At 62.3% G+C, this 56,532-nt stretch carries 55 protein-coding genes and 1 tRNA gene; 34 read left to right on the forward strand and 22 right to left on the reverse strand.

The genetic code is table 11. The features are described 5' to 3' along the window. Positions 1–25: 25 nt before the first annotated feature. The 3 genes from serA to KSAC_RS03255 all read right to left on the reverse strand — a co-directional run bounded on the left by serA (position 26) and on the right by KSAC_RS03255 (position 2,698). Complete coding sequence (gene serA / locus KSAC_RS03245) at positions 26–1,291, reverse strand: phosphoglycerate dehydrogenase (protein WP_102323609.1); 1,266 nt, start codon at positions 1,289–1,291, stop codon at positions 26–28. An 88-nt stretch (positions 1,292–1,379) separates the two neighbouring features. Beyond that, positions 1,380–2,195: an inositol monophosphatase family protein gene (locus KSAC_RS03250; protein ID WP_102323608.1), complete on the reverse strand. Its 816-nt coding sequence runs from the start codon at positions 2,193–2,195 to the stop codon at positions 1,380–1,382. Beyond that, entirely contained in the window at positions 2,195–2,698 is a 504-nt protein-coding gene (locus tag KSAC_RS03255; RefSeq protein WP_102324199.1) for a c-type cytochrome, read from the reverse strand. The genes KSAC_RS03250 and KSAC_RS03255 overlap by 1 nt, the downstream gene beginning before the upstream one ends. A 138-nt stretch (positions 2,699–2,836) precedes the next feature. On the opposite strand from KSAC_RS03255, the gene KSAC_RS03260 reads away from it, so the two are divergent. The 4 genes from KSAC_RS03260 to smpB all read left to right on the forward strand — a co-directional run bounded on the left by KSAC_RS03260 (position 2,837) and on the right by smpB (position 5,950). Continuing rightward, a complete protein-coding gene (locus KSAC_RS03260; protein WP_132304203.1) occupies positions 2,837–3,574 on the forward strand; it encodes a 3-deoxy-manno-octulosonate cytidylyltransferase in 738 nt (245 codons plus the stop codon). Beyond that, the gene (locus tag KSAC_RS03265) at positions 3,571–4,416 is read left to right on the forward strand and encodes a prephenate dehydratase (protein WP_110547643.1); all 846 of its coding nucleotides are present in this window, start codon (positions 3,571–3,573) and stop codon (positions 4,414–4,416) included. Before KSAC_RS03260 ends, KSAC_RS03265 begins: the two co-directional genes overlap by 4 nt. 156 nt (positions 4,417–4,572) lie before the next feature. Next, positions 4,573–5,451 carry a 4-hydroxy-tetrahydrodipicolinate synthase gene (gene dapA, locus KSAC_RS03270; protein ID WP_132306082.1) on the forward strand — a complete coding sequence of 293 codons (879 nt, stop codon included), beginning with the start codon at positions 4,573–4,575 and terminating at the stop codon, positions 5,449–5,451. A 4-nt stretch (positions 5,452–5,455) separates the two neighbouring features. Then, positions 5,456–5,950 (forward strand): SsrA-binding protein SmpB, encoded by a 495-nt coding sequence (gene smpB, locus KSAC_RS03275; RefSeq protein WP_102323604.1) that lies wholly within the window; start codon positions 5,456–5,458, stop codon positions 5,948–5,950. 459 nt (positions 5,951–6,409) lie between these two features. On the opposite strand, the gene KSAC_RS17705 is transcribed toward smpB, so the two are convergent. Further along, positions 6,410–7,102 carry a cold-shock protein gene (locus KSAC_RS17705; RefSeq protein ID WP_102323603.1) on the reverse strand — a complete coding sequence of 231 codons (693 nt, stop codon included), beginning with the start codon at positions 7,100–7,102 and terminating at the stop codon, positions 6,410–6,412. 376 nt (positions 7,103–7,478) lie between these two features. Between KSAC_RS17705 and acuR the strand changes: the two genes are divergently transcribed. Then, complete coding sequence (gene acuR, locus KSAC_RS03285; RefSeq protein WP_243705292.1) at positions 7,479–8,216, forward strand: acrylate utilization transcriptional regulator AcuR; 738 nt, start codon at positions 7,479–7,481, stop codon at positions 8,214–8,216. Here acuR and recG read toward each other — a convergent pair. Continuing rightward, positions 8,155–10,302: an ATP-dependent DNA helicase RecG gene (gene recG, locus KSAC_RS03290; protein WP_132304205.1), complete on the reverse strand. Its 2,148-nt coding sequence runs from the start codon at positions 10,300–10,302 to the stop codon at positions 8,155–8,157. The two genes, acuR and recG, sit on opposite strands and share 62 nt — an antisense overlap. Before the next feature lie 104 nt (positions 10,303–10,406). Here recG and KSAC_RS03295 point away from each other — a divergent pair, with 104 nt between their 5' ends. Next, positions 10,407–10,718, forward strand: coding sequence for a succinate dehydrogenase assembly factor 2 (locus KSAC_RS03295; protein ID WP_102323600.1), 312 nt, complete (start codon positions 10,407–10,409; stop codon positions 10,716–10,718). Further along, positions 10,715–14,197 carry a transcription-repair coupling factor gene (mfd, locus tag KSAC_RS03300; protein ID WP_132304207.1) on the forward strand — a complete coding sequence of 1,161 codons (3,483 nt, stop codon included), beginning with the start codon at positions 10,715–10,717 and terminating at the stop codon, positions 14,195–14,197. Before KSAC_RS03295 ends, mfd begins: the two co-directional genes overlap by 4 nt. 370 nt (positions 14,198–14,567) lie before the next feature. Here the strand turns inward: mfd and KSAC_RS03305 are convergent, their stop codons facing one another. Continuing rightward, positions 14,568–15,500: a hypothetical protein gene (locus tag KSAC_RS03305; protein ID WP_132304209.1), complete on the reverse strand. Its 933-nt coding sequence runs from the start codon at positions 15,498–15,500 to the stop codon at positions 14,568–14,570. A gap of 88 nt (positions 15,501–15,588) precedes the next feature. Between KSAC_RS03305 and KSAC_RS03310 the strand changes: the two genes are divergently transcribed. Beyond that, entirely contained in the window at positions 15,589–16,542 is a 954-nt protein-coding gene (locus KSAC_RS03310; RefSeq protein WP_110547637.1) for a bile acid:sodium symporter family protein, read from the forward strand. 117 nt (positions 16,543–16,659) lie between these two features. After that, positions 16,660–18,093 (forward strand): pyridoxal phosphate-dependent decarboxylase family protein, encoded by a 1,434-nt coding sequence (locus KSAC_RS03315; protein ID WP_132304211.1) that lies wholly within the window; start codon positions 16,660–16,662, stop codon positions 18,091–18,093. Between the two features lie 42 nt (positions 18,094–18,135). Here KSAC_RS03315 and KSAC_RS03320 read toward each other — a convergent pair whose 3' ends face one another. The 3 genes from KSAC_RS03320 to KSAC_RS03330 all read right to left on the reverse strand — a co-directional run bounded on the left by KSAC_RS03320 (position 18,136) and on the right by KSAC_RS03330 (position 21,829). Then, positions 18,136–20,028: a cobaltochelatase CobT-related protein gene (locus tag KSAC_RS03320; RefSeq protein WP_110547635.1), complete on the reverse strand. Its 1,893-nt coding sequence runs from the start codon at positions 20,026–20,028 to the stop codon at positions 18,136–18,138. Positions 20,029–20,048: 20 nt separating this feature from the next. Next, entirely contained in the window at positions 20,049–21,074 is a 1,026-nt protein-coding gene (gene cobS, locus KSAC_RS03325; protein ID WP_102323594.1) for a cobaltochelatase subunit CobS, read from the reverse strand. Positions 21,075–21,202: 128 nt separating this feature from the next. Beyond that, positions 21,203–21,829, reverse strand: a complete 627-nt coding sequence (locus KSAC_RS03330; protein ID WP_110547634.1) for a J domain-containing protein — start codon at positions 21,827–21,829, stop codon at positions 21,203–21,205. An 80-nt stretch (positions 21,830–21,909) separates the two neighbouring features. On the opposite strand from KSAC_RS03330, the gene KSAC_RS03335 reads away from it, so the two are divergent. Both KSAC_RS03335 and KSAC_RS03340 read left to right on the forward strand, forming a co-directional pair. After that, positions 21,910–22,224 (forward strand): BolA family protein, encoded by a 315-nt coding sequence (locus tag KSAC_RS03335; protein WP_102323592.1) that lies wholly within the window; start codon positions 21,910–21,912, stop codon positions 22,222–22,224. Continuing rightward, on the forward strand, positions 22,221–22,847 hold the full coding sequence (locus tag KSAC_RS03340; RefSeq protein WP_110547632.1) for a LolA family protein: 627 nt from the start codon (positions 22,221–22,223) through the stop codon (positions 22,845–22,847). The genes KSAC_RS03335 and KSAC_RS03340 overlap by 4 nt, the downstream gene beginning before the upstream one ends. Positions 22,848–22,866: 19 nt before the next feature. Here the strand turns inward: KSAC_RS03340 and lipB are convergent, their stop codons facing one another. Then, on the reverse strand, positions 22,867–23,559 hold the full coding sequence (gene lipB, locus KSAC_RS03345; protein ID WP_118963181.1) for a lipoyl(octanoyl) transferase LipB: 693 nt from the start codon (positions 23,557–23,559) through the stop codon (positions 22,867–22,869). Between the two features lie 60 nt (positions 23,560–23,619). On the opposite strand from lipB, the gene KSAC_RS03350 reads away from it, so the two are divergent. The 5 genes from KSAC_RS03350 (at position 23,620) to moaA (ending at position 27,769) form a co-directional block, all read left to right on the forward strand. Beyond that, positions 23,620–23,705, forward strand: a tRNA-Leu gene (locus tag KSAC_RS03350). A gap of 432 nt (positions 23,706–24,137) precedes the next feature. Next, positions 24,138–25,007: a UTP--glucose-1-phosphate uridylyltransferase GalU gene (gene galU / locus KSAC_RS03355; protein WP_102323589.1), complete on the forward strand. Its 870-nt coding sequence runs from the start codon at positions 24,138–24,140 to the stop codon at positions 25,005–25,007. Continuing rightward, positions 25,004–26,413, forward strand: a complete 1,410-nt coding sequence (pgmG, locus tag KSAC_RS03360; RefSeq protein WP_132304213.1) for a phosphoglucomutase/phosphomannomutase PgmG — start codon at positions 25,004–25,006, stop codon at positions 26,411–26,413. The genes galU and pgmG overlap by 4 nt, the downstream gene beginning before the upstream one ends. Positions 26,414–26,555: 142 nt before the next feature. Beyond that, complete coding sequence (locus KSAC_RS03365; protein WP_102323587.1) at positions 26,556–26,738, forward strand: DUF3553 domain-containing protein; 183 nt, start codon at positions 26,556–26,558, stop codon at positions 26,736–26,738. An 11-nt stretch (positions 26,739–26,749) separates the two neighbouring features. Continuing rightward, positions 26,750–27,769 carry a GTP 3',8-cyclase MoaA gene (gene moaA / locus KSAC_RS03370; RefSeq protein ID WP_102324198.1) on the forward strand — a complete coding sequence of 340 codons (1,020 nt, stop codon included), beginning with the start codon at positions 26,750–26,752 and terminating at the stop codon, positions 27,767–27,769. 15 nt (positions 27,770–27,784) lie between these two features. On the opposite strand, the gene KSAC_RS03375 is transcribed toward moaA, so the two are convergent. Then, a complete protein-coding gene (locus KSAC_RS03375) occupies positions 27,785–28,648 on the reverse strand; it encodes a methyltransferase domain-containing protein (protein ID WP_132304215.1) in 864 nt (287 codons plus the stop codon). Between KSAC_RS03375 and KSAC_RS03380 the strand changes: the two genes are divergently transcribed. The 5 genes from KSAC_RS03380 to KSAC_RS03400 all read left to right on the forward strand — a co-directional run bounded on the left by KSAC_RS03380 (position 28,641) and on the right by KSAC_RS03400 (position 32,154). Next, complete coding sequence (locus KSAC_RS03380) at positions 28,641–29,471, forward strand: ComF family protein (RefSeq protein WP_243705293.1); 831 nt, start codon at positions 28,641–28,643, stop codon at positions 29,469–29,471. The two genes, KSAC_RS03375 and KSAC_RS03380, sit on opposite strands and share 8 nt — an antisense overlap. 69 nt (positions 29,472–29,540) lie before the next feature. Beyond that, positions 29,541–29,801: a glutaredoxin 3 gene (grxC, locus tag KSAC_RS03385; RefSeq protein ID WP_102323584.1), complete on the forward strand. Its 261-nt coding sequence runs from the start codon at positions 29,541–29,543 to the stop codon at positions 29,799–29,801. An 18-nt stretch (positions 29,802–29,819) separates the two neighbouring features. Next, entirely contained in the window at positions 29,820–30,281 is a 462-nt protein-coding gene (locus KSAC_RS03390; RefSeq protein WP_102323583.1) for a DUF1178 family protein, read from the forward strand. A 69-nt stretch (positions 30,282–30,350) separates the two neighbouring features. Continuing rightward, positions 30,351–30,875: a DUF2147 domain-containing protein gene (locus KSAC_RS03395; protein WP_102323582.1), complete on the forward strand. Its 525-nt coding sequence runs from the start codon at positions 30,351–30,353 to the stop codon at positions 30,873–30,875. Between the two features lie 46 nt (positions 30,876–30,921). Continuing rightward, complete coding sequence (locus tag KSAC_RS03400) at positions 30,922–32,154, forward strand: lactonase family protein (protein ID WP_102323581.1); 1,233 nt, start codon at positions 30,922–30,924, stop codon at positions 32,152–32,154. A 32-nt stretch (positions 32,155–32,186) separates the two neighbouring features. Here the strand turns inward: KSAC_RS03400 and ubiG are convergent, their stop codons facing one another. Next, entirely contained in the window at positions 32,187–32,936 is a 750-nt protein-coding gene (gene ubiG / locus KSAC_RS03405) for a bifunctional 2-polyprenyl-6-hydroxyphenol methylase/3-demethylubiquinol 3-O-methyltransferase UbiG (RefSeq protein WP_132306086.1), read from the reverse strand. A 154-nt stretch (positions 32,937–33,090) separates the two neighbouring features. Between ubiG and KSAC_RS03410 the strand changes: the two genes are divergently transcribed. From KSAC_RS03410 to prfA, 6 genes are all read left to right on the forward strand, one after another. Beyond that, positions 33,091–34,344 (forward strand): aspartate kinase, encoded by a 1,254-nt coding sequence (locus KSAC_RS03410; protein WP_102323580.1) that lies wholly within the window; start codon positions 33,091–33,093, stop codon positions 34,342–34,344. 11 nt (positions 34,345–34,355) lie between these two features. Continuing rightward, positions 34,356–35,432, forward strand: a complete 1,077-nt coding sequence (locus KSAC_RS03415; RefSeq protein WP_132306088.1) for an NAD(P)H-dependent flavin oxidoreductase — start codon at positions 34,356–34,358, stop codon at positions 35,430–35,432. After that, complete coding sequence (locus tag KSAC_RS03420; protein ID WP_132304217.1) at positions 35,429–36,544, forward strand: helix-turn-helix domain-containing protein; 1,116 nt, start codon at positions 35,429–35,431, stop codon at positions 36,542–36,544. The genes KSAC_RS03415 and KSAC_RS03420 overlap by 4 nt, the downstream gene beginning before the upstream one ends. A 132-nt stretch (positions 36,545–36,676) precedes the next feature. Continuing rightward, complete coding sequence (ispG, locus tag KSAC_RS03425; RefSeq protein ID WP_102323577.1) at positions 36,677–37,837, forward strand: flavodoxin-dependent (E)-4-hydroxy-3-methylbut-2-enyl-diphosphate synthase; 1,161 nt, start codon at positions 36,677–36,679, stop codon at positions 37,835–37,837. 79 nt (positions 37,838–37,916) lie between these two features. Next, entirely contained in the window at positions 37,917–39,173 is a 1,257-nt protein-coding gene (hisS, locus tag KSAC_RS03430) for a histidine--tRNA ligase (protein ID WP_102323576.1), read from the forward strand. A 2-nt stretch (positions 39,174–39,175) separates the two neighbouring features. Beyond that, positions 39,176–40,237: a peptide chain release factor 1 gene (gene prfA / locus KSAC_RS03435; RefSeq protein ID WP_132304219.1), complete on the forward strand. Its 1,062-nt coding sequence runs from the start codon at positions 39,176–39,178 to the stop codon at positions 40,235–40,237. A 21-nt stretch (positions 40,238–40,258) separates the two neighbouring features. Here the strand turns inward: prfA and KSAC_RS03440 are convergent, their stop codons facing one another. Further along, a complete protein-coding gene (locus tag KSAC_RS03440; protein ID WP_102323574.1) occupies positions 40,259–40,726 on the reverse strand; it encodes a hypothetical protein in 468 nt (155 codons plus the stop codon). 30 nt (positions 40,727–40,756) lie between these two features. Here KSAC_RS03440 and prmC point away from each other — a divergent pair, with 30 nt between their 5' ends. Continuing rightward, positions 40,757–41,620: a peptide chain release factor N(5)-glutamine methyltransferase gene (gene prmC / locus KSAC_RS03445; protein WP_132306090.1), complete on the forward strand. Its 864-nt coding sequence runs from the start codon at positions 40,757–40,759 to the stop codon at positions 41,618–41,620. 265 nt (positions 41,621–41,885) lie between these two features. Then, a complete protein-coding gene (locus tag KSAC_RS03450) occupies positions 41,886–42,458 on the forward strand; it encodes a DUF4167 domain-containing protein (RefSeq protein ID WP_102323572.1) in 573 nt (190 codons plus the stop codon). Between the two features lie 38 nt (positions 42,459–42,496). Here KSAC_RS03450 and KSAC_RS03455 read toward each other — a convergent pair whose 3' ends face one another. Both KSAC_RS03455 and KSAC_RS03460 read right to left on the reverse strand, forming a co-directional pair. After that, positions 42,497–42,754 (reverse strand): hypothetical protein, encoded by a 258-nt coding sequence (locus tag KSAC_RS03455; protein WP_132304221.1) that lies wholly within the window; start codon positions 42,752–42,754, stop codon positions 42,497–42,499. A gap of 7 nt (positions 42,755–42,761) precedes the next feature. Continuing rightward, positions 42,762–44,072: an adenosylmethionine--8-amino-7-oxononanoate transaminase gene (locus KSAC_RS03460; RefSeq protein WP_132304223.1), complete on the reverse strand. Its 1,311-nt coding sequence runs from the start codon at positions 44,070–44,072 to the stop codon at positions 42,762–42,764. Positions 44,073–44,133: 61 nt separating this feature from the next. Between KSAC_RS03460 and KSAC_RS03465 the strand changes: the two genes are divergently transcribed. The 3 genes from KSAC_RS03465 to bioD are packed head-to-tail and all read left to right on the forward strand — an operon-like array spanning position 44,134 to position 47,386. Further along, positions 44,134–45,324: an aminotransferase class I/II-fold pyridoxal phosphate-dependent enzyme gene (locus tag KSAC_RS03465; RefSeq protein WP_132304225.1), complete on the forward strand. Its 1,191-nt coding sequence runs from the start codon at positions 44,134–44,136 to the stop codon at positions 45,322–45,324. Beyond that, the gene (locus KSAC_RS03470; RefSeq protein ID WP_132304227.1) at positions 45,321–45,983 is read left to right on the forward strand and encodes an alpha/beta fold hydrolase; all 663 of its coding nucleotides are present in this window, start codon (positions 45,321–45,323) and stop codon (positions 45,981–45,983) included. Before KSAC_RS03465 ends, KSAC_RS03470 begins: the two co-directional genes overlap by 4 nt. Continuing rightward, the gene (bioD, locus tag KSAC_RS03475; RefSeq protein ID WP_132304229.1) at positions 45,980–47,386 is read left to right on the forward strand and encodes a dethiobiotin synthase; all 1,407 of its coding nucleotides are present in this window, start codon (positions 45,980–45,982) and stop codon (positions 47,384–47,386) included. The genes KSAC_RS03470 and bioD overlap by 4 nt, the downstream gene beginning before the upstream one ends. Here the strand turns inward: bioD and lexA are convergent. Together lexA and KSAC_RS03485 are read right to left on the reverse strand one after the other, a co-directional pair. Further along, entirely contained in the window at positions 47,380–48,060 is a 681-nt protein-coding gene (gene lexA / locus KSAC_RS03480; protein WP_132304231.1) for a transcriptional repressor LexA, read from the reverse strand. The two genes, bioD and lexA, sit on opposite strands and share 7 nt — an antisense overlap. 118 nt (positions 48,061–48,178) lie before the next feature. Continuing rightward, entirely contained in the window at positions 48,179–49,384 is a 1,206-nt protein-coding gene (locus KSAC_RS03485) for a molybdopterin molybdotransferase MoeA (protein WP_132304233.1), read from the reverse strand. Between the two features lie 158 nt (positions 49,385–49,542). Between KSAC_RS03485 and rpmG the strand changes: the two genes are divergently transcribed. Then, positions 49,543–49,710 carry a 50S ribosomal protein L33 gene (rpmG, locus tag KSAC_RS03490; protein ID WP_003620129.1) on the forward strand — a complete coding sequence of 56 codons (168 nt, stop codon included), beginning with the start codon at positions 49,543–49,545 and terminating at the stop codon, positions 49,708–49,710. 91 nt (positions 49,711–49,801) lie between these two features. On the opposite strand, the gene KSAC_RS03495 is transcribed toward rpmG, so the two are convergent. Next, entirely contained in the window at positions 49,802–50,131 is a 330-nt protein-coding gene (locus KSAC_RS03495; RefSeq protein ID WP_102323564.1) for an FtsB family cell division protein, read from the reverse strand. Between the two features lie 77 nt (positions 50,132–50,208). Then, on the reverse strand, positions 50,209–51,489 hold the full coding sequence (eno, locus tag KSAC_RS03500; RefSeq protein ID WP_102324196.1) for a phosphopyruvate hydratase: 1,281 nt from the start codon (positions 51,487–51,489) through the stop codon (positions 50,209–50,211). Between the two features lie 139 nt (positions 51,490–51,628). Here eno and KSAC_RS03505 point away from each other — a divergent pair, with 139 nt between their 5' ends. Next, positions 51,629–52,114, forward strand: a complete 486-nt coding sequence (locus KSAC_RS03505) for a DUF3429 domain-containing protein (RefSeq protein ID WP_102323563.1) — start codon at positions 51,629–51,631, stop codon at positions 52,112–52,114. 75 nt (positions 52,115–52,189) lie between these two features. Here the strand turns inward: KSAC_RS03505 and KSAC_RS03510 are convergent, their stop codons facing one another. Genes KSAC_RS03510 through KSAC_RS03520 form a run of 3 tightly spaced genes read right to left on the reverse strand, consistent with a single transcriptional unit; the run spans position 52,190 to position 56,327 of the window. Further along, the gene (locus KSAC_RS03510; RefSeq protein ID WP_118963166.1) at positions 52,190–54,511 is read right to left on the reverse strand and encodes a xanthine dehydrogenase family protein molybdopterin-binding subunit; all 2,322 of its coding nucleotides are present in this window, start codon (positions 54,509–54,511) and stop codon (positions 52,190–52,192) included. Then, entirely contained in the window at positions 54,504–54,977 is a 474-nt protein-coding gene (locus KSAC_RS03515) for a (2Fe-2S)-binding protein (RefSeq protein ID WP_102323561.1), read from the reverse strand. The genes KSAC_RS03510 and KSAC_RS03515 overlap by 8 nt, the downstream gene beginning before the upstream one ends. 21 nt (positions 54,978–54,998) lie before the next feature. Next, complete coding sequence (locus KSAC_RS03520; protein WP_102323560.1) at positions 54,999–56,327, reverse strand: cytochrome c; 1,329 nt, start codon at positions 56,325–56,327, stop codon at positions 54,999–55,001. Positions 56,328–56,532: the final 205 nt, after the last annotated feature.

Here is a 56,532-nt window from a genome sequence, read left to right on the forward strand (position 1 = left end):
TATCCAGAACAGGAAAACCTGTCCCTTACACCTGCTTGTAAAGCAGGCGGGCCCGCAGCGTGCCCTTGAGCGCACGCAGACGGTCAAGGATGCGATTATCCTTTTCCACGTCACGGCCGGTATCGGCCTCGACCACGACGTAGCCCAGTTCACCCGCAGTCTGCAGGTACTGCGCCGTCACGTTGCAGGCTTCCGAGGAGAAGATTTCGTTAATCTGCAGCATGATGCCGGGCACGTTCTGGTGCACATGCATGAATCGGGTGCCGTGCGGGTTTTCGGGCAACTGCACGGTAGGAAAATTCACGGCCCCCAGCGTTGAGCCGATGTCGGAATAATCAACCAGCTTGCGCGCCACTTCCACGCCGATGCGCTCCTGCGCTTCCGCCGTGGAGCCACCGATATGCGGTGTCAGGATCACGTTATCCAGACCACGCAGCGGGGTCTGGAATTCCTCACCCGCCGCCTTCGGCTCCTTGGGGAACACATCGATCGCAGCACCCAGCAGATGGCCGTCCTTCAGCGCCGCCGCCAGCGCATCAAGATCCACCACGTTGCCACGCGCGTTGTTGATGAGGAAGGAGCCCTTCTTCATCGCCCGGATCTGCGCTTCACCGATCATGCCCGCCGTCTCCGGCGTCTGGGGCACATGCAGGCTGACCACGTCGCTCTGCCCCAGCAGGGTTTCGAGCGTATCGACCGGCGTTGCGTTACCATGCACCAGTTTGTCGATCACGTCGTAATAGAACACGCGCATACCGAAGGCTTCGGCCAGAACGGAAAGCTGTGACCCGATGGAGCCATAGCCCACGATACCCAGCGTCTTGCCGCGCACTTCCCAGCTATTGGTAGCGGATTTTTTCCAGATACCGGCGTTGCATTCCTCGGATTTCGGGAAGATGCGGCGCATCAGCATCACGATCTCGCCCATCACCAGTTCAGCGACCGAACGCGTGTTGCTGTAAGGTGCGTTGAACACCGGAATGCCCCCTTCACGCGCGGCATTCAGATCCACCTGATTGGTCCCGATGCAGAAGCAGCCGATGGCGATCAGGCGATCCGCCTTCTCGATCACTTCGCGCGTAAGCTGGGTGCGCGAACGGATACCGACGATATGAACGCCTTCCAGCGCCTTGTGCAGGGCTTCGCCTTCCAGCGCCGTTTTCAGGCGGGTGACGTTTTCGTACCCGTTTTCCTTCAGCAGGTTGACGGCACTGTCATGCACGCCTTCAAGCAGCAGGATACGGATCTTGTCCTTGGGAAGGGAAAGGTGGCCGTTGGAATGGCTGGTCATGTCGTACGCTCCCGCTCAGTACGGTCAAAGTGGGTCGTCCCTATCCGATTGCCTGCGGCATCGCTAGAGAAAATGTGAATACAAAGCACTACAGTGCGCCTGCGGAACTTCCCAGTAGGGCTGTAATCCGGGGCACAAGGGCTGCATTGCCAACCGCCAGCACGGTCCCGTCGCCGTTCGCGTGCAGTGGCCTGCCGGACCAGTCGGTCATGCTGCCGCCAGCCCCCTCCACCACGGGCACGAGCGCCGCCCAGTCCCATATTTTCATGGTACATTCGGCAATAATATCGATCTGCCCCAGCGCCAGAAGGCCATACGCATAGCAGTCGCCCCCCCAGCTTGTGCGCTTGACCGCCCCGGCCAGCGCATGAAAGCCGGGCAGATGAGGCGGGTCGAGAATTTCCGGCGCGGTGCATGACAGTTCTGCATGCGCCACATCCGGGCAACCGCGCGTGCCAGCCCTGCCGGGCAGGGTGGAGATGTACCGTGTCGCTTCCCCGCGCAGCCCGATCCAGCGTTCACCCGTAACCGGCTGGTCGATCAGGCCAAGGACCGGCACGCCATCATGTAACAGCGCGATCAGGGTGCCAAAGGTCGGGCGGCCCGTCAGAAAGGCGCGCGTGCCATCCACGGGGTCGATGACCCAGCGATAGGGACTCTCCCCCCCTTCAAGGCCGAATTCCTCCCCCATCACGCCAAAGCCGGGCAGGCGCTCGGACAGTACGGCCCGAATCGCACGTTCCGCCGTACGATCGGCAATGGTTACGGGGCTGCTGTCACCCTTGTCGTCGGCCGTCACGCCACGGCGGAAGAAGGGCAGCACGACGGTCCGCGCCACATCCGCCGCGGCAATGGCCGCCTCCATCACCGCATCCCGGGGAAAACCGGCGGGCAGGGCGGACATCAGGGCGCATCCTCATGCAGGGAACGCAAGTAGGCGATCACATCCGCCCGGTCGGTTTCGGACGGGATTCCGGGGAAAGACATCTTGGTGCCCGACGCATATTCGGAAGGCGATCTGAGCCATGCGGACAGGGTGGTGTTGGTCCACGTCTCGTCCTTGTGCGCCTTCAGGGCATCGGAGAATTCGTAGCCCGGAATGTCGCCAACATGCGTACCGACCACCCCGAACAGGTCCGGCCCGATAATGGCGGGGCCATGGGGGGCGGTGCTGTGGCACATCGTGCACTGATGTTCGGCAATGGTACGGCCTTTTTCCACACTGGCCCTGGCCACCAGATCGTCAATGGACGCGCCTGCGGCCTGGGCTGGCTGGGGTATCGCCACACCGGATTTTGCCGGTAGCGGCTCGGGCACTGCCGTATGGGCAACGCCCCAGCTTGCCCCCACCGCAACGGCGGCGATGAGGCAGGCTGCCCCGATCTGGTTAAGGCCTAGACTATCCATGGTATCCGATGTCCTTCCCATACGGTTGCATGAAAACCGCTCCTTACCTAGACTGCCGCGCGCCCCGTGTGAAGCATGCGGGGCTGCGGTCGGCCCCTGCCACCGCCACAGATTACGGATGGCCCAGACCCAGATCCCATGAAGCCTATTGTTCTGATCCCGGCCCGGATGGCCTCGACCCGGCTGCCGGGAAAACCGCTTGCCGACATCGCGGGACGGCCCATGATCGTGCATGTGCTCGATCGCGCCCGCGCGGCTGATGTCGGCCCCGTGGCCGTCGCCACGGCCGAACGTGACATTGCCGATGTCGTGGAACGTGCTGGCGGCACCGCCATTCTGACCGATCCGGGGCTGCCTTCGGGTTCCGACCGGATCTGGCAGGCATTGCAGAAGCTGGACCCTGCGGGGCGGTACGACACCATCATCAACCTGCAGGGCGACCTGCCGGGCGTGGAGCCTGCATGCCTGCGTGCCGTGCTGCGCCCGCTGGATGACCCTTCGACCGATATCGCAACCCTCGTGGCTCCCGTGCAGGATCGGGCCGAGGCGATAGCGGAATCCGTGGTCAAGGTGGCATGTGCGTTCCCGGACGAGGCGACAAAGGCGCGCGCGCTTTATTTCTCCCGCATGCCCATCCCATGGGGCCATGGTCCACTGTGGCATCATGTGGGGATCTATGCCTATCGCCGCGCGGCACTGGCCCGCTTTGTCAGCCTGCCCGAAAGTGCGCTGGAAAAACGCGAAAAGCTGGAACAGCTACGCGCGCTGGAAGCCGGGATGACCATTGGCTGCGCCCGGATCGAAACCGCCCCGTTCGGGGTCGACACCCCTGCGGACCTTGAACGCGCCCGCGTGCTGTCGGGAGCAGGGGCATGAGCGCAAAAAACATCATAGCGTTTCAGGGGCGGCCCGGCGCGTATTCAGATCTTGCCTGCCGTCAGGCACGACCCGGCTGGACCACGCTACCATGCCAGACCTTCGCACAGGCCATAGCCGCCGTGCATGACGGGAAGGCCGAACTGGCCATGCTCGCATGTGAAAACAGCCTGGCGGGCCGCGTGCCCGATATCCATGCCCTGCTGCCACAGGCGGGGCTGTTTATCGTGGGGGAACATTTCCAGCGCGTGGAACACTGCCTGCTTGGCATACCGGGCAGCACGCTGGCTGATGCCCGGCGGGTGCATACCCACCCCGTCGCCATGGCGCAGGTGCGCGGTATCATTGCCGAACTGGCGCTGGACCCGGTGGTGGAATTCGACACGGCAGGTGCTGCCGAAATGGTGCGGGAATGGAATCGCAAGGAAGATGTGGCCGTGGCGTCCGCGCTGGCCGCAGAACTCAATGGACTTGAGATCCTGCGCCGCAATGTGGAAGACGCATCCCATAACACCACGCGCTTTTACATCGCATCACGCAAACCTGCCGTCCTGCCCCCACCCGGAGAGGATTTCCTGACCACGCTGCTGTTCCGCGTGTCCAATCAGCCCGGTGCGCTGTACAAGGCGCTGGGCGGTTTTGCCACGACGGGCGTGAACATGACCCGGCTGGAAAGCTACATGCTGGAGGGATCGTTCTCCGCCACGCAGTTCCTTCTGGACGTGGAAGGTCACCCCGAATCCCCACCGCTGGCGCAGGCACTGCGCGAACTTTCATTCTTTTCGGAACAGCAGGAAATACTCGGCGTCTATCCGGCATCTCCCTTCCGGCGCGGCGGCTGAAGGAAAGGGCATGCAGGCGGGTTTTGCCCCGCGCGCCGCATTGTCTATATAGTAGGGGCACACGCTCCGGGCCAGCGGGGCAGGCCACAGAGAATACGATGCGCCGGGTCCACCGGCACATGCACAGCAGGACACAGTATCCAGGTGGAAACAACCATGTTCAAGGGTTCCATTACCGCCCTTCTGACCCCCATGAACGAGGACGGATCGCTGGATCTGCCCTCCATGGGCCGCTTCATCGACTGGCAGATCCAGCAGGGCGCATCCGCGCTGGTTCCGGTCGGCACCACGGGCGAAAGTCCCACGCTGACGCATGAGGAACATGCGAAGGTCGTAGCCTTCACCATAAAAACCGCAGGCGGGCGCGTACCCGTCATCGCCGGGGCCGGTTCCAACAGCACGGCGGAAGCCGTCGCCATGGCGAAACAGGCCGAACAGGCGGGCGCATCGGGCGTGCTGGTCGTCACGCCCTATTACAACAAGCCTACGCAGGAAGGCGTGTACCGCCACTTCATGGCCGTGGCGGATGCAATCGGTATCCCGGTCATCCTGTATAATATTCCCGGCCGGTCGGTCATCGACATTTCGGTCGAGACAATGGCCCGCCTCGCCAAGCACCCCAACATCATCGGGGTAAAGGATTCCACCGCCAACCTGCTGCGCCCGCTGCTGGTACGCCGTGCGGTCAGCAAGCCGTTCAACCAGATTTCAGGCGAGGACGGGACAGCCGTATCCTTCCTGGCCGCCGGTGGCGATGGCTGCATCAGTGTTACCGCCAACGTCGCGCCCGCATTATGCGCTCAGGTTCAGCAGAGCTGGACGGACGGCAATGTGATGGAGGCCATGGAACTGCAGGACCGTCTGCTGCCGCTGCATGATGCCCTGTTCTGTGAAAGCAACCCCGTTCCGGTCAAGTTTGCCGCCAGCGTGCTGGGGCTTATGGGTGAAACGTGCCGCCTGCCGCTTGCCCCGTTAAGCGATGCCGGTCGTGAGAAGGTCAAGGCCGCACTTTCGGCGGCCGGACTGCTGGACTGAACCCATGGCAGCCAGGAACAAGGGCAGCGGCATGATTTCCACGGGGATCGCCGCGCAGAACCGCAAGGGCCGCTTCAACTACACCATCGTGGAAACGGTGGAAGCGGGTCTGGTGCTGAAAGGCCCGGAAGTCAAAAGCCTGCGCATGGGTCGCGCCACCATTAACGAAGCCTATGCCGGTGAACGGAATGGCGAACTGTGGCTGATCAACAGCTATATTCCTGAGTATCAGGGTGGCGTGCTGTCACGTTTCGAGCCACGCGCCCCCCGAAAGCTGCTGCTGCACAAAAAGCAGGTGGACAAGCTGCTGGGAGAGGTCGCGCGCGACGGCGTAACCCTTGTTCCGCTGGATATTCACTTCAACAGCCGTGGGCTTGCCAAGCTGACGCTGGGTGTGGGTGAAGGCCGCAAGAAGGCGGACAAACGCCACGCCATTGCCGAACGCGACTGGCAACGCGACAAGGCCCGCCTGCTGCGTAATCGCGGACGCGAGGACTGAAGGATAAACGGGATGCAGGGACGGATCGCCATTCGTTCCCGAGACATCCCTTATCTGAACGCAGAAGTCCGGCTTTCTACCGTAGAGTCTGAAGCTGAATGGCAGAATACAGCCACGATCAGGACGTTACGCCAGCAATCTCCCTGAGAGGTCTGGTGTAAAGCCTGCTTCAGCGTAGCCTGAACAGCTTAACCCTACCTGCGCCCTTAAAAAATCACGTAATGGAATGTCAGGGGCAACTTACCCGTCAATTGCGGGTAACACGGTGCCAGAATCCGTTTGAAATTTATGGCTGAAAATATGCCTCGTGGCAGGAAATGCCATCCTGCCCCGTAGTATTTCCGCCGTGACAGGTCCGTACAATAAAAAACAGGGCTGCCCCATCGGAACGGCCCTGTTTTCTATTCAATCACCTGTCCCGCCCCGCCTTTGATGGCAGGGCAGGGGAAGCAGGATCAATCAGTCAACCGACAGCGCAGCCGCTTCGGGGCCTTTCTGGCCTTCGACAACCTGCACGTTCGCCGTCTGGCCTTCCGTCAGGCTGGACAGGCCCGAACGTTCCAGCGCGGAAGCATGGACGAAAATGTCCTTGCCGCCGTTTTCCGGGGTGATGAAGCCGAAGCCCTTCGTGGCGTTGTACCACTTGACCGTGCCGCGCATGTCCTGCGCATGCGACAGGTCGGGAGCCGGACGACCGGAACGCGAGAAGCCGCCACGCGGACCGGCTGCCGACGCACCGAAGCCACCGCCACGGGGGCGTTCCGGCTGCGCGGTGCTTTCGTCCACCGAAAGGACGGCTGCCACCTGGCGACCCTTGGGGCCCTGGCCAATCTGGACCACCAGCGTTGTGCCCGGCGCAACCGTGGCATGCCCGGTCGGGTTCAGGGCGTTGGCGTGCAGGAACACGTCACCCGATCCGTCGGACAGCTCCACGAAGCCGAAGCCCTTTTCGCTGTTGAACCACTTTACAGTGGCGCTGATCTCCGGGCCGGATGCGACGATCTGGGGACCACCACCTCCGCCACCGAAGGAGCGACGCGGCGGCGGGGCGCTGCTGCTGCGATCACCAAATGAAGGCGACGACATGAAATCATCGTCAAATCCGCCGCGGCGCGGGGAGCGGGAGCTGCGGTCGGTCCTGTTACTTCTCAACGGTCGTAATCCCGAGGTCTAGGTGGCGGAAATCCCCCTTGGGGGACACCACCGAATGAAAGCACGTTTGCAGAATAGAGACTGGTCTGCTGCCGTTCACCGTGGTTTAGGCGGTCTGGCTCAGGAAAACATCCTCTGTCCTGCGGTGACCCTAGCATAAATCGCATCGGCATCAACAACACCAAAGCATATTCCCGCCCCGGGTTGCACAGGAATTTTCACTTGTGAACTCTTTTGTGAGGGAAGAGCGGTAAAATTACGGATGCAGAAAGAGGCAAAGGGAATCCCGCAATGATCCTTGCATTTCGTCAGTATACGCACATTATTGGGCCCGGTTGTCATTCCCACACCTTCCGCGCTTACAAGAAAGCGAACAATGTCTGATACATCGCCCCGCCGACCCGGTCGTGGTCGACCACCCAAGACTGCCCGTGCCCCGGAAGGCACGCGTGCAATGCTGGTGCGCGCCGGGGTCGTGCTGCTGACGGAAAAAGGGTTCTCGGCCACCTGCGTGGATGACGTGCTGAATGCCACCGGTATCTCAAAGGGTTCATTTTACTACTGTTTCAGCAGCAAGGAAGATTTTGGCCGCGCACTGATCGAAAGCTACGCCACCTATTTCAATGAAAAACTTGACCGCTGGCTGACAGATCAGGCTGTAGCACCGCTCCAGCGCCTTCTCAATTTCATGCGCGAGGCAAAGACGGGCATGCAGCGTCACGCCTTCCGGCGTGGATGCCTGATCGGCAATCTCGGTCAGGAGATCGACATCCTGCCCGATTCGTTCAATGTGATGCTGCGCACGATTCTGCATGGATGGGAACACCGCGTGACGGACTGCCTGCTGGCCACCTGCTACCCGGTGCCCACCGCCGCGCAGGAAACACTATGCGGCCGTCTTTCACGTTATTTCTGGATTGGGTGGGAAGGGGCCGTGCTGCGCGCGCGTATGGAACATGGGCCGGAATCCCTCGACCTGTTCGCGACCTTCTATCTGGCTCAGGCGGCAGCCGAACTGGGCGTGCCCTCACCATTATCGATCAACACGCCGACTACCCTGCGCGGATCGCACGCACTGCCTGTCCGCGCGAAAACAGGTCAAGCAGCAGGCTGACCGCAGGCATCCGGGCGCGCATTGCGGGCGGCGCCCGGTCGGACGGGGTATCCACAAGACGCCGGGCGTCCTGCGCGGCAAGACGCAGCAGCATATCGACATGCAGCGGGCTGGCCAGACGCAGGTCAGGCAGACCGGATTGCCGCCGTCCGGTCAGGTCACCACCGCCACGCAGGCGGAAATCCTCGTCAGCAATAAGGAAACCGTCATCCGTTTCGCGCAACAACGCCAGCCTGCGCCGCGCGGTCTGGCCCAGCGCATTGTCATGCAGCAGCAGACAGTACGATTCGGCATGTCCACGCCCCACGCGCCCGCGCAACTGATGGAGCTGGGCCAGCCCGAAACGCTCGGCATGTTCGATGATCATGACCGTCGCGTCGGGGATATCCACCCCTACCTCAATCACTGTGGTCGCCACCAGAATGCGCGTCCGGCCCGCAGCGAAATCGGCAATGGCCTGTTCCCGCACCGTAATATCCTGCTGGCCATGCGCCAGACCGACCTTATCCGCGCCAAAATGCGCGGCCAGCGCCGTATGCCGTGCCTCAGCGGCGGCAATGTCGCTGGTCTCACTTTCACTGACCAGGGGACAGACCCAGAAAATACGCGCCCCCCGCGCCATGGCCCGCTCCATGCCCACCAGCAGATCTCCCATGGCGGACAGCGTGTGCAGTGATGTGCGGACCGGCTTGCGCCCCGCGGGCTTCACATCCAGTCGGCTGACCATCATGTCACCCCATTGGGTCAGCAGGAGGCTGCGGGGGATGGGGGTCGCGGTCATGACCAGCACATCGGTCTGGGGGCCTTTTTCCCCCAGCATGGCACGCTGCTCCACGCCAAAACGGTGCTGTTCATCAATCACCGCCAGCGCGAGGTCAGCAAATACCACACTGTCCTGAAATAGGGCGTGCGTGCCGATCACCAGCCGTGCCGTGCCATCGGCTATCCTTGCCAGTGCCTCACGCCGGGCCTTGCCCTTCACGCTCCCGCTCAGGAACGCGACGGGCACGGGGGAGAGGCGGGTAAAGGTTGCCAGATGCTGACGCGCCAGAATTTCAGTGGGCGCCATGAGAGCCGCCTGATGGCCCGCTTCCACCGCGCCCAGCATGGCCATGAGCGCCACCAGCGTCTTGCCCGCGCCGACATCACCCTGCAACAGGCGCGTCATCTGCCGGGGCTGCGCAAGATCCGCATCGATTTCCGCCAGTGCACGAATCTGCGCGACCGTAGGTTCATGACCGAAACGCGACAGGGCAACGCCACGCAGGCTGCCATCGGCCACGATGGCCCGCCCCGGTCGCAGGCGGTTCTGTCTGCGGGCCTGCGCCATGGAAACCTGCTGGGCCAGCAGGTCATCACAGGCAAGACGGGCGCGGGCGCGTTCGGCTGCGGCCACCAGCGCATCGCCCTCCAGCAGGTCAGGAAAGTCACAGGGCCGGTGCAGCGTGCGCAGGGCCTGCTCGAATCCCGGCCATTGGCGCTGCTTCATCACGCTGGCGTCCTGCCATTCGGGCAGGTCAGGAAAAATATCGAATGCGGCCCTGATCGCGTTGCGCACCTGCCGGGGGAACAGTCCCGCCGTCAGCGGCCAGACCGGGTCAAGCAGCGGTATCTCACCCATCCGTTCGGCAGGGACCAGATAATCCGGATGCGTCATGTTCAGCCGGTCACCAAAACGCTCCAGCGTGCCCGACACGCATATGTCCTGTCCGGCCTCCAGACCACGGGCCTGATAGGGGGAGAAAAACACCAGTTCGGCATCCGCGGTGCCGTCACTCACCACCACCCGCCACGGCCGCTTGCCCCGTCCCCCGCCAGACGGCGGCGGCACCACGCGCGCAATCGTGACATGCAATGTGCAGATACGCCCTATCTCCGCCTGACGCAGGTTGGGGCGGTAGCGCCTGTCCACGACTGACTCAGGCAGATGGAACAGCAGGTCGATCACCCGTCCGCCACCCGCCGCCCGCGCCAGCAGCTTTGCCGTGGCGGGCCTGACGCCACCCAGCGTTTCCACGCCAGCCAGCAGCGGGGCAAGAAGGGAAGGGGCGGACTGGGTGGTGGTATCAGGCACGCGGTGGTTCATCCTGCGGGGCGGAACATGTCATACGGGCTGACAGATGCCCGCGTGACGGCTATAGGACACCTGCGTTACGGAACAAAACACAACCATTTACGGGGTGGAACGCAATGGAAGCCAGAACGCCTGATCTCTCGCGTCTCGATACACGACGCCGGAAGATATATTATCGTGCCACACATCGCGGTACCCATGAAACCGACGTGCTGATTGGCGGGTTCGTCGCCCCCCGGCTCGAAGCCATGACGGATGCGCAGCTTGACGCGCTGGAAGCCGTAATGGACCTGCCCGACGCCGACCTTGCCGACTGGCTGAGCGGTCGCCGCCCGGTACCGGCGGAAGTGAACACCCCCATGATGCGTGAAATCATGGCCGATGCCACCGATCCCGAACGTCTGGCCGCGATCCGGGGCGGAAAATGAACCAGACGGCAGGATTCTCGCTGGCACCCGGCGCGCCGGTGCCCGTGTGGGGCGTACCCGACGGGTATGATGCCTTCCTGCTGGCCCGTCGGCTGAATGAGCATGACGGGCCTGTGCTGCATGTCTGCCGTGACGATGCTGGCATGGCCCGGATCGCGGACCTGCTGGCCTTTGTCGCGCCCAAGGCGGAAATCCTGCGTTTTCCGGGCTGGGACTGCCTGCCGTATGACCGTGTCTCCCCCAATCCCGCCATCATTGCGGAGCGGGTGGCGACACTCACCCGCCTGCTGGAAAAGGCGACCGCCCCACGCATCGTCCTGACCACGGTGGGTGGACTGGTCCAGCGCGTTGCCCCCCGCGCAGCCTTCGCGGGGCAGTCCATCACCATCAGGACGGGCGAGAGCCTTGATGCGCCGTTCCTCATGGAACTGCTTATAGCCCATGGCTACAACCGCACCGATACGGTGATGGAGCAGGGCGAGTTCGCCACACGTGGCGGCATTTTTGATATTTTCCCGGCTGGCGAAGCCGAACCGGTCCGTCTGGACCTGTTTGGTGACGAGGTGGAGAATATCCGCCGGTTCGATCCCGGCACCCAGCGCTCGACCGCAAAGATCGACAGCCTGACCATGCGGCCCGTGGCGGATTTCAGCCTCGATCCCGCCTCCATTTCGCGCTTCCGCACCGGGTGGCGCGACCTGTTCGGTCCGGCTGCCGCGTCCGACCCGCTATACCAGCATATTTCCGAAGGACGGCGGCATGCGGGCATGGAGCACTGGCTGCCGCTGTTCCATGAACAGATGGAAACGGTCGTGGATTACATGCCCGACGTTTCCATCTCGCTGGCCAATCAGGCGGAAGAGGTGCTTGCCGCGCGCCTTGAAATGATCGCCGATCATTACGACGCCCGCAGGCAGCCCACGCGGGAAGGGGAAGTGCCCTACCGCCCGTTGCCGCCACACCTCATGTATCTCGACCGCAAGGGATGGGACGCCATGATCACCGGCCGGAAGGCCGTCGTGTTCATGCCCTTCGCCCAGCCCGATGGCGCGCCCGGCATGGATGCGGGCGGCAGGCCCGGCCAGATGTTCGCCAAGACCGTAACGGACGGGCGCGAAAACGTCTTCCCCATGCTGCATGCACGGGTGGAGGAATGGGCGCAGACCGGTCGCCGCGCCTATGTCACGGCCTGGAGCCGTGGGTCGTGTGAACGCATTGGCGTGCTCCTGCGCGAATACCGCCTGCCGGTGCAGACTTTCGCAACGTGGGCCGACGCACAGAAACTGCGCCCCGGTACGGTGGGACTGCTTACGCTGGGGCTGGAACGCGGGTTCGTGGCCGATAATGTGGCTTTCGTATCCGAACAGGACCTGCTGGGAGAGCGGATTTCCCGCCCCCCACGCCGCCGAAAGAAAGCTGACCAGTTCATATCCGAGGCATCGGAGATTGCCGAAGGCGACCTGATCGTCCATCAGGATTACGGCATTGGCCGCTATGACGGGCTTGAGACGATCGGCGTCGGCACGGCACCGCATGACTGCCTGCGCCTGATCTATGACGGCAATGAAAAACTGTTCCTGCCTGTCGAAAATATCGAGCTTCTCAGCCGTTTTGGCTCGGATCAGGCCCATGTGGCGCTGGACAAACTGGGTGGCGTGTCGTGGCAGTCGCGCAAGGCCAAGATGAAGCAGCGCATCCGCGACATGGCGGGCGAACTGATCCGCACCGCCGCCGCCCGTGCACTGCGTGAGGCCCCGGCACTTACCCCCGAAGACGGGATGTGGGATGAATTCTGCGCCCGTTTCCCCTTTGTCGAGACCGAAGACCAGTCCCGCGCCATAGCCGACGTGCTGGATGATATGGCATCGGGCAAGCCGATGGACCGGCTGGTATGCGGTGATGTGGGTTTCGGCAAGACCGAGGTCGCCCTGCGCGCGGCCTTTGTCGCCGCCATGTCGGGCGCGCAGGTGGCGGTTGTGGTACCGACCACATTGCTGGCCCGCCAGCATTACCGCACGTTCTCTGCCCGCTTTGCCGGGCTGCCAGTCAAGGTCGCCCAGCTTTCGCGCATGGTCACGGCCAAGGAAGCGACCGCCGTGCGCAAGGGGCTGACCGATGGCACGGTCAATATCGTGATCGGCACGCATGCCCTGCTGGCCAAGACGGTCAAATTCGCTGATCTCGGCCTGCTGATCGTGGATGAAGAACAGCATTTTGGCGTCGCGCATAAGGAAAAACTCAAGGCTTTGCGCGAAGACGTGCATGTCCTGACCCTGTCGGCCACGCCGCTGCCACGCACCCTGCAGCTTGCCCTGACGGGCGTGCGGGAAATGAGCCTGATCGCCACCCCACCAACCGACCGGCTGGCGGTGCGTACCTTCATCATGCCCTTCGACAGCGTGGTGATCCGCGAGGCGATCCAGCGCGAGCGCTTCCGTGGGGGGCAGGTCTTCTGCGTCGTGCCGCGTATCGAGGATCTGGACCGCATGGCGGCGCGCCTGGCCGAAATCGTGCCTGATGCGCGTCTGGTGCAGGCCCATGGCCGCCTGACGCCCACCGAACTGGAACGGGTCATGACCGAGTTCAGTGACGGCAAATACGACATCCTGCTATCCACCAATATCGTGGAAAGCGGGCTGGACATGCCTGCGGTCAACACGCTTATCATCCATCGTGCCGATATGTTCGGCCTTGGGCAGCTTTACCAGCTTCGGGGCCGCGTGGGACGTGGCAAGCAGCGTGGCTATGCCTATCTGACATGGCCACAGACGCATGTGCTGTCCGCTGCGGCGCAGAAACGGCTGGAGGTGATGCAGACACTCGATACGCTGGGCGCAGGCTTTACGCTGGCTTCCCACGATCTGGACCTGCGCGGTGCGGGCAACCTGCTGGGCGACGAGCAGTCGGGACATATCCGCGAAGTGGGCATCGAACTCTACCAGCAGATGCTTGAAGACGCAGTAGCCGACCTGCGTACCGAAAAGGGACGCCGCAAGTTGCAGGACCGCGACTGGACACCCAACATCATCCTTGGCCTGCCGGTGCTTATCCCGGACACCTATGTCACCGACCTGCCGGTAAGGCTCGGGCTTTATCGCCGCATTGCCGCACTGGCCAATGATGCCGAGGTCGAGGCGATGGAAGCGGAACTGGTGGATCGCTTCGGCACGCTGCCTGATGAGGTCCGCAACCTGCTGGATGTCGTGACGCTCAAGCGCATGTGCCGCGAGGCCGGGGTGGAGCGCGTCGAAGCCGGACCAAAGGGCATGGTCGTGCAGTTCCGTGGCAATACCTTTATCAACCCGGCGGGGCTGGTAACGTGGATTGCAAAGCAGAAAGAAGCCAATGTCCGCCTGCGGCCCGACCACAAGCTGGCCATCATACGCGAAATGACCAATGCCCAGCGGATTACGCAGGCCCGCAAGGTATTGGGGGCATTGGTCACGCTGGCGCGGGAAGATGCAAACGTCACGGCATAGGCATCTGTATAACCACATGACCGGGGCCAGTATGCCCCGGTCATGTGGTCAGGGCAGGGGACGGTGATTGCCCGACAGGGTCATCAGGTGCAGGGCATCATCCGACCATAACGGCCCCTCCGCGCTTACGGATTACGGGAAGGGCAGGCCGTAACACCACGCTCCGGGGCTGGCAGCCCGCCTTGTTTCCTCAAAAATCACGGCACCTAGAGGCTGTTTGCAAAGCCTGTCGGGAAATACCCAGAAATCATAAGGTAATCTTTGGCGAAGCTTTTTTCAAAAAGCTTCGGAAGATGTTGCCTTTCTGAACAAAGGCAACATCCAAAAACTTTTCCTGTTTTTTATAAAAGATTTCTTTTCAAACAATCCATTAGTGAATCGGTAGCGGAATATGGTTCACGGTCATGACGCCGCCTTCCCAGCTTACGTCCCACGAGGTGCCGCCATTATCGGAATGGTGACCGAACAGCTTGGCGAGGATAAGGGCGGCACTGGCACGGGTCTGACCGGCATTGCGCAGGGTGTCGATTACGGCATCAAGGTTCTGCACCAGTATGTGACCGGTAGCGGATGATGCATCCGTATGGCCGGTCAGGTTGGCCTCCCCATTACCGCTGATCTGCATGGCCCCACGCTGGGCTGACAGGGACGAGACACGCAGCGGCACCATCACATTTTCCGGCGGATGCCCCGTAATGGCTGCGGCAAGTTCCACCAGCGAACCGCTGGGCACGGCAGCATTGGCGCTGGCCTGCTGCGGCAGCGCACTGGCCAGAAGCGTGTTGTGTGAACCTGTTATGCCGATTCCCTGCGTTTCCAGTGTCAGGGTCGCAGGCGCATTGGCACTTTTTGCACCCACGAGATGCAGATGCGCACGGCGGAAGGACAGCTTCGTATCCCCATTGGTCAGCAATCCACCCTGCCATGTCAGATCATAACTGCCACCTGCGCGCAGCCCGTCCATGATCGGGGCCGCAGCAGACGCAAAGTAATCCTGCGCACAGCCATCGGAATGATGGCCCGTCATGGTGGCAAGCAGGACGAGGGAGGCAACATCCTCCATATCCCGCAGGGCCTGCTGACCCATGCCCGTTCCACTGGCCGCAATATCGGTTGCATGGAATGTCTGGTTCGGCCTGCCTGCCAATGCAAGGTCATAGCCGTGTCCGGCAAGGACGCTGTTCCCATGTGGCTGGGTGGCGGCTACCTGTACTCTGGCGCAGGTATCGGGCAGGGCAGTCGCCCCTGCGTGCCCCATGCAGGACAGGGCAGCGAGGACGGTGGTTATGAGCAATTTCTTCATTTGCGTGACACGTTGGCGTGATTACGCTCCGGATGCAATCGGCCATGGTATTTCGGTCGCATGATACTTCATACTGAACGGACTGCCCATGCTGCGCAGGCTTGATTCCTTCCTGCTGTGCCTGCTGGGCACCGTAGGGCTCGCCACCGTGCTGCCATGCCGGGGCGCAGGCGTTAGCGTGTTCAATATCCTTGCCATTGGCATGATTGCGAACATGTTTTTCCTGCAGGGCGCGCGTCTGTCGCGTCGGGCCGTGGCGGAAGGGATAACCAACTGGCGTATCCATCTTGCCATCCTGCTATGCACATTTTTCATGTTTCCCCTGCTGGGCATGATGCTGCATGCGCTGCTGCCGGGCATGCTGGACAGCGCGATGTGGACGGGTGTGCTGTTCCTGTGCTGCCTGCCTTCGACGGTGCAGTCCTCCATCGCGTTTACCTCCATCGCACGGGGCAATGTGGCGGCAGCAATCTGTTCGGCGACGCTGTCGAACATACTGGGCATATTTCTGGCACCGCTTCTGGTGGGTATCCTGTTCAGCCGTCATGCGGCTGGTGGCGGGGGCAACATCCTGCCCATCGTCGGGCAACTGCTGCTTCCCTTCATCGCGGGCCAGATCGCACAGCCATGGATCGGGGGATGGGCGCAGCGGCACAAGAAGCTGCTCTCCTTTTCAGATCGGGGTTCAATTCTTGTGGTCGTTTACACAGCGTTCAGCGAAGCCGTGACACAGGGGCTATGGCACCGCCTGCCGCCCGCGCAGATCGGACGCGTGGCACTGGTGGACATGGCGATTCTGGCCATTGCCCTAGGGCTGACCCATCTGCTGGCGCGGCTCAGCGGTTTTGGCTATCGCGACCGGATCGCCATCCTGTTCTGCGGGTCCAAGAAGTCGCTGGCATCCGGCGTGCCGATCGCAAGCGTGCTGTTCGCACCCACGGATATCGGGCTGATTGTCATGCCACTTATGGTCTATCACCAGATCCAGCTATTCGTATGCGCGACCCTTGCACGGCGTTTTGGTGAACGCGCGGAAGACTGAATGCATCAGCGCGTGGCATAAACCGGTCTCTCCCTCTCGCATGCAGCGACGCGGCCCGGTATGTAGGCACGCCATATATCGCCCACGGGCACACAACTGCATGAATGGTTGAGAAAGATGACAGGACTGGATCCGGACAACTGGGACACATTACGCAGCCTGGGCCACCAGATGGTGGACGACATGATCGACCGCCTGTCCACGCTGCGCGAACGCCCCGTCTGGCAACCCATGCCGCCCGCGCTGCGCCAGCAGCTACGCACCGGCCTGCCGCATGATCCCACCCCGCCCACGGAACTGTACGCCCGTTTCCGCGAGCTGGTGGAGCCCTATTCGACCGGCAATGTCCATCCTGGCTTCATGGGATGGGTACATGGGGGCGGCACGGCGGTCGGCATGCTGTCCGAACTGCTGGTCGGGGGCCTGAACGCCAACTGCGGTGGCCGCGACCATGCCCCGATCGAGGTGGAGCGCGAAGTGATCCGCTGGGCTGCCGAAATGTGCGGCTTCCCCGCTGAAACATCCGGCCTGCTGGTGACGGGTTCTTCGATGGCAAACATGATCGCCGTCATAACCGCCAGCCGCGCCGTGCCTGACGGACTGAAAATGCGCGCCGAAGGTGTCGGAACCCGCAAACTGGTCGGATATGCGGCTGCAACCGCACATGGCTGCATCGCACGAGCGTTCGACCTGACGGGGCTGGGTACGGACAGCCTGCGCGTGATCCCGGTTGATGGTGAAAACCGTATGGTACTGGCAGAACTGGAACGTGCCATCGCACGCGACCGTGCGGCCGGTCTGGAACCGTTCATGGTGATCGGCACGGCGGGCACGGTGGATACCGGCGCGATCGACGATCTGGACGCGCTGGCGGATATCGCCCGGCGGGAAGACATCTGGTTCCATGTGGATGGCGCGTTTGGTGCGCTGGCGATGCTGTCGGACACGCTGCGGCCCATGCTGCGCGGGCTGGAGCGGGCCGACAGCGTGGCCTTCGATTTCCATAAATGGGCACAGGTTCAGTACGACGCGGGCTGCATCCTTGTGCGCAGGCCCGGCGCACAGGCGGCGGCCTTCGCGCAGTCGCGCGCCTACCTTGCACGCGAAGACCGTGGCCTTGCCACCAATGCGCCCTGGTACTGCGACCTTGGCCCCGACCTGTCACGCGGGTTCCGGGCGCTTAAAGTATGGATGACGCTGGGCACTTATGGCGCGGATGGCATGGGGCGGATGATCGCCAACTGCTGTGCCATCGCCACGCATCTGGCCCGCCGGGTCGAAGCCAATCCCCGGCTGGAACTGCTGGCCCCGGTAACGCTGAATATCGTGTGCTTCCGCATACTGGCGCCCGTGGACGATCTGGATTTCTTCAATGGGGAAGTGGTGAAGGACCTGCACGAAAGCGGGATCGCAGCCCCTTCCACCACCATCATCAATGGGACGAAGGCGGTGCGCGCGGCCATCGTCAATCACCGCACGACCAATGCGGATGTCGATCGCATGCTTGAGGCCCTGCTGGAACTGGCCGACCGCAGGCTGGCGACTGCCTGAACCGCTCCTGCCCCGCTTCGGTACTGAAGCGGGGCAGGGCGCTCAGCCGCCGCGACGGTGCCGGGACACCAGTTCTTCGCCAAACAGTTCGGAGAGCTTTTTCATCATTGTGCCGCCCAGTTCCTCGGGATCGGTAATGGTTACGGCCTTGCGATAATAGCGTGTCACATCGTGGCCGATACCAATGGCCAGCAGTTCCGTAGTGGTACGGGTTTCGATATGGGCGATCACTTCGCGCAGGTGGTTTTCAAGGTAGGAACCCTGATTGACCGATAGCGTGCTGTCATCAACCGGCGCACCATCGGAAATCACCATAAGGATGCGCCGTGCCTCGGCACGTGAGGCAAGCCGCCGCTGCGCCCACAGCAGGGCCTCGCCATCGATGTTTTCCTTCAGCAGCCCTTCGCGCAGCATCAGCCCCAGATTGCGCCGCGCACGCCGCCACGGCATGTCCGCGGCCTTGTAAATGATGTGCCGCAGATCATTCAGTCGACCGGGATTGGCGGGTTTGCCTGCCTGCACCCATGCTTCGCGGCTTTTGCCGCCCTTCCATGCGCGGGTGGTAAAGCCCAGCACTTCCACCTTGACCGCGCAGCGTTCAAGGGTGCGGGCCAGAATATCGCCACACATGGCCGCGACGGAAATGGGGCGTCCACGCATGGAACCGGAATTGTCAATCAGAAGGGTCACGACCGTATCGCGGAAATCCGTGTCACGCTCACGCTTGTAGGAAAGCGAAAGCATGGGATTGACCACCACGCGCGACAGTCGCCCTGCGTCCAGTATGCCTTCTTCCAGATCGAATTCCCACGCCCGCGTCTGCTGCGCCATAAGCTTGCGCTGCAGGCGGTTGGCCAGCTTGGAGACAACACCCTGCATGCTGACAAGCTGCTGATCCAGCGTCTGGCGCAGGCGGAACAGTTCCTCCGGATCGCACAGGTCCTCGGCAGCGATTTCCTCATCATAGGCTGTGGTGAAGGCATGATAGGCAGGAGAAACCTCATCCTCCGTCTCTTCTTCGCCCGGTCCACCTGCTTCTTCCGACCCGCTGGCCGATCCGCCCTGTTCACCTTCTTCGGGTTCATCATCGCCCGCACCGGTGCCCTGTGACATCTGCATGGGCTGGGCGTTGTCATCTTCCTCCGGGCCGTCTTCCTGCGGCTCGGGGGTAACGTCGTCGGTCTGTTCCTCATCCTCGGCGCTGGCGTTTTCGGCTTCGGCCGCGCCATCATCCGCAGGTTCTTCAGGGGTGACTTCCTGCTCCAGCAGATCACAGGCCATAAGCAGCCTGCGCGCCGCCTGGGCGAAATCCTTCTGGCTTTCCTGACGTGACGCCATTTCGTCCAATGCGCGGCGGGCGGCAGGCGACAGGGTTTCCTGCCAGCGATTCATAAGGGCCTGCATGGACGGCGGTACCGGATGGCCGGACATGCGCGCACGCGCCAGCAGTCCCAGCGCAAACGGTGTTGGCAGCTTCGTGGCGTCGTTCAGACGGTCCAGCCCCATATCGGCGCATTCCTGCGCCACACGGGCATCCAGATTTGCGGCAACACCCGCCATATGCCGCGCGCCAAGACTTTCCACCCGCGCCTGTTCCAGCACGTCATAGACCTCACGCGCCTCACCGGCGGGGGGCCGCACACTGTCATGCAGGGGCACATCATGGTGGCGCAGGCGCAGGGCGGCGGCATCTGCGGCACCACGCATGCGCGTGACCTCCGCATCCGTCATGCGCCGGGATGGATGGGGCAGGCGGACATGGGTGCCGGTAACAGAAACCCCCGATGGCACCGGGCCATTCAGGAACGAGACCTCCGTCTGGGCCTGTCCGCCCAGCGCACGTACGGTGCCTACCGTCGCGCGCCGGAAACTCTCGGCCGCACGGGCTTCTTTCTCGGCCTCGGATGAGGCGTTTTTTGTCCTGTTATCACGCATGCCTGGCCTGCCCTGTATCATCAGCCCCGGGGCGCCAGCGGACTGGCGTTAAAGCAGCGCTGGTAATATTCCGCCACCGTCGGGCGTTCCGCCTCGTCGCACTTGTTGAGGAAGGTAACGCGGAAGGCAAACGCAAGATCATTGAAAATACGGAAGTTTTCGGCCCAGCTAATGACCGTGCGCGGTGACATGACGGTGGAAATATCCCCCGCGATAAAGCCCGAACGCGTCAGGTCCGCCAGTGCAACCATGCTTTCAACGCGTTTGCGCCCGGCTTCGTCCTTTTTCGGGTCGATACCCATTTTTGCAAGCACGATGGCCGTTTCCTGCGCGTGCGGCAGGTAGTTCAGGGTGGTCACGATGTTCCAGCGGTCCATCTGGCCCTGATTGATCTGCTGCGTGCCGTGATACAGTCCCGTGGTGTCGCCCAGACCGACCGTATTCGCCGTGGCGAACAGGCGGAAGAAGGGATGGGGACGGATCACGCGGTTCTGGTCCAGCAGGGTCAGATGGCCCTCGACTTCCAGTACGCGCTGGATCACGAACATGACATCGGGCCTGCCCGCGTCATATTCATCGAATACCAGCGCGCAGGGATTCTGCAGGCCCCACGGCAGCAGTCCTTCCCGAAACTCGGTAATCTGCTTGCCATCCTTCAGCACGATCGCGTCCTTGCCGATCAGGTCGATGCGCGAGATGTGGCTGTCGAGGTTGATGCGCACGCTGGGCCAGTTCAGACGGGCCGCCACCTGCTCGATATGCGATGACTTGCCGGTACCGTGATAGCCCTGGACCATCACACGGCGGTTGAAGGCAAATCCTGCGAGGATGGCCAGCGTGGTGTCGTGATCGAATTTGTATGAAGGGTCGATGTCGGGCACATGGTCGGTCCGGACCGAGAATGCCGGGACCTTCATATCGCTGTCTATGCCGAACACATCCCGCGCCGAAACGACAAGATCGGGGGCGGAAACAGCCGAGATGGCGGGAAGCGGCGTGCCCTGGGCGTCCACTGCGGCAGTTGTCAGGTCTGCGGGTTCGTTCATCTGCTTTCTTGTCCGTCACTTCGTCTGTTGGGGGCCGCCATGGCGGCAGACCGGCATCCGGTCAGGTGAGTATAGGTGCATACGTAACAATCGGCCAGTGCGCGGGCATGGCCCCGACATATTACCGCTCAGGCGCTGCGGGCCATGTGATCCCGGCCGGCGGTGGCGACCAGATGCGCGCGCACGGTGGTATAGGCAATGTTGATGCCCTTGAATCGTTCCTCCGCCTTGCGGTCGCCGCCATTGGCATCGGGGTGGTGCTGACGCGCCAGATCCTTGTAGCGGGTCTTCAGCTCCTCCATCGACACCGGCCAGCCAAGGTCCAGAACGCCCAGCGGATATTTGAGCGCATCGGGCGCCTCGGCGCGACGGTCTTCCTGCTGGCGGCGCGCGTGACTGCGCGCCCGGGCCTTCGCCGCCCCCTTGAGCAGGTCGAGGGGGTCCAGCACCTCCTCCTCGCTGAAGGCATGGGCGGCGTTGCCCTGACCCAGCTTCCACGAGGGACGGTTCCATGACGTATCGGCCCGGATATGCGCCTCGATCTGTCCTGGCGACATACCGCGATAGAAATCCCAGCGGGAATTGTACTCGCGCACGTGTTCAAGGCAGAACCAGAAATACGTGTTCAGCGCATCGCGCGAACGCGGGGCGCGGTATCCCGCGGGCTGGTCGCAGTCGTGCATGTCGCAGCACCGATCCGGCGCGTCGGGATCGGGATCAAAGGCGCGGTGTCGGGTGTTCCTTCTCTTCATCATTGTCGTTATGTGCGCCTGTTCATGCTTCGTGCAAGGGCGAAGCTGTGCAATGTATGATCCCGCCATCTATGGAGCCGCCAATGGAACAGCATACAACCGGCCGGGCCGGACGGATCGAACGTATTATACGTGAACACCTCGCCCCCGTGGAACTGCGTATCCACGATGACAGCGCCCGGCACGCCCATCACGTCCATGTGCGCGACAATGGCGTGCAGGCGGGCGAAAGCCATTACAACGTCCTGATCGTCAGCCCCGCTTTCGCGGGCGTGAACCGCGTGGAGCGTTCCCGTCAGGTCCATGCGCTGCTGGCCGATGAATTCGCAGGCGGCATGCATGCCCTGTCCCTCGTGCTGCGCACGCCGGAAGAACAGGCGCGGGTGGCGGCGGCATGAAGCCGGCCTTTCCCTTCGCCACGCGGCGGCTGATGATGGGGGGGCTGCTGACCCTGCTGGCCGCCTGTGCCGGGGCACCTGCACGCCAGACCATGGACCAGCATGGCGAAATCGAACGGGTTGAAGCCTATCTCAACACATCCCGCGGGTTGCAGGCCAGTTTCGTGCAGACATGGCCCGATGGGGGCAAGGGTCAGGGCATGATGCGTTACGATCCGGGCCGCCTGCGTCTGGATTACACCACACCGGGGGCGATGAAGCTGGTCGCGGCTTCTGGCCATCTGCTGTTTGTGGACCATCGGCGCGATTCGGTCACGCGCATGTCGCTGGGACGGCAGCCGCTGGGCCTGCTGCTGAACCAGCCGGTGCATCTGGGCGGCCAGATCGCGGTGACGGCCGTGCAGCATGGGGTCAACAGCCTTCAGGTCTCCCTTGCGCGCGCTGACAGCGAATCACAGGGAATCCTGACCCTCGGCTTTTCCGATATTGGCGGAAAACTGTCGCTACTGGTCATTGAAATGACCGATGTGGAACGACAGCATATCCGCCTCGACCTGACCGATACCACCGTAAGCGGCCAACCGTGGCCTGACACGCTGTTCACCCTCAGCCCCGATAACTGACCCCACGGCCCGGCACGCCTTATCCATGCGTGCCGGGGATGGGGCCGAAACATTCAGGCCATGTGGCGGCAAGCGCCGCATCAACCGCGTCCATGCTGACCTTACGGCCCAGCTTCGCAAGGCTGGTCACGCCATATTCGCTGATGCCACAGGGCACGATCCCGCCGAAATCGCTCAGGTCCGGGTCAACATTGATCGCGATTCCATGCCAGCTTACCCAGCGTGTGACGCGCACACCCAGGGCCGCGATCTTTTCTTCCCGCCCCGTGGCGGGGTCGACCACCCATACCCCGATACGGTCGGCACGCCGTTCCCCCACCACGTCAAATCGCCGCAGGGTGCGGATCAGCCACTCCTCCAGCGTATGCACGTAAGCCCGCAGGTCACGCGGGGGCGACATGCCATGCTGCGTGGCAAGGTCCAGCATGACATAGGCGACGCGCTGTCCCGGACCGTGATAGGTCCATTGCCCACCGCGCCCGGCGGAATAGGTGGGATAGCCACGGGGATTGAACAGGTCCGATTCCCGCGCCGACGTACCGGCGGTATAGGTTGGCGGATGCTCAAGCAGCCATACGCGCTCGGGCATCGTGCCCTCCCGGATTCCGCGGGCCTGTGCCTCCATTTCCGCCAGCGCGGCGGGATAGGGGACCAGATCTGGCGCCCTGTTCCATAAAAACTTGTTTTCAGTCATTGCCCGTTCGTCATCCATCGGTTATACGCCCCTTCATCGTCATGACGGTATCGCCCAGTCGATCATCGTTGTCACGTTGCGGCCATGGCGGAATGGTAGACGCGCAAGCTTGAGGTGCTTGTGGGGGCAACCCCGTGGAAGTTCGAGTCTTCTTGGCCGCACCATATTTTTCCAGAAAACTGATTAAAACGCGAACAGCCCCCGAACAGGGGGCTGCGTTCGTGCGTTCCCGCATGACGGAACGGACATTGATCCCCCGACCGAGAACCGCGCGACATGCGGGGCAGATGCGGGATAATGTCATAAAAAGGTCATATTATCTTCCGACACAAATCCTGTAGATACTTTCCATCCACAGACCGTTGCCGGACATGCGCAATGCAGGGCAGGGGTTACAAAAAATGTCCACCGGCACACAGTGCTGGCCTCACCCGGGAATCGTGATTTAAATCAGGTCTGGTCCTGCCCTTATATATATGGCCATGATAAAACACGCTATTTCATTGCCATCTGGCAACACGCCATTATTTGGTTCCACTATGGAAACCGACGCCTGCTTGGGCTGTTTGTAATTCGCACGTTGAGGTAGATAATTAGTGATTAAGCCCCTTAAAAAAGCTGTATTGCCGGTTGCCGGTCTTGGAACACGCTTTCTGCCCGCAACGAAGTCGATGCCGAAGGAAATGCTTCCCGTCGTCGATCGTCCGCTGATCCAATACGCAATCGACGAAGCGCGCGAAGCGGGAATCGAGGAATTCTGCCTTGTTTCCAGCCGGGGCAAGGACTCCCTGATCGACTATTTCGATGTCGCTCCGGAACTGGAAGACGCACTGCGCGCACGCAACAAGACTTCCGCGCTGAAGGCGCTGGAAGCTACCCGCGTAACGCCGGGCAGCATGATATCCGTACGCCAGCAGGAGCCGCTGGGGCTCGGGCATGCGATCTGGTGCGCGCGTGAGTTTATCGGTAACGATCCGTTCGCCATCCTGCTGCCCGACGACATCGTGCAGAGCAGGACGTCATGCGTGGCGCAGTTGGCCGAGGTCTACAAGAAGACCGGCGGCAACGTGCTGGCCGTGACCGAAGTGCCGCGCGAACAGACCAGCAGCTACGGCATTCTGGACATTGGCGCGGATGACGGCACGCTGGTCGAGGTCAAGGGCCTGGTTGAAAAGCCCGACCCGAAGGACGCGCCATCCAACCTGTCCGTCATCGGGCGGTATGTGCTGACGGCGGACGTGCTGGTCCACCTCGCCAAGCAGGAAAAGGGCGCGGGCGGCGAAATCCAGCTTACGGACGCCATGGCCAAGACCATTGGCCACGTGCCCTTCCACGGTTACCGTTACGAAGGCAAGCGGTTCGACTGTGGCAGCAAGATCGGTTTCCTCGAGGCCCAGATCGCCTTCGCACTGGAGCGGGAAGACCTCGGTTCTGATGTCCGGAATTTCCTGAAGAAGTACACATGACTTTTTCCCATAAATTCGACCCGACCAGCCTGCGTGAATACGACATCCGCGGGATTGTCGGCAGGACCCTGAAACCGGAAGACGCCTATGCGATCGGCCGTACGTTCGGCAGCATGGTGGCGAAGAATGGCGGTCGTACCGTCGCCATCGGCTACGATGGCCGCCTGTCATCCCCTTCGCTGGAGCGTGCGCTGGTCGATGGCGCCATGGCGGCGGGGATGGAGGTGCTGCGTGTTGGCTGCGGTCCGACACCCATGCTGTATTTCGCATCCGCCGAACTGAAGGCGGATGGGGCGGTCATGGTCACGGGCAGCCATAATCCGCCGGACTATAACGGCTTCAAGATGATGCTCGCCAACAAGCCGTTCTTTGGCGATCAGATCCGTGAACTGGGCCGTCTTGCCGCAGCGGGCGAAGTGGGACCGGAAAAGCCCGGCACCACACGGGATGTGGATGTAAAATCCGCCTATGTCGAACGCCTGATGAAAGACTGGGATGGCGCGGACCGCGCGCTCAGGATCGTATGGGATAACGGCAACAGCGCCGCGGGCGAAATCCTGTCGCTGCTGGTGAAGAAGCTGCCCGGCACGCACCGCGTGCTCAATGCTGAAATCGACGGCAGCTTTCCCGCCCATCACCCGGACCCGACGGTCGCCAGCAACCTTCAGCAGTTGATTGCCGCCGTGAAGGAAGACGAGGCGGATCTTGGCATTGCATTTGATGGCGATGCCGACCGCATTGGCGTGGTGGACAATACCGGGGCAATCCTGTGGGGCGACCAGCTTCTGGTGGTGCTTGCACGCGACGTGCTGCGTGACCATCCGGGTGCTACGGTCATTGCCGACATCAAGGCCAGTCAGGTCCTGTTTGACGAAATCGGTCGCGCAGGCGGCCAGCCGCTGATGTGGAAAACAGGTCATTCCCTGATCAAGACCAAGATGGCGGAAACCGGCTCCCCGCTGGCGGGCGAAATGTCGGGCCATATTTTCTTTGCCGATAAATGGTACGGATTTGACGACGCACTTTACGCTTCCGTCCGTCTGCTGGGTATCGTCTCGCGCCTGACGGGTCCGCTGTCCGACGTGCGGCTGGCGCTGCCGACTACCATCTCCACCCCGGAACTGCGTTTTGACTGCGCCGATACCCGCAAGTTCGATGTGATTACCGAAGTTGCAGCCCGACTGGAAAAAAGTGGGGCGACGGTATCGCGCATTGATGGCGTACGCGTGACCACGCCCGATGGCTGGTGGCTGCTGCGCGCATCCAACACGCAGGCCGTCCTTGTCGCCCGGGCGGAAGGCAGCACGCATGAGGCACTGGACCGGCTGAAGGCGGAACTGGCCAGCCAGCTTGAACTGTCGGGCATTCACGCACCGGACTTTTCTGGCGAAAACGCAGGCCACTGACCCACGCCCTGACGTGCCGCCTTATTTGCGGCCCGGACCTGTTCCGGGCCGTTTTTTTGTTGAATGCCTGCGAAGGGGGTTTAATAAGCTCCCAACCGGTCCGATATGCCCGCAAGGACCCCATGCAGGACTATTGAGCATAATGGCGACTATTCCTTTCCGATCATTTCTTGTGCCGGGGCAACTGGTCAGCCATCCCGACCACCCGGAATGGGGTGAAGGCCAGGTCCAGTCCGCCATTGGCAAGCGGGTTACGGTCATGTTCCCGCATGCTGGCAAGGTGGCCGTCGATGCCACCGTCGTACAACTGAATGTCCTGTCATAATGGATGGCAGCATGAACATGGCGCCGATGCCGGATGCCTATGGCCGTCTGCTGACCTATCTGCGCGTATCGGTTACCGACCGGTGCGATATGCGCTGCATATACTGCATGGCGGAAGACATGACCTTCCTGCCCAAAGCTGAAATCCTGTCCTTTACGGAACTGGAACGCCTGTGCGGCGCATTTATCCGCCATGGCGTACGCAGGCTGCGGATAACGGGGGGCGAGCCGCTGGTCCGACGGGATGTGATGTCCTTTTTCCGCGCCATGGGGGGATGGCTGAACCGTCCTGATGGGCAGGCGGGACTGGACGAACTGACGCTTACGACCAATGCAAGCCGACTTGCAGACTATGCTGACGAACTTCGGGCCTGTGGGGTCCGTCGTATCAATGTCAGCCTCGATTCCCTTGATCCCGGGCGCTTCGCCCGCATAACACGACGGGGCAACCTGACACGCACGCTCGAAGGTATCCGGGCCGCGCGTGAAGCGGGCCTTGCCATACGCATCAATACGGTTGCGATGGCGGGACTGAACGAAGATGAATTCGATACGCTGATCGCATGGTGTGGTGAAATCGGGGCCGATCTGTGCCTGATCGAAACCATGCCAATGGGTGAGACCGGGGACGACCGGACCGACCGTTATCTGCCCCTGCTGGATGTCAGGCGCGATCTGGCCCAACGATGGACGCTGGAGCCGGTCGGCTTCCGCACCGGCGGCCCCGCCCGCTATGCCCGCATTGCCGAGACCGGGCGCAGGATCGGCTTCATAACACCCATGACCCATAATTTCTGTGAAAGCTGCAACCGGGTCAGGCTGTCCTGCACCGGCAGGCTGTATACCTGCCTGGGCCATGAAGGATCGACCGACCTGCGTGCGCCCCTACGCGAGGGGGCGGATGATTCGGCAATGATGGACCACGTCCGTGCCGCCATCCTGCGCAAGCCGCGCGGCCATGATTTCCTGATCGGGCGTAGCGCGGATGACCCGGCGCGCGTCACACGCCACATGAGTGTGACGGGCGGCTGAAAGCGGTCTGTCATGCTAGGGGCTGTCGCGCAGGGCATCTTCCAGAGGGGTCGTGAACTGTCCCGGCCGCAGGGGTTGCGGCTGCGTGGGAGCAGGGGCCCAGCCCGTCATGACCGCAATATGCAGGTCCTGCGCGATACTTCCGTCATCGTCACGGGGCAGACGCCCCAGCGCATCGGCCAGCAGGGCAGCAGGCGTGACCTTGCGCGTGCGCTGGCACAGGGCATTTGTCTCGCCAGCGTGCCTCAGATCCGTGATCAGACCCACCGGGGTCTGGTAAGACAGATGGATCACATCCAGATCCGCCACCGGCAGGGCAAATCCCGCGCGTTGCAACAGTCCGGCACAGTCCCGCAGCCCGGGGAAGGGTGCTACCCGTGGCGAAACCCCACCCTGATACGCGGTTTCGGCTTCCATCAACGCATGGCGCAGCCCGGCCAGCGTAGGCAGGACGGGCATGCAGGCCAGAAACAGCCCATCGGGCACCAGTATATTACGGACCTGTGCCAGCAGTCCCGGCAGGTCATTGACCCAGTGCAGCGACAGGCAGGCCACCACCAGATCAAAACTGGCAGGAGCAAAGGGCAGCCACTCGTCATCCATGCACACCGCAGGACCGCCATCGCGCGCGCACATGCGCGGCGACAGGTCTCCCGCAACCGTGGCGATACCCCGCCCACGCAGCAGGGGGGCCATAACACCCCGTCCACCAATATCCAGCGCCGTGCCGAAGGAGCGGGTGACATCATCCAGCCGGTCCAGAAGGCGCCCGGCCGCTTCCTCCAGCACGGGCCGGACATGATCGACCTGATCCGCCGCACGGTCCCGGTGCAGGCGCACGATACGACGGTCAAATATCTGTGGCACATCCATGCTCATCCCCCCGATGTGCCCCTGCGCATCCGGCCTGCCAACCCCACGATCGCGTGAAGACGTGACGCAACCCAAATCCCCGCACTGGTGGCGAAGGGCCGGAACGCAGGTGCTGGATATCCTGTTCCCGCCGCACTGTCTGGGCTGCGGTGTCACGGTCATGCAGGCGGGCCATCTCTGCGGGGCCTGCGTGGCACAACTGCACCTGATAACCGCGCCATACTGCGTCCGTTGCGCGCTGCCATTCACATCCCGCGCGGCAGGCGGCCCTGCCATGACCTGCGCATCATGTGAAGAAAACCCGCCACCGTGGCAGGCGGGCAGAGCAGCCATGGTTTATGATGACATGCCACGGCGACTGATTCTGCCCCTAAAATATGCTGACCGGACGGAAAACGCACAACTGCTGGCACGTTACATGACGACAGCGGCTGCGGATCTGATCTATGCGGACAGTATGCTCGTGCCCGTTCCGCTACATCGGCGGCGGCTGTTTACGCGCCGGTATAATCAGGCCGCGCTGCTGGCGCGTGCGCTGGGCCGCATGACCGGTGCGCAGACGCTGGTGGACGGCCTGATCCGCACGCGCGCAACCCGCCCGCTGGGTGGACAGGGGCGCATCCAGCGCCAGAGGCTGATGCAGGGGGCCATCAGCGTGCGCCCCACCCGACGGGAGGCCATCACGGGGCGCCACATCATCGTGGTGGACGACGTGATGACCACGGGGGCCACGCTTGCCGCCTGCGCCAGCAGCCTGCTGGCCGCGGGCGCCGGACGGGTGGATGTCATCGCCGCCGCGCGTGCCTGTGGCCAGCATGAACAACAATAGGATAAGCTGGTTTCAACAGTCTGCCGCAGATCGTCCCGGTGGACAGACCAACAGCCAAGTGAAGGTTCAATGCCTGCTATCGACATCTACACCCAGCCCGGCTGCCCCTATTGCATCCGCGCCGTCCGCCTGCTGACGCAGAAGGGCGTGTCCTTCAATGAAATCAACGCCCCGCATGGCACGCCGGAACGGGCAGATTCCATCCGGCGTTCAGGTGGCCGTACCACCGTGCCCCAGATCTTTGTCGACAATGCTCCCATTGGCGGCTGTGATGACCTGATGGCGCTGGAACGGGCAGGCAAACTCGACGCCGTGCTGGCCACGGACTGACATCCACGCGGAGAGGGTATGATCCGGTATCAGCTACGCTGTAGCGCGGGACACGAATTCGAAGGGTGGTTTCCCGGCAGCAGCGCATTCGAGCGTCAGGCCGAAAGCGGGCTGCTGTCCTGCCCGCAATGCGGCGTGACACAGGTGGAACGTGCGCTCATGGCCCCGGCTGTCCACACGGGCGGCGGCATGCCCGCGCCGGTGGAACAGGAAGCCGCACCGCCCGCCACGCCACCCGGCCATGCGTCTGCGGGAGTGCCCGACGCCATGATCGCTCTGTTACAGAAAATGCGTGAGACGATTGAGGAACATTGCGAAGACGTGGGCGACCGCTTTGCCGAGGAAGCCCTGAGCATGCATCGGGGCGAAAGCGAAGCCCGGAGCATTTATGGCAACATGACAGCACACGAACGCGCCGAACTGGATGAGGAAGGCGTGGACGTTCAATTGATTCCGTGGGTCCGCCGGGCCGATAGCTAAAGGGAACACGCAGGCACGGACGGCACCACAGGCCGCCCGTTGGCATGCCATGTCGGGGAGCGATTTGAAATGCACGACACTAACAAGGACAATGGCGCACGCAGCAGCATGACGGGCATTGTGCACCGTCTGGCCGCCACCGCCGCGACCACGCTATCCGCCATGGCGATTGCAGTGACCATGCAGGGCGCACCCGCCGCCCGCGCTGACAGTCCGGCCGCCGAGCCGGACGTGGTGGGCCACTGGATGACCCGGGACCACGATGGCGTGTTTGAAATCGGCCATTGCGGGCAGAAACTGTGCGGGCGGCTGGTCGGCCTGCGCTATACGACCGAAATGCCCCGTGACAAACGCGGGCAGCCTGAATGCAACCTGCCGATGCTGGACGGGTTTACACCGGATCGGGACGAGCAGGGACACTGGAACGGCCATGTAACCGATCCCGATACGGGACATGTCTACCATGCCAAGCTGTGGGTTTCACAGTCAGGTGACCTGAAGCTGCGCGGCTTCGTGGCGGTGCCGTTATTTGGTGAAACCGAAACATGGAGCCGCTATACCGGTACCATTGGCCCTGCCTGCAAGCTGCCCTAGACCGGGGGCAAAACCATTTCCAACTGATTGGGATCGCCTTTTTTCCATGAGCTGCAACATTTCCCGCCGCGCCTTCGCCTCCACGCTGGTCGCCGCCGCGGGCGCGCCCGCCCTGTCCCGGCGCGCCATGGCCGATGCCCCGGCCAAACCCCGGATCATCTGTTATATCGGCGGCTATACCCAGCACGGTCCGCCGGGGGGCGCAGGCAACGGGCAGGGCATTTCCGTATTTGAAATGAACCCCGATACCAGCAGCCTTTCGCCGCTCATGACCTATGTGGATATTGCCAGCCCATCCTTTCTGGTGCTGTCCGCCGATAACCGCCATCTGTACGCGCTCAGCGAAATCAATGATTTCAATGCGAATCAGGAAGGGTGCGTCACCGCCTTTTCCGTCAACCGCTCCAGCGGTGAACTGACCAAGCTCAACGTGGTGCGTTCAGGCGGTGCCGTGCCCGCACATCTCAGCATCCATGCCTCGGGCAAATATGTGATGGTGGCCAACTACATGGGTGGCACGGTGGGAATCCTGCCGATCCATCCCGATGGCAGTCTGGGCGACCCGACGGACGTGGTGCACAATACCGGCCCGCGCATGCCCGACCGGGCCAGCGACAACCCGCCGGGCAATTTTGCCATAAGCGACCATTCCTCGGCCCATGTGCATATGGTGGCGTCCGACCCGTCGGGCCGTTTCGTGCTGGCGTGCGATGCCGGTCTGGACCGGGTATATGTCTGGACACTGGACACCCATGCCGGTCGGCTTGTCCCTGCCAAGACGCCGTTCATCGCCATGACGCCGGGGTCCGCCCCGCGCCATTTCGCCTTCAATGAAAAAGGCACGATGATCTACATTCTGGGCGAACAGGATTCAAAAGTGGTGGCCGCCACCTTCAATCCCCAGACCGGCGAAATAGTCCCCCAGCAGACCGTCAGCACCGTAACCCCGCATTTCCGTGGCAGCACTCTGGCAGCAGGCATCCTGCTTTCGCCGCAGGGGCGTTACCTGTACGTCTCGAACCGGCTTGGTGATTCGCTGGCCAGTTTCCACGTCAATGACGACGGCACGCTCAACCTTGTGGATGAGATCTGGATGCATGCCGACTACGGGCGTTCGATGATGTTCGATCCCAGCGGCAATTTCCTGTTCTGCGCCAACCAGCGCAGCGATTCGGTCACGTCGTTCAAGGTGAATGCCCAGACCGGGGTACTGGACTTCACGTGGAACTTCACGCCCGTAGGCAGCCCGACCACATTCGCGTTCATGAACACGATCTGAAGCCGGGCCAATAATACCCTTGTGCGCGCCGTTCAGTCGCGCACAAGGGCCGCGATGTAGTTCACCGCCATGTCGCGGCTTTCCCGCCAGCCACCAAGGCCCGGTACCATGCCTGCAACATCGGTCACACGCAGGCCCGCGGCCGCTGCATACTGGCCCAGTTCGGCAGGCGTTATGAACTTGCGCCAGTCATGCGTACCCACGGGCAGCAGTCGCAGCACGTATTCCGCCCCGATCTTGGCCATGGCGAGGGAACGCCATGTCCGGTTCATGGTCGAAACCACCATGACCCCACCGGGACGCAGAAGGCCGCCAAGCATGCGCAGGAAGGCGGCAGGATCGGTTACGTGCTCGATCACCTCCAGCGCGGAAATGGCGTCATAACGGACATTTTCCGCCACCAGTTCTTCCGCGCTGCCACAGCGGTAGGCCAGCGGACCGGCGGAAGCGGGCAGGGGATGCTGGCGCAGGTGTAGCCTGCCTGCCGTTATCGCCGCCTGTGCGGCATCAATGCCGGTCACATCAAATCCGGCCCGCGCGAATGCCTCGCTGGCCAGTCCGGCGCCGCAGCCGATATCCAGCAGGGTGCGTCGGGCGCCCTGCGCATCTTCGGGTGCTACCAGATGGCGCAGGCTCCACTGGATGCGCAGGTCGTTCATGGCGTGCAGGGGGCGCATCGGGCCAGACGGGTCCCACCACCGGGCGGCCAGATCGCTGAAATGGGCGATCTCGTCCGGGGCGACCGAATCTGCCGACAGAACGGTCGAATCGTGATGCTGCATGGTTGCACCGCCTTTCATTTGGCTTTCTCCCGCTGGACGCGGAAGCTGGGGGGTTGTATGTGACGCGGCTTGCGCATAACCGCAATGCCCCGGATGGCCCGGCAGGGCCGCAATCCGGATAAGCTGATGCCTGAATGATGGAGCCGTTATCCCGATGTCCCCTACCGTACCGCGGATCGTGATGAAATTCGGCGGCACGTCCGTTGCTGATCTGGACCGGATTCGTGCCGTGGCGGAAAAAGTCCGGAAACAGGTGGAGGCGGGATGCGAGGTCGCTGTTGTCGTTTCCGCCATGTCAGGCGTGACCAACCGCCTTGTGGGCTACTGCCGCGATCTTTCCCCCACCCATGACGAACGCGAATACGACAGCGTTGTCGCAACGGGAGAACAGGTGACAAGCGGCCTTCTGGCCATTGCGCTGCAGAATCTGGGCATCAATGCCCGTTCATGGCTGGGCTGGCAGATCCCGCTGCGCACGGATGACGCGCACGCCAAGGCCCGCATCGTATCCATTGACGGCACGGCACTGATCGACAGCATGCGCGCAGGTCAGGTTCCGGTCGTGGCCGGTTTCCAGGGCATCGGACCGGACCAGCGGATCACGACTCTGGGCCGTGGCGGTTCTGATACGTCGGCCGTGGCGCTGGCGGCGGCACTGAAGGCGGATCGCTGCGATATCTACACGGATGTGGACGGAATCTATACAACCGACCCCCGTATTGTTACCAAGGCACGGAAGCTGCCAAGAATTACCTACGAAGAGATGCTCGAACTCGCTTCCGTAGGGGCGAAGGTGCTGCAGACCCGCAGTGTGGAACTGGCCATGAAGGAGCGCGTGCGTGTGCAGGTGCTGTCCAGCTTCACCGATGGTCCGGCACCAACGGAAGGGCATCTGCCCGGTTCATTAGTCGTGGATGAGGACGAAATCGTGGAACAGGAACAGGTCGCCGGAATTGCCTACTCCCGTGATGAGGCGAAGCTTTCCGTACGTCGGGTTCCCGACCGTCCGGGCATTGCCGCGGCGGTGTTCGGCCCGCTGGCGGACAGCAACGTGAACGTGGACATGATTGTCCAGAGCACGGGCGACGACGGCACCACCAACATGACCTTCACCGTCAGCAAGACCGACCTCGCACGCGCCATCGCGTCGCTTGAAAGCCATCGTGACACCATCCAGTACGGCGAACTGCAGACCGACGACGATGTGGTGAAGATCAGCGTGGTGGGTGTTGGCATGCGCTCGCATGCCGGTGTCGCCAGCACGATGTTCCGCACACTGGCCGAACGCAACATCAACGTTCAGGTCATCTCGACCAGCGAAATCAAGGTTTCCGTGCTGATTGCGTCCGAATATACCGAACTCGCGGTGCGCGCCCTGCACACCGCCTACGGTCTGGACGCGGCGTGAGCGCACCGGAAATGACAGCCCCCCACGCAGCCGATCCCACGAGCGATCCCGCCCGCCGGGCTGAAGCCCGCAGTCGGCTCGATCACCTGTGCGCACGGGGCACACGCTTTCTGGGCAGCGAATACGCGCTACTGGCCGGGGCCATGTCCTGGGTCAGCGAGCGCAACCTTGTCTCGGCCATTTCCAACGCCGGTGGCTTTGGCGTGCTGGCCTGCGGCGCGATGGAACCCGAACGTCTGGCCGAGGAAATCGCGGCAACGCAGGCGCTGACCAGCCGCCCCTTCGGCGTCAACCTCATCACCATGCACCCCCGGCTGGATGATCTTGTCCGCGTATGTCTTGATGCCGGTGTGAGCCATGTGGTGCTGGCCGGGGGCATCCCGTCCGGCCCGGTCATCCGCGCGATCAAGGAAGGCGGGGCGAAAGCCATCGGTTTTGCCCCGGCGCTGGTGCTGGCCAAACGTCTGATCCGCCTTGGCATTGACGCACTGGTGATCGAGGGATCGGAAGCTGGCGGCCATGTCGGCCCCGTATCGCTTACGGTTCTGGCGCAGGAAATCCTGCCCCATATCCACGACGTGCCGGTATTTGTCGCAGGTGGGCTGGGGCGGGGGGATGCGATCCTGTCCTATCTGGAACTGGGCGCGTCTGGCGCACAGCTTGGCACGCGTTTCGCCGCATCGCGCGAAAGCATCGCCCACGAGCGGTTCAAGAAAGCCTTCCTCCGCGCCAATGCACGTGACGCCGTAACATCCGTCCAGCTTGACGAACGCTTTCCGGTCATTCCGGTGCGCGGGCTGAGCAATGCAGGCACGCGCCGCTTCCTTGAGCACCAGGCCGAGACCCTGCGACGCTTTCAGGCCGGGGAACTGACCAAGGAAGCCGCCCAGCTTGATATCGAGCATTTCTGGGCCGGTTCCCTGCGCCGGGCCGTGATCGAAGGCGATGTCGAAAACGGTTCCGTCATGGCGGGGCAGTCGGTTGGCATGATCACGAGCGAGCAGCCGGTCAGTGAAATCATCAACGAACTGGTCGATCAGGCCATTGACGCCCTGATCCGGCAGGAGGAGAGGGCACGCCACGGATGAGCGACGGCAAGCGCGTTTCCCGCTCCAACCCTGCAACGCCCGCCCCACCGCCGGGTGCCGCACCAACGGCATCCGTGGGTGAGACGCTGCGCGCGCGACGCGAGGAACTGGGCTGGACCCTGCCTGATGTCGCGGCATGGCTGCGCATCCGCCTGTCTTATCTGGAGGCACTTGAGGCGGGGCGTCCGGGGGAACTGCCGGGCAGCGCCTATGCCGTTGGTTTCCTGCGCACCTATGCCAATGCGCTGGACCTGAAGAATACCGAACAGCTTGTCCAGCGCTTCAAGACTGAAAGCCGTGGCGCTTTCACCCGTCGCGCCGAACTGTCCTTTCCCGTCCCGCTGCCGGATCGGGGCCTTCCCACGGGTGTCCTGCTGTTATGCGGTATCGTCATTCTGGTCGGGGCCTATGTCGGGTGGTACCATTTCACCGGTTCGCAGGGTATCGACCATGATATCCGGGCCAAGCTGACACTGCCCGGACTGTCATCGGCCACCACCGCGTCGCCGCAGGTGGCGTCCGTCCTGCCACCGGCGGATGAACAGCCGGTTCCGCCGCCGCAGCCCCTTGCGCCGCAGGAACGCGAAGCCCTGACCGGCACGCCTGCCGCCCCACCGCCCGCACCGGCGGCCACACCTCCCGTACCGCTGGAAAAAATGGGGGAGGACCGCAACGCACTGGCGCAGCAGGCCACCACCCCGCAGGCACCGCCGCCACCCGCCGTGACAGACAGTGTGACATTGAACGCTTCCGCCGCGACATGGGTGCAGGTGCGCAAGCCGGGTGGGCCTGTGCTGTACGACCATGTGCTCCAGCCCGGTGAAACATGGCAGAGCCCCCAGGGCCAGAGCGGGCTGGAACTGACGGTCGGCAATGCGGGAGGGCTGACACTTTCCGCCGGTGGTGTTACAACGCAGCCGCTGGGGCGCAATGGTGAGGTCAGGCGCAATATACCGCTGAATCCCGCGGCAGTTGCCGATGGATCGGTTCTGGTTTCACAGCCTGTGCCTGCCGCGCAACCCGCCACAGGTACCACACCGGCTGGTACAACGGTAACGGGGAGTGGCAATTATCAGTCATCGCCTCTCCCGTCTCACGTTGATCCGGAGTAGAATGGTCTTCTACGGCATGGTCCCCTCCCGGTCGCCATGTCGAAAAACGGCATGTAAAAGATCCCCGGGCTATGCCGCGCCCCGCCATAGCGGGCCGGAATACAAACCGCCGCCTTATCTGGAGGGCACATAATGAGCAGCTATCGTCCTTATCAGCACATCGAACGCCGCAAGTCGCGGCAGATCCACGTCGGCAATGTGCCGGTGGGGGGGGATGCCCCCGTTTCGGTCCAGACGATGACCAATACACTGACCACCGATGCACAGGCCACGATCGCCCAGATCCGCCGGGCCGAACTGGCTGGTGTGGATATCGTGCGCGTGTCCTGCCCCGATGAGGAAAGCACGAAGGCGCTGGCCGAAATCGTGCGCGAGGTGAATGTTCCCATCGTCGCGGACATCCACTTCCACTACAAACGCGCCATCGAAGCGGCGAAGGCCGGGGCAGCGTGCCTGCGTATCAACCCGGGCAATATCGGCAGCGCCGAGCGCGTGCGTGAGGTGGTGAACGCCGCCAAGGACCATAACTGCTCCATCCGCATCGGCGTCAACGCCGGTTCGCTGGAAAAGCACCTGCTTGAAAAATATGGCGAGCCTAACCCCGAAGCACTGGTGGAAAGCGCGCTGGAACACGCCAAGATCCTTGAAGATCATGATTTCCATGAATTCAAGATCAGCGTGAAGGCGTCGGACGTGTTCATGGCGGTCGCGGCCTACCAGCAACTGGCCGATGTATGCGATCACCCGCTGCATATCGGCATTACCGAAGCGGGCAGCAAGCGCGCGGGCACCGTCAAGTCCTCCATCGGGCTGGGCAACCTTCTGTGGGCGGGTGTGGGCGACACCATGCGCGTCTCGCTCTCGGCCGAGCCGGAAGAAGAAGTGCTGGTCGGCTGGGATATCCTCAAGTCACTGGGCCTGCGCCACCGTGGCGTGAAGATCATTTCCTGCCCGTCCTGCGCGCGTCAGGGCTTCAACGTGATCCAGACCGTGCAGACGCTGGAAGACCGTCTGGCGCACATCAAGACGCCCATGACGCTGTCGATCATCGGCTGTGTGGTCAATGGCCCCGGTGAGGCGCTGATGACCGATATCGGCGTTACCGGCGGTGGCTCCGGTCGCCACATGGTCTATTCGGCAGGCAAGCAGGACCACACCATGCCTGCGGGCGACATGATCGAACATATCGTCGATCTGGTGGAAAAGAAGGTCGCTGCCCTTGAAGCGGCTGACGCCGCCAACACCCCGGCTGAGGAAATGGCACGCGAAGCCGCCATGTCCCCCGTGGAATGATGACCCGTGGCGCACCGTTACGGTGCGCCACACACCGGCCCTTAATACGGGCCGGTTACAGAACGCAGGATTTCGCCTAGTGAGCAGCATACAGCCCGTCCGTGGCACCCATGACCTGATTGGTGAGGACCACAGGCGCTTTACCCATGTTGTGGAGACCGCGCGTCGCATCGTCAGTCTTTACGGGTTTGATGAATGGGCGACTCCCATTTTCGAGGACACACGGGTCTTTTCCCGCTCATTGGGCGATACATCCGACGTCGTTTCCAAGGAGATGTACACGTTCGAGGACCGGGGCGGCGAATCGCTGACCCTGCGCCCCGAAGGCACCGCCGCCATCTGCCGCGCACTCGTCACCAACGGGCTGACGCAGTCCCTGCCGCAAAAGGTGTTCTACGCTGGGCCCATGTTCCGCTACGAACGCCCGCAGAAGGGACGTTACCGCCAGTTTCACCAGATTGGCGCCGAACTGCTCGGGGCCGCCGAACCGCTGGCGGATGCCGAAGTGATCGCCATGGGGCGCGACGTGCTGCGCGCGCTGGGTATCGAGAACGAGACCGTGCTCGAACTCAATACGCTGGGCGATACCGCCAGTCGTGATGCGTGGCGCACGGCCCTGATCGCGCATTTCAGCGCCCACCGCGCCGATCTCTCCGCCGACAGTCAGGCGCGGCTTGAACGCAATCCGCTGCGTATCCTTGACAGCAAGGATGAAAACGACCGCAGGCTGGTTGCCGATGCCCCCACCATTGCACAGTTCCTGACACCTGAAGCGCGGGAATTCTGGGATGACCTGCGCCGCACGCTTGATCTTATGGGCGTGCGCTTCAGGGAAAATCCCGGCATCGTCCGGGGGCTGGACTATTACGGGCATACCGCGTTCGAATTCGTCACCACCCGCCTTGGCGCACAGGGTACGGTGCTGGCCGGTGGGCGGTATGACGGTCTGGTCGCGGAAATGGGTGGGCCGAAAACACCCGCCATTGGCTGGGCTGGCGGCATCGAACGACTGTCGATGCTGCTTGACAGCACACCTGCCGAACCGCGTCCGGTCGCCATCATCCCGATGGGAGCGGACGCGCAGGGGGCGGCGATCACGGTATTGCAGGGCCTGCGGGCTGCCGGCATCCGGGCGGAAACATCATACCGCGGCAACATGAAGCGCAGGCTTGAACGGGCCAACCGCATGAAGGCCACCCATGCCATCCTGATTGGCGGCGATGAGATCGCGCGCGGCGTGGTACAGGCCAAGGATCTGGATAGCGGACAGCAGACCGAGGTGCCCATGGATGGCGTGGCGGCCTTCCTTCTGCCCGGAACACCCGGAAAGGCCTAACCGTGGCACAGTTTGACGACCGTCTGGACCGTATCGTTGCCCGCAGCGAGGAATTGCAGGCCATGCTGGCTGAAGGGCTGTCCGGTAACGATTTCAGTCAGGCATCGCGTGAATATGCCGAACTGGAACCCGTAGTGGCGCGCGTCAGCGCGCTACGGGCCGCGGAACAGGCGGAACAGGACGCCAGCCAGATGCTGGAAGACCCGGAAATGCGCGAACTGGCGCAGGCGGAACTGGATGGGCTGCGCGCGCAGATCCCCGACCTGCGCCACGCCATCCGTCTGGCCATGCTTCCGCGTGACGAAGCGGATGAACGCAGCGCCATTCTTGAAATCCGTCCTGCCGCGGGCGGCGATGAAGCCGGACTGTTCGCCGCCGAACTGTTTGGCGCGTACCAGCGCTATGCCGACCAGCGGGGATGGCGGTTTGAGATACTGGAATACGACCAGTCGGAACTGGGCGGCCTGCGCGAAGGGATTGCCAGCATCACCGGGCGCGGGGTGTTTGCGCGGCTGAAATACGAATCGGGCGTGCACCGTGTGCAGCGCGTCCCGGCTACCGAAAGCCAGGGACGCATCCATACCTCCACCGTGACCGTCGCCGTCCTGCCCGAAGCGGAAGAAGTGGACGTGCAGGTCAATGAAGGCGACCTGCGCATTGATGTCTACCGCGCATCCGGCGCGGGCGGCCAGCATGTCAACAAGACCGAAAGCGCCGTGCGCATTACCCACCTGCCCACCAATATCGTGGTGACGATGCAGGAGGAAAAAAGCCAGCACAAGAACCGCGCCAAGGCGATGAAGATCCTGCGCGCCCGCCTGTATGAACGCAGCCGGGCCGCCGCCCATGAAAGCCGCGCCGCCGACCGCCGCGCGCAGGTCGGCACAGGCGACCGTTCCGAACGCATACGCACCTATAATTTCCCGCAGGGTCGCGTGACCGACCACCGCATCGGTCTGACACTGTACAAGATCGACCGTGTGATGGCCGGGGATCTGGATGAGTTTGTGGACGCGCTGACACAGGAAGAACAGGCCGCCCTGCTTGCCGCGGACGAAGGTTAAGCCCGGTGGAGGAACCCGCGCCTACGATGTGGGCGGGGTGCAGAGCGAACTGTGACCGGGATGACGCTCCACCACCTCCGGGTCGTCAGGATCGGCAAGGTAGAATTCGGTGAAATTGCGTGCCCCCAGCGCGACAAGATGATGGCCATCCGGATCATGCAGCACGCCTTCACCACTGACCTGATGGATCTCGACGCCGGTGCCGCCATGACGGCGGATGGTGATTTCCCCACACAGGGCGTAGCTGTGGTTCGTACGTCCCATCGCAGTCTCGATATGCGCGGTCTGGCTGGTATGGTCATGATCGAGGGTAAAGGTTGCGACCAGATGTTCATCCACATACAGGCGCGACACTTCCGACACTTCTTCCGAACTGCACCCGTCCTCCACCTCGAACGACCCGGCGAAAGCAGGGGTAACGAGGGCCGTGCACAGCACGGTGGCGATTACGCTCCGCGCGAGGCGGGATAAAAGGACGGACGTTTGCATGAGTCCAAAATATGATGGAAAGCGGTCGTGATGAAAGATGCCATAACACCCGCGCCCACAAATTTACGCCAGTTGCTGTATGATGCGACAACCCGGCTTCGTCATGCCGGAATTGAGGCCCCGCAGCGCGAAGCGCGCCTGCTTGCCGCCCACGCAGCGAATACCGATCTGGCGGGGCTGCTGCGTATCGATGCGCTATCTGACGCGGCCCATACCCTGTTCCTGCGCAACCTCCAGCGTCGTGTGAACCATGAACCGATGGCCTATATTACAGGCCATACCGGTTTCTGGTCGCTGGATCTTATGGTCTCCCCCCATACGCTGATCCCGCGCGCGGATACGGAAACACTGATCGAAGCGACGCTGGACCACCTGCCGGACCGGAGTGCTGGCCTGCGCGTACTCGATATCGGCACCGGCACCGGCTGCCTGCTGCTGTCTGTTCTGGCGGAATATCCTGACGCTTACGGTATCGGAACCGACCTTGCCCCACAGGCGGCGCGGCTGGCAGCGGATAACGCCGTGCGCAACGGTCTCGATACCCGTTGTGCCGCCCTATGCTGCAACTGGGCGAATGCGCTGGTCGGCCCGTTCGACCTGATACTGAGCAATCCGCCTTACATTCCCCGTGATGATCTGGCTGGTCTCATGCCTGATGTCGTAAAGTATGAACCCGCCCGCGCACTGGATGGCGGCGCTGACGGGCTGGTGGCCTACCGGGCTCTGGCCACAGTGCTGCCCGGCCTGCTGGCGACAGGGGGGATCGCTGTAATGGAACTGGGCATAGGACAGGATGCCAGCGTGCCGGACCTTATGCGCGCGGCAGGGCTGGCGGTGCTGGAAATACGCCCCGATCTGGGCGGTATTGGCCGTGCACTGATCGTGAAAAAATAATTTGGCAGAAAGAAAGGCGCGGGTTATATTAACAACGTGCAGGGAACACGGAACGCAGATCATTTGCCATTCCGCTCCCGCGCGATCGATCCCGATTGCAAAACAGAAAAACTGGCAACATGAACCATGATGGTTCCGCCGTGGTTCGGGGATTCGTGTCCGGTGATGCACTGGACAGCAATATGGCAACAGACGGGACGGGCAGACCGCCCCACGGTCCAGGGCAGCGCCGGCGACCGGCAACAGGAAAGTGCTGCGACAGCTTATGAACATGAAACGCATGCGAGGCCGTCACCATCGTTCGGGCGGCAGCAATGGCGGAAGCGTACGCCATAACAATGGCCAGATCCCGTTGAACCGCAACCATGTATTCGACAGTAACGGACCTGACCTGCGCGTACGCGGCACGGCGCAGCAGTTATTTGAAAAATACCTGCAGCTTGGGCGGGATGCGAGCAGCACAGGCGACCGCGTTATGGCGGAAGCCTATTTCCAGCATGCCGAACACTATTTCCGCATCCTCAACGCCATGACGCAGGCCGCCCAGCAGAGCCAGCAGGAACGTCAGGAGCGGATGGGTGCGCGTCAGCAGCGTCCCATGGATAATCGCCAGTCGGTCGACGCACCGGCGGAAGAGGAGGCCGAACAGCCTTCCATTCAGGCACAGCCGCAACAGACCGCCGAGCCGGAAGAAACCGCGCCGCAACCCAGCGTGACCGAAACGCCGGAACCCCAGCCCGCTGCCGCCGCACCAGCCCCCCGCGCACCGCGCATGCCGCGCCGCCGCACCAAGCCGCCGGTGGAAAAGAAAGAAGAACTGGAATCTTCCCCGTCCTGAACGGGGTTTTCCCGCCCCTGACCGGGCGGGGAAGCATTTCAGACGCCGGAACGGACCAGCCGCCAGACCTTGCGCCTGCGGCCCTCCGTTGCGTCGGGGGCATCTTCCACGGTGACAAGGCCCTGATTACGAAGGGCCTGCAGGGCAAGACGGGCATGATAGGTGCCCAGTTCGGGAAAAAGATCCCCGATTTCCCGGACAGAGCGCGCCTTGCCATCCGACAGGATCTTCAGCACGATCTGTCGCTTGCTGTCATGATTTGTCATGCGCCAGGATCGATGCTGAAAAAAAGTCATGCGTTTTCTATACCAGATCCGTCCGTAATGGCCTAGCGCCGATGCGAGCAGCCTGTCCCAGTTCCGACACAACCGTGCGAATGGCCTTGGTCAGATGGCTGAGTTCGGACCGGGTTACGGTAAAAGCCGGTGTCAGATACACAATATTACGGAATGGTCGCACCCATACGCCCTGTGCAATCAGGGCGCTTTTGAGCGCATTCATGTCACTTATGCAATCAAGTTCCACCACACCGATCGCACCCATCACACGCACATCGACAACATGCGGCAGGCTGCGGCAGGATTCGAGTTCGTCGCGCATCTGCGTTTCGATAGCCGCCACCTGTTGTAGCCGGGGCTCCGTATCGAAGAGGTCAAGCGACGCGTTGGCACAGGCGCAGGCCAGCGCATTGGCCATGAAGGTTGGCCCGTGCATGAGCGCATGCAACGGATCATCGGACAGGAAGGCGTCAAATACATGCGTCCGGGCCACCGTCGCCGCCAGCGCCATCGTGCCCCCGGTCAACGCCTTGGACAGGGTGATGATGTCAGGTACGATCCCGGCCTGCTCACATGCGAACATGGTTCCGGTGCGACCGAACCCGGTAAAGATTTCATCAAGGATCAGCAGCACACCATGCCGGTCCGCAAGTTCGCGCAGTGTCCGCAATACATCAGGTGTGTGAAACAGCATTCCGCCCGCCCCCTGAACCAGGGGTTCGACAATAATCGCGGCAATACTGCCTGCGGACTGTGCCAGCAATGTATCCAGTGCCTGCATGCCTGCTGCGTTTACGGGCAGATCAGCAATGAAATGTTCAGGTAACGCCCCCTGATACAGGCTGTGCATCCCTTCTTCGGGGTCGCATACGGCCATGGTGGCCATGGTATCACCGTGATAACCGCCCCGGAAGGCAACAAGCCTTGTCCGCCCCGTCTGCCCGCGATTGAGCCAGTACTGGATGGCCATTTTCATCGCAACCTCAACCGCGACGGAGCCGGAATCAGTAAAGAAAACCCGATCCAGATCACCCGGCAGCATTGTAGCAAGCCGACGAGCCAGCGTCAGCGCCGGTTCATTGACCAGTCCACCAAACATGACGTGCGGCATGCGGATAAGCTGCGCGCTGACCGCCTGATGGATGTGGGGATGATTGTAGCCATGGCATGCCGTCCACCACGATGCGATACCATCCACCAGTTCCGTTCCGTCCGCCAGGGTGATGGTGCAGCCATCGGTGCTGACGGCAGGCAGGGGGGGCAGGGTCGTCTGCATCTGGGTATAGGGCAGCCAGACATGCTTCATGCCCTGTTCCAGCCATTCGGGTCCACACATGCGCCGTCTCCGTGATATTGGGTTGGCGGGATTGACCGGGGCGGCGTGCTCCGGCAGGAGAATGCGCTTCATGGCCCGTTTCGATACGATTTTCCAGACCGCACTGCAGCATATGACGGATCGGCACACCCGCCGCGTGCTGCGCCCGGTACAACAGACCGGCGCGGTCACGGTCATCCGGGATGGAAGGGAACTGATCAACTTCTCCTCCAACGATTATCTGGGCCTGACCCATCACCCGGCGCTGGCCGCACGCGCAGCCCGATGGTTGCACGAAGCAGGCACGGGGGCAGGGGCTTCCCGCCTTGTGACAGGCACAAGCCAGCAGCATATGGCGGTCGAAGCGCGGCTGGCTGCATTCAAGGGCGCGCAGTCCGCCCTGCTTCTGGCCAGCGGATGGCAGGCCAATGCATCCGTACTGACGGCACTGCTGCGGCTTGCGGGGGAACAGGACGGGCCGCCACTGGTCTTTACCGACCGGCTTAACCACGCCAGCCTGCATCATGGCTGCATGGCTGCGGGTGTGCGTCAGATCCGCTTCCGCCATAACGACCTTGACCATCTGGAGGCCCTGCTGTGCCGCCATGCAGGTCATCCCGGCATGCGCGTGATCGTGACGGAAAGCGTTTTTTCCATGGATGGCGACCGTACCGATATTTCCCGGCTAAGCGCCATAGCACGCCATCATGATGCCTTCACCTATGTGGACGAAGCGCATGCTACTGGCGTGCTGGGTCCGCAGGGGCGGGGCCTGTGCGCCAGACATGACATCGACCTCATTATGGGAACATTCAGCAAGGCGCTGGGGGGCTTCGGGGCCTTTGTCACCGGATCAGGTGCGATGTGCGACTGGCTGGTCAACGCCTGCTCTGGTTTCGTGTTCACAACCGCGCCGCCGCCCGCCGTGCTGGGAGCCATGGATGCGGCACTTGAACTGATACCCACCATGGATGCGGAACGCGCCCGACTGGCCCGTAATGCGGCGCATCTGCGCGATGTGATCCGGGATTGCGGCCTGTCGAGCGGCCCTTCGACCACCCAGATCATTCCCATCCTGATCGGGGACGCCGCGCGGGCGCTGGCTTTTGCATCGGTCCTTGAAAAACATGGCATCCTTGCCACCGCCATCCGACCGCCCACGGTGCCCCCCAATAGCAGCCGTATCCGGCTCGCTCTCAGCGCCGCGCATACCGACGCCATGATCGACCAGCTTGCTACCGCCATTACGGGCGCCGCACGGGAAAGCGCATGACATCACCCACGCTGCCCATCGCCTTCGTGCATGGATGGGCCTTTGACCACACATTCTGGAATGCGACACGGGCTGCACTTGGACCATCTTCCACGCATTGCCTTGATTTCGGTTTTTTCGCCGCACAGCCGGCCATGACCCTGCCGGAACACCCCTATATCGGGGTAGGGCATTCGCTGGGCGCCCTGTGGCTGCTACGCCACCATGGACCACTATGCCAGGGACTGGTGCTGGTAAACGGTTTCAGCCGCTTCGGGGCCGTACCCGACTTCCCCGATGGCATTCCCCGGCGGGTGATCGAACGCATGCGCCTTGGCCTGCGGCGTGGTCCGCAGGGACTGCTGCACAGCTTTCGTCAGCGTGCGGACATTGAAACGCCCCTGCCAGCGCATATCGAACAGGGCCGACTGGAAACGGGCCTGAAAATGCTTATGGACATGGATTGCCGGGATGACCTGACAAATCTGGCATGTCCCATCCACATCATGGCCGGAACGCAGGATGCCATCGCCCCACCATCACTGACGCGGGCCTGCTTTTCCGGTAAGGCTGCACACCCCATCCAATGGCAGGAAGGCGGACATCTGCTACCCCTGACCCACACGGCCGACTGCGTGCGCGAAATTACGGCCCTGACCCAACGGATAACCGCACCATGACCCGCAAGGAAAGCATCGCCGCCCGTTTTGACGCGGCACGGGACTACGATCAGGCTGCGCGTGTCCAGCGTATTGCAGCAGGAGAACTTGCCCGACGCATTGCCCGATCCTGCGCTCATGCTACGCCGCTACGTATTCTGGAAATCGGTTGCGGCACCGGATTCCTGACGCGGGAACTGCTACGCCTGTTCCCTGATGCCCATATCACCGCCACGGACATCGCACCGGGCATGCTGGCGCGTCTGGCGGCACGAATTCCGGACAGGGAACGGCTGACACTGCACCGCATGGATGCGGAACAGCCCGACCTGACCGGCCCGTTCGACCTGATATGCTCAAGTCTGGCCATGCAGTGGTTTGAAAACCGGGCCCGGACGCTGGATCTGCTTGCATCGCTGCTTGCACCCGATGGCCAGATGGCTTTTGCCACCTTATGCGCAGGCAGCTTCCGGCAATGGCGGGACGCCTATGCACGGGCTGGCGTGACCTGCCCGGTTCCTTCCTATCCCCCCCTTGCCACCCTGCATGAGGAGTGGCCGCTTTCCGGCGCAGGGCTTTGGCAGGAAGCGGAAATAGTGGATAGCCCCGCATCACCACTGGAATTCGTGCGCGAACTGGCGGCCATCGGGGCCAGCCATACCGATCACCCACCGGCAACGGGTAGTCAGCTACGCCGCGTTCTGGCAGCAGCGCACAGCAATGATCCCTTCGCCGTTTCGTATCATGTCGCTTACGGACAGTTCCGACGTGCCCTGTGGCCAGGTGTATTCGTAACCGGTACGGATACGGATGTGGGCAAGACCGTTACCGCCGCCACACTGGTGCGGGCATGGGGTGCCGCCTACTGGAAGCCCCTGCAAAGCGGCACGGATGATGCCCCATCAGACAGTACGACCATACGTGCCCTGTCCGGTATCGACGCGGCGCGGCTGTATCCGCCTGCGGCCACGTTCGGTGCTTCCCTGTCCCCGGAAGATGCAGCACGGCAGGCCCATACCCGCATCAATCCGACCGACATAGGGTTGCCCCCCCATGACGCCGCCCGTGGACCGCTGGTGGTTGAAGGGGCAGGGGGCGTGTTCGTACCCATTGCCGAAAATTACCTGATGATCGACCTTATGGTCCGTCTTGCGCTGCCTGTGGTACTGGTGGCCCGCAGCCAGCTTGGCACGATCAATCACACACTGCTCAGTCTCGCAGCACTACGGACACGCGGAGTGCGCGTACTGGGCGTAATCCTGAACGGGCCACCCGAACCGATTGGCCGTAATGCCATCGAACGCCATGGGCAGGTGCGTATTCTGGCAGAACTGCCCCCAACCGATCCCATGGGGCCGGATGCCATAAGACAACTGGCCACCCATATACCATCGTGGACTGACGTGACGGGCAGTGTTCAGTAACGTCGCATAAGACCCGCAAGGGTACCCTGTATGCTGACACGACTGGCAGGCAGGGTCCGTGTCTCATAGCGGGTGTTGGCCGGGATCAACGCGATTTCATCGCCCTGATGCCGCACCCGTTTGAGGGTCACTTCCTCCCCATCGATCAGGGCCACGGCAATCTGACCGTCACTGGCCTGTGCCTGTGCGCGGATGATGACCGTATCGCCATCGAGTATTCCCGCGTCCTCCATCGAATCCCCGGTAACCTCCAGCGCGTAATGGTCGCTGGCCTTGCTCATAAGGCTGGCAGGCACAACGATATGGGTTGTACTGGCGTTGATGGCTTCGATCGGGTTACCTGCCGCGATCCGTCCGACAAAGGGCAGTTCAACCATGCCTGCGATGACTGCGGCAGATGGCACCGCCGGGCCGCCGGGTGCGGGCGGGTCGACCGGCTTACGGACCGGCGGCGGCTCGATATCCGGCAGGCGCAGGATTTCCAGCGCCCGGGCACGATGATGCCTGCGGTGGAGGAATCCCCGTTCCTCCAGCGCTGAAATCAGGCGGTGGATACCCGATTTGGAACGCAGGCCAAGCGCATCCTTCATTTCATCGAAGGAGGGCGAGAATCCCGTCCTACGCAAATGGCCGTCAATAAATAGCAAAAGCTCATGTTGTTTTTTCGTGAGCATGCCACATGTCCTTTTGCCGTGGGCGCGTTCCAAGGCGGGAAGAAGCTGGAACAAACCAAAAACCTGTTTCCATGTTCTATATTGGTTCCATCCGCCCCGTCAACTGCGATCCCGCCTGTTACAACCCCTGATCAATGCGGATGATCTCGCACATATCACCCGCCCGGGCAGGCGGTGCGTGCGGCGCGCGCAGCACCAGCGCCTGACTGTCGGCCAGTATATGCAGCATGGCTGAATCCTGAACGGGGAAAGGGGTGGCGATCTGCTGGCCCTGCCCATCATGTGTGAGGCTGCTGCGCAGGAAATCCATGCGCCAGTCATTTTCCGGCAGATCAACGCCCAGAACCGCACGCTGTGGCGGCTCAACCGCATTGTCCAGCCCGGCCATGCGCCGCAGGGCAGGCAGGACGAACACGACGGTACAGACGAACGCGGCCACCGGATTGCCCGGCAGGCCGATGAAAGGCAGGCGCCCCAGATGGCCGGACATGAGCGGGCGACCCGGCCGCATGGCAATTTTCCAGAAATCGGTTTTCAGCCCGACCTGTTCCAGCCCCCGACGCACCAGATCGTGACTGCCGACGCTGGCACCCCCGGTGGTTATGAGCATATCCACGCCATCCACCATCCGCTCAAGGGTCGCAAGGTCGCTCATATTATCCCGCAGCACGGGCAGCATGACCGGCTCGGCACCGGCCTGACGCAGCAGGGCGGCCAGCATGGGGGTGCTGGAATTGGCAATCTGGCCTGCCGCCAGCGTGCTGCCGGGCAGCAGCAGTTCATCCCCCGTGGCGGCAATGGCCACGCGGGGGCGGCGTGTGACCTCCACCCAGGGATGGTTTGCAGCCGCGGCAAGGCCGATATCACGTGCGGACAGCCTGCGCCCGGCGGGAATGACAACCTGCCCCTGCGCGAAATCCTGCCCCCTGCGCCGCACGAACGTCCCCGGCGCGATAACATGCCCGGTCGTGACGGCACGCCCATCCACCTGTGCATTTTCCTGTATCAGCACGGCATCCGTCCCGGCGGGCATGACGCTGCCGGTGAATATACGGACACACTGGCCCTGACCGATCGTGGTGGCTACGGGATGCCCGGCAGGCGCTTCGGCGACACATTCAAGCGTCGCCCCACCGGTGGAAAGATCAGCAGCGCGCACGGCATAGCCATCCATGGCGGATACATCGGCTGGCGGATTGGACAGGCGCGCGGCCAGCGGGGCAGCACTTACGCGTCCACACGCATCAGTCAGGGCCACGACCTCCGCCGGGAGGGGAAATACCCCCTGAAGAATCCGTTCACGCGCTTCGGAGACGCTCAACATCGTGCACTGCACTCCTTTTTTACCCGTCCGGGGCGAATTTAAACAGAAATATTGGTCTTAGAGCTTGACCTCAGCCTTGTGTATGCGCATTTTCCGCCAACTTGAACCACTGCTGCACCTGAATGTTCCAGCAGCGGCGGAGCAGTGCTGAGGATATCATGGCCAAGACCAACACGATTCAAATCAAGCTCGTTTCCACGGCGGACACCGGCTACTTCTACGTGACCAAGAAGAACGCCCGTGCCCAGACCGGCAAGATGGAAATGCGCAAATACGATCCCGTTGCGCGCAAGCACGTGGCCTTCCGCGAAGCGAAGATCAAATAATCTTCCGCTCCGGCGGAAACGAAAAAACCCCGGCGGAAACGACCGGGGTTTTTTCATGCCTGCATGTCCTGCATGTCATGTGCGGGCCATGTCAGTACAGGTGGTTATGTTCCCCGTAGGGCACGACAATTTCGTCCTGCCGGGCAAGGTTCTGCATGGTGCGCGCACGTTCATCCAGAAGATCGACATCCAGCGCGCCTTCCTTCAGCCCGCGCACGCGCCGCAGCCAGACTTCCTGTTCGGCCTTGGCATCGTGCTGGGCGGACCGGGCTTCATCAAGCAGATGCAACTGCGCGGCATAGCTGTGCAGGCCATGTTCGCCGCGCATGACGTTCCAGCCAAAATATGCCGTAAGCCCGATAAACAGGGCAGGGGGAATCGTGGCCCTGATTACACGCCTAACAATCTTGACCACCTGCATCTCGTTCCCCCGGTCAGCTTCAATATCGCATCACATCTCGTGTAACCGGACGGGCTTAACCCGTCCGGCGCACCATGTCACCCGTTCTTCAGGATCGTACGCCCCGCGTAACGGGCAGCGAGGGAGAGTTCGTTCTCGATACGGATAAGCTGATTGTATTTCGCGGTTCGGTCGGAACGGGAAAGCGAGCCGGTCTTGATCTGCCCACAATTTGTGGCGACCGCCAGATCGGCAATGGTGCTGTCTTCCGTTTCACCCGAACGATGGCTCATCACGGCGGTGTAACCTGCATGCTGGGCCAGTTGCACTGCTTCCAGCGTCTCGCTCAGCGTGCCGATCTGATTGACCTTGACCAGCAGGGAGTTCGCAACCCCGGCCTTGATACCCCGACGCAGGCGGTCGGGGTTGGTCACGAACAGGTCATCGCCAACCAGTTGCAGCTTGTGGCCAAGATTGGCGGTCAGTTCCGCCCAGCCTTCCCAGTCATCTTCCGCAAGACCATCCTCAATCGAGATGATGGGGTAGCGCGCGGCCAGATCGGCCAGATACGCGATCATACCGGCTGCATCCAGGCTTTTGTCTTCGCCCTTCAGTTCGTAGCGGCCATTCTTGTAAAACTCGGTCGCAGCGCAATCCAGCGCGAAGGTCACGTCCTCTCCGGGGCGATAGCCCGCAGCCTCGACCGCGCGCATCATGAAGCCCAGCGCCTCATCAGCGGATTTCAGGGCAGGTGCGAACCCGCCTTCATCACCGACGTTGGTGTTGTAACCCGCACCGGACAGGCTTTTCTTAAGCTGTGCGAAGATTTCCGATCCCATGCGGATGGCGTCCGTAACGGTGGGCGCGCCAATGGGCTGGATCATGAATTCCTGAATGTCGATCGGATTGTCGGCATGCTCACCGCCATTGATGATGTTCATCATCGGCACCGGCAGGGTCCGGGCATACACACCGCCTACATAGCGGTACAGCGGAACGCGCAGTTCCTCAGCCGAGGCCTTGGCCACCGCCAGCGAAACGCCCAGAATCGCGTTCGCACCAAGCCGAGACTTGTTCGGCGTGCCGTCCAGATCGATCATGGCTTCGTCAATAGCGACCTGATCGGACGATTCCACACCCTGCAGGGCTTCAAGGATTTCCTGTTCGACATGGGCGGCAGCCTTCAGCACGCCCTTGCCACCGAAGCGCTTCGGGTCGCCATCGCGCAGTTCGACGGCTTCATGCGCGCCGGTCGACGCGCCCGAGGGGACAGCCGCACGGCCTTTCGCACCCGACTCCAGTTCCACATCCACCTCGATGGTGGGATTGCCACGACTGTCGAGTATTTCACGGGCGATGATATCGATAATGGCGCTCATGATATCTGTTTCCTCAGATTTGACATTATGGGGACAGCGCATGCCACCGGCACGCATATCCTGCCCCACGATAACAGATGCCGCGCATCATGCCAGAGTGCGCTATGCACAACAAAATCATAGCTGGGAGAATGCTGCCGTGAAACGCCTGCCGATACTTGCCATAGTCACCGCCCTGGCAAGCCTGCTGCCACTGATCGGCTGCACCTGCGCCATCGTGTTCCTTACACCCGACCACACCCCCCGCCTGCTGACGGCGGCGGTGGGTTATGGCGCGGTCATGCTGTCCTTCATGGGGGCCGTGCACTGGGGACTGGCGCTGGAACGGCCTGACATCATCCCCGCCGGTGGAACGGGGCAGCAGACCAACCTGCGGCTTCTGCTCGGTGGAGTACCTGCCCTGATCGGGTGGATCGGGCTATGCGCGGCCACAGTACATGAACTGGCGGGGCTGCTGATCCTGATCGCGGGCTTTGGCGCGACAGCCGTGGCCGAACGCATGGCATGGCGGCGCGGGGCCATGCCGCGTGGTTACATGACGGTGCAGTGGTTCGTCATCTGCCTGAGCGAAATCTGTTTTCTGGCCATACTGGCAGCAAGCCTTGGCATGCGTCCCGAAAGCTGACGGCAGGCTTTCCCCCAATAAAAAACCCGGCATACCGCATGGCATGCCGGGTTTTTACGTTCAATGGATGAACGTTCAGGTGTTCTGCAGACCGCGCAGCACATCCGCCGGACGGACCGGCATATGCCGCAGGCGTACGCCCACCGCATTGAAGATGGCGTTACCGATCGCAGGACCGACCACCGTGGTGCCCGGTTCACCAAGGCCCATGGGCTTCTCGGTGCTGGGCAGGAACTCGATATCCATTTCCGGCGTATCGGCAATACGCAGCGGGGTATAGGTGTTCAGGTTCCGGTCAACCGGCAGGCCGTTCACGATTTCCGTATTTTCAAACAGAACCATGCTCAGGCCCCACAGTGCTGCACCCTCCGTCTGGGCTTTCGCACCATCGGGATCGACCACCGTGCCCGCATCAACCACGATCGTCAGCTTTTCACAGCGGACCACGCCGGTGCTACGGTCCACATGAACCTGCGCGCAACATGCGATCCATGTCGGCATGCCACGTTCCTGACCCGCCGTAGTGGCGATCCCCATGGCGGTGTCCTTGGGCAGGGTCGTCTTACCCCAGTTCACCTTTTCCATAAGCCGGCGCACGACCGCGGCCTGACGCAGCGCGCCGCCCACGGAATCCGGGGCCTGTCCCTTGTTACGGCCCTGCGCCGTCAGCAGTTCAAGACGGAACTGTGCCGGGTCCTTTTTCTGGCGGTGCGCGACCTCATCAAGGAAGCACTCGATACCCCAACTGGTCCAGCCGGGGCTGACCGAACGCAGCCAGCCGGGACGGAAAGTCTTTTCCGCAAGGTCGTTACGCAACGCACGGACACGGAACGCACCGACTTCGTACCAGTGGTCACCACCGGCGATGGCAAACTGGTCATAGGGCTTGTCGTCCACGCCCTTTTCCATGAAGGCAGCAGCCATCACGCCTGTCGGCCAGCCCGCAGCCGCCTGATAATCCATGGCAGTAATCCTGTCACTGCCATCGAAAGCCATGCGGACACGCTGCACGGAAGGCGAGCGGAAGGAATCGAACTGCATGTCGTCCGAGCGCGTCAGGATCAGCTTGACCGGCTTGCCACCCAGCGCCTTGGACGCAAGGGCGGCAGGGATCATGTAGTCACCGTTAAGCCTGCGCCCGAAACCGCCACCCAGCAGATAGCTGCGCAGGATGACCTTGCTTTCGGGAACCTGAAGCGACTTGGCCAGCGTGGGCAGGATCAGGCTCTGCCACTGGTTGCCGGCATGGATTTCGTAAACGCCGTCCTTTTCAAAGGCCAGCGCATTGGTCGGCTCAAGCTGGTAATGCAGCACGGACGCACAGGTATATTCCTGATCCATGACCGCATGCGCGCCAGAGAAGGCCTGATCCACGCCATCGTCATTGAAGACGTAAACACCACCTTCCTTATTGTTGATCAGCGCGCGGCCACGGTCCTGAATGTCACGTTCCGACGTATGGATCGTCTCACCGGGGGTCCAGTCAACCTTCAGCGCATCGGCGGCACGGATGGCGGCGGTATAGGTGCTGGCCAGCACCACGACCCAGCCCTGCACGACTTCGGACGGATCATCGATCAGCAGGTAGCGGACATATCCCTTGATCTTGCGGGCTTCGCTGTCATCAACCGAACGGACCTTCGATCCATAACGCGTCGGCGGCATCTTGGGACGGGCATACACCATGCCCTCCATCTTCGCGTCGATACCGTAAATGGCGGTCCCGTTGGTCTTGGACGGAATGTCCAGCGCCTTGAGTTCCGCATTGCCGATCAGCTTGTGGGCACTGGCGGGCTTGAGCGGCAGCTTGGCCATTTCTTCAGGCGTGAAGGAATGGGACGGATGCCCCTTGGCCACGATATCGCCAAAGCTGATCTGCCTGGTACCCGCGCTGACAATGCTGTTGGCAACGGTGCATTTGTCCGGCGTCGTGCCCAGCAGGCGCGCGGCTTCCTCAACCAGCGCCGTACGGGTTGCGGCACCGGCCTGACGGAAGACATCCCATGTCATCCATACCGACCAGCTACCACCCGTGACCATCAGGCCCCATTTGGGGTCCGTGTCCACGTAGTTGATGCGGACCTTGCTCCAGTCGGCTTCCATCTCATCGGCGATGATACGCGCCAGCGCCGTGCCGATGTGCTGCCCCATTTCGGCGCGGATGATGTTGACGGTGATTTCACCATCGGGCGCAATGGAGCACCAGATGGTCGGCTCGAACGCGCCATCACCGGGAAGGGCCCTGTCGAGCGGAAAAATCTGGTTGGCGGCAGCCGGACGCGCAAAGCCGAACATGACACCAGCGCCAAGCGAGGTGACAAGGAAGCCACGACGCGACAGGGAAGTCTGCTCACGGCGACCGTCCCGACCCAGGCGGAAGCGGTTTAATCTACCCATTTGATGAATCTCCGCGTGCGTTGGCCGCGGCCTTCTTGATGGCCTCCCGGATACGGATATAGGTCATGCAACGGCACAGGCTGCCCGCCATGACAGCGTCGATTTCCTCATCCGTGGGGGAGGGATAATCCTTCAGCAGGCTGATCGCCTGCATGATCTGGCCGGACTGGCAGTACCCGCACTGCGGCACCTGAATGTCACGCCATGCCTGCTGCACCGGATGGTTTCCCTCCGGGTCAACACCTTCGATGGTGGTGATGTCAGCACCTTCTGCGGCGCTGACAGGGGTCACGCACGAACGGGTGGCCCGGCCACCGATATGGATGGTGCACGCACCACACATACCGATACCGCAGCCGAATTTCGTTCCGGTCAGGCCAACTTCGTCACGGATAACCCACAGCAGGGGGGTATCATCCGGCACGTCAACGGTTACATCCCGTCCATTGAGGCGAAAGGTCGTCATGTTCTAGCTCCGTCTTTCAGCTCAATGGGACGACGCGACAGGGGAAGCCGGCAGGGTCTTGCGAACCTCGGCCGCCTTCTTTTCCAGATCGGTCCACGGCGGCAGGGTCGTGCGCGTCGCACGCAGATAGGCTGCCAGACGGGCCAGATCCGCATCTGAGAAGGAATGGTAGAAACTGGGCATGGAAACGGTGGAGATGCCTTCTGTCGTGCCGATACCGCGCAGGATGACCTGGAACAGGTTGGTCGGCTCATCCAGCCACAGCGCATTGTTCAGCGCGAGGTCCGGGCGGCCTTCAACCGGCTGCGGGCCAGCATTGGCGTGGCAGGCGGCGCACGCACCGGCATAAAGCCGCGCGTTCGGGTTGGTCTGCGGTCCCACCAGATCCTTCATGGAGGCGCTCATGGCCCACGCGATGGCCTTCGGGTCCTGACTTACGCGGCTGGAAGCATGATCGATCTCGGCCAGGTAATGTGCGATCGCATGCACATCGGATTCCGGCATTTCGCTCAGGCCGCCATGCACGACGGGCGACATGGGACCGGCGGCGCTGCCATGCAGCGGGGCGGAGCCAAAGCGCAGGTATTTGAAGAACTCGTCCTCCGTCCAGACAACGGGGGTCGGGTTGTGTTCGTTAAGCGGGGGCGCAATCCAGTTATCGACCGGCGCGCCATCATAGGGTGCGCTGCTCTTTTCCGCGCCCATGGCGTTACGCGGCGTGTGGCAGGCGGAACAGTGGCTCAGCCCTTCGGCAAGATAGGCGCCACGGTTCCACTCGGCATCATGCGTCGTGTCGTTCTTCAGCGGCCCTTCATGCAGGAACAGAAGTTTCCAGCCCGCCTGCTCCAGACGGATGTTGAAGGGGAAGCCGACCGTATTGTCACGCTTGACCGAATGGATCGGCTGGCGGGTCATGAGGAAGGCATAGACATCATCGATGTCCTGATCCGTCATGTGCGTGAAGTGATCGAACGGGAAAGCGGGGAAAAGCTGCGTGCCATCGCGGGAGATACCCTTGCGCATGGCGCGCTTGAAGGCGGCTTCCGACCAGCGGCCGATACCCGTTTCGGGATCAGGCGTGATGTTGGACGAGAAGATGGCGCCAAACGGCGTGTCCATCTTGTAGTCGCCAGCCAGTTCGATGCCACGCTTGCCATCCGTGCGGGTATGACATTCCGCACAGTAGCCGCCCGCGGCCAGCACGCGCCCATGTTCGATCTGCGCGGCCGTGAAAGAGGAAGGAGGAGGCGGTGCGACCGGCGCAATCGCCGGATACCACGCATAGGCAAGGAACCCGACGCCGCCGGCGACACCGATCCCCACAATCGCTGCTGCAATACGTTTAATCACGATGTTCTCGCGGTTGTGAAAGTCATCAAATCACCCCGTATCATCCGCCCGGTTCCGGTGCCGGTATGGCAGGAAACACAGGAGGCGGCGCGTCGTTGCCCGCCCCCGAAGCACCGGAACTGCCGGATGTGCGGGAACATCGGCGCCACGGCGGAAACTCAGTATTACTGTTTCCTAATCAAGCCGTTCGGGCGCACGTAAGATG

The organism is Komagataeibacter saccharivorans (genome assembly GCF_004348195.1).
Classification (GTDB): domain Bacteria; phylum Pseudomonadota; class Alphaproteobacteria; order Acetobacterales; family Acetobacteraceae; genus Komagataeibacter; species Komagataeibacter saccharivorans.

Excerpts from the sequence above, each read along its gene's own strand:
- serA (WP_102323609.1), bottom strand. The coding sequence starts at position 1,291 with ATGACCAGCCATTCCAACGGCCACCTTTCCCTTCCCAAGGACAAGATC.
- KSAC_RS03250 (WP_102323608.1), bottom strand. The coding sequence starts at position 2,195 with ATGTCCGCCCTGCCCGCCGGTTTTCCCCGGGATGCGGTGATGGAGGCG.
- KSAC_RS03255 (WP_102324199.1), bottom strand. The coding sequence starts at position 2,698 with ATGGATAGTCTAGGCCTTAACCAGATCGGGGCAGCCTGCCTCATCGCC.
- KSAC_RS03260 (WP_132304203.1), top strand. The coding sequence starts at position 2,837 with ATGAAGCCTATTGTTCTGATCCCGGCCCGGATGGCCTCGACCCGGCTG.
- KSAC_RS03265 (WP_110547643.1), top strand. The coding sequence starts at position 3,571 with ATGAGCGCAAAAAACATCATAGCGTTTCAGGGGCGGCCCGGCGCGTAT.
- dapA (WP_132306082.1), top strand. The coding sequence starts at position 4,573 with ATGTTCAAGGGTTCCATTACCGCCCTTCTGACCCCCATGAACGAGGAC.
- smpB (WP_102323604.1), top strand. The coding sequence starts at position 5,456 with ATGGCAGCCAGGAACAAGGGCAGCGGCATGATTTCCACGGGGATCGCC.
- acuR (WP_243705292.1), top strand. The coding sequence starts at position 7,479 with ATGTCTGATACATCGCCCCGCCGACCCGGTCGTGGTCGACCACCCAAG.
- recG (WP_132304205.1), bottom strand. The coding sequence starts at position 10,302 with ATGAACCACCGCGTGCCTGATACCACCACCCAGTCCGCCCCTTCCCTT.
- KSAC_RS03295 (WP_102323600.1), top strand. The coding sequence starts at position 10,407 with ATGGAAGCCAGAACGCCTGATCTCTCGCGTCTCGATACACGACGCCGG.
- mfd (WP_132304207.1), top strand. The coding sequence starts at position 10,715 with ATGAACCAGACGGCAGGATTCTCGCTGGCACCCGGCGCGCCGGTGCCC.
- KSAC_RS03305 (WP_132304209.1), bottom strand. The coding sequence starts at position 15,500 with ATGAAGAAATTGCTCATAACCACCGTCCTCGCTGCCCTGTCCTGCATG.
- KSAC_RS03310 (WP_110547637.1), top strand. The coding sequence starts at position 15,589 with ATGCTGCGCAGGCTTGATTCCTTCCTGCTGTGCCTGCTGGGCACCGTA.
- KSAC_RS03315 (WP_132304211.1), top strand. The coding sequence starts at position 16,660 with ATGACAGGACTGGATCCGGACAACTGGGACACATTACGCAGCCTGGGC.
- KSAC_RS03320 (WP_110547635.1), bottom strand. The coding sequence starts at position 20,028 with ATGCGTGATAACAGGACAAAAAACGCCTCATCCGAGGCCGAGAAAGAA.
- cobS (WP_102323594.1), bottom strand. The coding sequence starts at position 21,074 with ATGAACGAACCCGCAGACCTGACAACTGCCGCAGTGGACGCCCAGGGC.
- KSAC_RS03330 (WP_110547634.1), bottom strand. The coding sequence starts at position 21,829 with ATGATGAAGAGAAGGAACACCCGACACCGCGCCTTTGATCCCGATCCC.
- KSAC_RS03335 (WP_102323592.1), top strand. The coding sequence starts at position 21,910 with ATGGAACAGCATACAACCGGCCGGGCCGGACGGATCGAACGTATTATA.
- KSAC_RS03340 (WP_110547632.1), top strand. The coding sequence starts at position 22,221 with ATGAAGCCGGCCTTTCCCTTCGCCACGCGGCGGCTGATGATGGGGGGG.
- lipB (WP_118963181.1), bottom strand. The coding sequence starts at position 23,559 with ATGGATGACGAACGGGCAATGACTGAAAACAAGTTTTTATGGAACAGG.
- pgmG (WP_132304213.1), top strand. The coding sequence starts at position 25,004 with ATGACTTTTTCCCATAAATTCGACCCGACCAGCCTGCGTGAATACGAC.
- KSAC_RS03365 (WP_102323587.1), top strand. The coding sequence starts at position 26,556 with ATGGCGACTATTCCTTTCCGATCATTTCTTGTGCCGGGGCAACTGGTC.
- moaA (WP_102324198.1), top strand. The coding sequence starts at position 26,750 with ATGAACATGGCGCCGATGCCGGATGCCTATGGCCGTCTGCTGACCTAT.
- KSAC_RS03380 (WP_243705293.1), top strand. The coding sequence starts at position 28,641 with ATGCTCATCCCCCCGATGTGCCCCTGCGCATCCGGCCTGCCAACCCCA.
- KSAC_RS03375 (WP_132304215.1), bottom strand. The coding sequence starts at position 28,648 with ATGAGCATGGATGTGCCACAGATATTTGACCGTCGTATCGTGCGCCTG.
- grxC (WP_102323584.1), top strand. The coding sequence starts at position 29,541 with ATGCCTGCTATCGACATCTACACCCAGCCCGGCTGCCCCTATTGCATC.
- KSAC_RS03390 (WP_102323583.1), top strand. The coding sequence starts at position 29,820 with ATGATCCGGTATCAGCTACGCTGTAGCGCGGGACACGAATTCGAAGGG.
- KSAC_RS03395 (WP_102323582.1), top strand. The coding sequence starts at position 30,351 with ATGCACGACACTAACAAGGACAATGGCGCACGCAGCAGCATGACGGGC.
- KSAC_RS03400 (WP_102323581.1), top strand. The coding sequence starts at position 30,922 with ATGAGCTGCAACATTTCCCGCCGCGCCTTCGCCTCCACGCTGGTCGCC.
- ubiG (WP_132306086.1), bottom strand. The coding sequence starts at position 32,936 with ATGCAGCATCACGATTCGACCGTTCTGTCGGCAGATTCGGTCGCCCCG.
- KSAC_RS03410 (WP_102323580.1), top strand. The coding sequence starts at position 33,091 with ATGTCCCCTACCGTACCGCGGATCGTGATGAAATTCGGCGGCACGTCC.
- KSAC_RS03415 (WP_132306088.1), top strand. The coding sequence starts at position 34,356 with ATGACAGCCCCCCACGCAGCCGATCCCACGAGCGATCCCGCCCGCCGG.
- KSAC_RS03420 (WP_132304217.1), top strand. The coding sequence starts at position 35,429 with ATGAGCGACGGCAAGCGCGTTTCCCGCTCCAACCCTGCAACGCCCGCC.
- ispG (WP_102323577.1), top strand. The coding sequence starts at position 36,677 with ATGAGCAGCTATCGTCCTTATCAGCACATCGAACGCCGCAAGTCGCGG.
- KSAC_RS03440 (WP_102323574.1), bottom strand. The coding sequence starts at position 40,726 with ATGCAAACGTCCGTCCTTTTATCCCGCCTCGCGCGGAGCGTAATCGCC.
- prmC (WP_132306090.1), top strand. The coding sequence starts at position 40,757 with ATGAAAGATGCCATAACACCCGCGCCCACAAATTTACGCCAGTTGCTG.
- KSAC_RS03450 (WP_102323572.1), top strand. The coding sequence starts at position 41,886 with ATGAACATGAAACGCATGCGAGGCCGTCACCATCGTTCGGGCGGCAGC.
- KSAC_RS03455 (WP_132304221.1), bottom strand. The coding sequence starts at position 42,754 with ATGACTTTTTTTCAGCATCGATCCTGGCGCATGACAAATCATGACAGC.
- KSAC_RS03460 (WP_132304223.1), bottom strand. The coding sequence starts at position 44,072 with ATGTGTGGACCCGAATGGCTGGAACAGGGCATGAAGCATGTCTGGCTG.
- KSAC_RS03465 (WP_132304225.1), top strand. The coding sequence starts at position 44,134 with ATGCGCTTCATGGCCCGTTTCGATACGATTTTCCAGACCGCACTGCAG.
- KSAC_RS03470 (WP_132304227.1), top strand. The coding sequence starts at position 45,321 with ATGACATCACCCACGCTGCCCATCGCCTTCGTGCATGGATGGGCCTTT.
- bioD (WP_132304229.1), top strand. The coding sequence starts at position 45,980 with ATGACCCGCAAGGAAAGCATCGCCGCCCGTTTTGACGCGGCACGGGAC.
- lexA (WP_132304231.1), bottom strand. The coding sequence starts at position 48,060 with ATGCTCACGAAAAAACAACATGAGCTTTTGCTATTTATTGACGGCCAT.
- KSAC_RS03485 (WP_132304233.1), bottom strand. The coding sequence starts at position 49,384 with ATGTTGAGCGTCTCCGAAGCGCGTGAACGGATTCTTCAGGGGGTATTT.
- rpmG (WP_003620129.1), top strand. The coding sequence starts at position 49,543 with ATGGCCAAGACCAACACGATTCAAATCAAGCTCGTTTCCACGGCGGAC.
- KSAC_RS03495 (WP_102323564.1), bottom strand. The coding sequence starts at position 50,131 with ATGCAGGTGGTCAAGATTGTTAGGCGTGTAATCAGGGCCACGATTCCC.
- eno (WP_102324196.1), bottom strand. The coding sequence starts at position 51,489 with ATGAGCGCCATTATCGATATCATCGCCCGTGAAATACTCGACAGTCGT.
- KSAC_RS03510 (WP_118963166.1), bottom strand. The coding sequence starts at position 54,511 with ATGGGTAGATTAAACCGCTTCCGCCTGGGTCGGGACGGTCGCCGTGAG.
- KSAC_RS03515 (WP_102323561.1), bottom strand. The coding sequence starts at position 54,977 with ATGACGACCTTTCGCCTCAATGGACGGGATGTAACCGTTGACGTGCCG.